This is a genomic window from Luteimonas terrae, from assembly GCF_031457535.1.
GTDB lineage: Bacteria > Pseudomonadota > Gammaproteobacteria > Xanthomonadales > Xanthomonadaceae > Luteimonas > Luteimonas terrae_A.
This window is the reverse complement of record NZ_JAVDWO010000012.1, coordinates 54,768-108,541: the sequence shown is the minus strand read 5'-3', so window position 1 is coordinate 108,541 and position 53,774 is coordinate 54,768. Positions and strand designations below refer to the sequence as shown.

Here is a 53,774-nt window from a genome sequence, read left to right as displayed (position 1 = left end):
CCGACTACGTGTTCGCAAGCACCATGCCCGCCGCCGCACCGGGCAAGTCGGGCTGGCGCGAGCGCCTGGGTGGCAGCACGTTCGCGAAAAGCTTCGGCGGCCTGTTCTCGCGCAATCCCAAGCTCGACGAGGATCTGCTCGACGAGATCGAGACCGCGCTGCTGACGGCCGACGTCGGCGTCGCGGCGAGCACCGAGCTGGTCGAGTCCCTGCGCAAGCGCATGAAGGCGCGCGCGTTCGTCGATGCCAACGATCTCCTCAAGGCGCTGCGTGGCGATCTGATCGCGATGCTCGAGCCGGTGGCCAGGCCGCTGGTCATCGACACGAATGCCAAGCCTTTCGTGATTCTGACTGTCGGCGTCAACGGCGTCGGCAAGACCACGACGATCGGCAAGCTCGCCAAGCGCTACAAGGACGAAGGCCACCAGTTGATGCTGGCCGCGGGCGATACCTTTCGCGCGGCCGCGGTCGCCCAGCTCAAGGCCTGGGGCGAGCGCAACGGCGTGCCCGTCGTCGCCCAGGGCCAGGACGCCGATCCGGCCGCGGTGGCGTTCGATGCGCTGCAGGCGGCCAAGTCACGCGGCACCGGCATCCTGATCGCTGACACCGCCGGCCGCCTGCACACGCAACAGGGCCTGATGGCGGAACTCGGCAAGATCCGCCGTGTGCTCGGCAAAATCGATCCGACCGCGCCGCACGAAGTGCTGATGGTCATCGATGGCACCACCGGCCAGAACGCGCTGTCGCAACTGCGCCAGTTCAACGCCGCGGCGCAGGTCACCGGTCTCGTCGTGACCAAACTCGACGGAACCGCCAAGGGCGGCGTGGTGTTCGCGCTTGCGCGCGAGTTCGGCATTCCGATCCGTTTTGCCGGCATCGGCGAGCGCCCCGAGGACCTGCGAGTGTTCGACGCCGAAGCCTTCGTCGACGCGATGCTGCCGGAGACGCTGGGGGCGTGAGCAACCCCGCTCCGGCGCCGGAGCGATCGGCGACGCGTCGTTTGCGCTGGTTGCGCCTGCTGCTGATCGCGCTCGTGCTGGCGATCGTCGCCGCGCTGCTGGTGCAAGTGCTGTTGCCGCCCGAACGCGCCCTGCGCCTGGTGCTGGCGCGCCTCGAACCGACGCTGGGCCTGCGCATCACATTCGAAGGCGATGTCGAATACCGCCTGCGCGGCACGCCGCAGCTGGTGGTGCGCGAGGTCAGCATCACCGCGCCCGGATCGGACCCGTCCGATGTGCCGATGCTGCAGGCCGAACGCATGTTGCTGTCGCTGCCGTGGAAGACCGTCCGCAGCCGCGGCGCCGATCTGGAAATCACTCGCGTCGAACTCGACGCACCGCGCCTGCACCTGCCGTCGTTGCTGCGCTGGCTCGATGCGCGTCCACCGGGCGACGGCAAGGTGCCGGCGATCACCGACGGTGTGCACATCGTGCGCGGACGCCTCGACGGCGATGGCTGGTATGTCGACGGACTGGCGCTGGAACTCCCCGCCTTGCAGGCCGACCGTGCGATCGACGCGCGCATCGCAGGCACCGCGCATCTCGACGCGCTGCAGGCACCGTTCCGGCTGCAGCTGCATGCGGACCGCGCGGTCGATGCACGCGATCTTCAAGCACGCGGCACGCTCGCGCTGGTACATGCAGCCGGCCGGCTCGACACCACGCTGCAGGCCGACGCCACCCGCATCGACGCGGATATGCCCGGCTTCGCGTTGTCGCCGCTGCGCATCGCAATCGATGCGCGCTGGCAGGGCGCTGACGCGGACGAGCCGCTGCCGTTCGTGCTCGGTCTGTACGGTGCGCTGCATGTCGGCGGTGACGGCAACGCGCTGGGGTTCGCGCCGATGGGTCTCGCGCTTCGCGGCGGAGGCGTGGTGCCGGATCTGATCGCCGGTGGCCGGGTCGCGCTGGGCGAGCGACTTTCGCTCGCACTCGACGGCCGCATCGCGCGTTGGCCCGAGGCATGGCCTGCGCTGCCGGCGCCGCTGTCGGATTCGACCCAGCCGCTGCCGTTCGCACTGCGCTATGACGGCCCTGCGGATGCATCGGCGCCGGTCGGGTTGCGGCTGGAACACGAACACGCAAGCTTCGACGGCGAGGCCCGCATCGCCGCGATGCTCGGCTGGTTCGATGCACTCGCGACCGGTTCGCCGCTGCCGCCATTGCGCGGACAGCTGACGGCCGATCGTCTTGAGGTGCCAAGCGCGGTGCTGCAAGGCGTGGAGATCACATTCGACGACGGCAGCGGGGACACGCCGCCGTGATCGCACGCACCGATTACGCAACGCGCCTGCTGGCGTGGTTCGACGTGCACGGCCGGCACGATCTGCCGTGGCAGCACCCGCGCACGCCGTATCGCGTGTGGCTGTCGGAAATCATGCTGCAGCAGACCCAGGTGCGGGTCGTCATTCCGTACTTCGAGCGCTTCGTCGGCGCGCTGCCCGATGTGCGCGCACTGGCCGATGCGCCGCAGGACACTGTGCTCGCGCTGTGGTCGGGGCTCGGCTACTACGCCCGCGCGCGCAACCTGCACGCGGCCGCGCAGCGCTGCGTCGAACTGCACGACGGCGATCTGCCGCGCGACCTCGACGCCCTGCTCGCCCTGCCCGGCATCGGCCGCAGTACGGCCGGCGCGATCCTGTCGCAGGCCTGGGGCGATCCGTTTCCGATCCTCGACGGGAACGTCAAACGCGTGCTCGCGCGCCGCCACGCGGTCGAAGGCTGGCCTGCGCAACCGAAGATCGAAAAACAGTTGTGGTCGATCGCCGGAATGCTGTTGCCGGACACGCGACTGGCCGACTACACCCAGGCGCAGATGGATTTCGGCGCGACGCTGTGTACGCGCCACAACCCCGCGTGTCTGCTGTGTCCGGTCGGCGAGGACTGCGCCGCGTTCGCGCAGGGGCGCGTCGACGAACTGCCGACACCGCGGCCGACCAAAGCGCTGCCCGAGCGCGAAGCCAGCGTGCTGTTGCTGGAAGACGGCAAAGGCCGTGTGCTGCTCGAAAAGCGCCCGCCGACCGGCATCTGGGCATCGTTGTGGTCGCTGCCGCAGGCCGAAGACGACACGCGCGCAGTCGATTGGCTGCGCACGCACGCATCGGGCCTAGTCGACGCCGTCGATCTCGATACGCCGCAACGCCTGCTGCCGGTGCAGCACGGCTTCACCCATTTCAAGCTGCGGATGCAGCCGCTGCACTGGCACAGCCTCCCTGCCCGTCACCGGGTGGGCGACAATGACCGCCTGCGCTGGGTGGCGCGCGACGAACTCGCGACGCTCGGCATTCCCGCCCCGATCCGCACGCTGCTGCTCGCGCCGCGCATCGCCCTGGAGGATTGAACATGAGCCGACGCGTCTTCTGCGTACACGACCAGACCGAAACCGATGGTCTTGATTTCATTCCCTGGCCCGGCGAACTCGGCAAGCAGGTCTTCGCCGAAATCGGCAAGCCGGCATGGGCGCGCTGGCTGGCGCACCAGACCATGCTGATCAACGAGAACCGGCTCTCGCCGCTCGATCCCAAGCACCGCGCCTTCCTCGAAGGCGAGATGCGCAAGTACCTGTTCGAACGCCAGACCGGCAGCGTCGCCGGTTACGTGCCTGCGTCCGACGCCTGATCCATCGGGGCCTCGCCTTCGGGATTGCGCTTCTCGGCGGCGCGGACCGCCTTGATGTCCAGCGGGCGGATCTGCTGGATGTGGCAGGGGATATTGATCGACGATCGGCTGCGTACCAGCACCTTGTCGAAGCGCGCACTGACGCGGCTCATGTTGCTGGTCAGGCCGATCGCCGGCGTGAATGCCAGATCCTGACAAGGACCCGAGAGATCCAGCAGCCAGGCCTCGCTCGGGCGCGTCCACACTGCAAGTGCCGACTCGCCGAGTGGCGTCCAGCCATTGATCGAACCGAAATAGCGGAAATGGCCGACCGCCTCGCCGGCATGCGCGTCATAGAGCGCGTATTTCTCGGCGTCGATGGTGCGCGGCGATGACGCGCAGGCGGCGAGCGCGAGCGCCGCGAACAATGCGACTCCGGTGCGAAGACAGCGGCGGATGGTCGAGGCCATGACGGACTCCTGCGGATGCGCGGTTGCGGAGATGCCGCCGATGATGCGCCCGGGATGCGTCCTGGACCGCGCGATCCGCCGCCTGCGTTCAGCCGCGGGCCGGCTCGCCCGCGGCGTCGCTGCCGGGTACGCTGTCGCGCCCGCCATACTGGATCCGCCGTGCCGAACGCGACTGTAGTTGCCCGCCATCGCCAGGCCCTGATCTTCGCCGCGGGCCTGGGCGAACGCATGCGGCCGCTGACCGACACCACGCCCAAACCGCTGCTGGCCGCAGGCGGCAAGCCGCTGATCGTCTGGCATCTGGAAAAACTTGCCGCGCTCGGCGTGCGCGATGTCGTCGTCAACGTGTCCTGGCTCGCCGACCGTTTCGAACCGATGCTCGGTGACGGCAGCCGCTGGGGGCTGCATCTGCATTACTCGCACGAAGGCGCGCCCCCGCTGGAGACCGGCGGCGGCATGCTGCATGCGCTGCGCCTGCTCGGCGATGCGCCCTTCATCGCAGTCAATGGCGACGTCTGGAGCGACTACGACTTCGCACATCTGCCTGCCGAGCCTGACGGCGATGCGCATCTGGTGCTCGTCGATAACCCCTCGCACAACCCGGCCGGCGACTTCGCGCTCGATGGCGCGCGGGTACGCAGCGACGGCGACGCGAAGCTGACGTTCGCGGGGATGGGCGTCTACCGTCCAGCCCTGCTGCACAACTGGCGCGACATCATCGGCAGCGCGCCCGGCGTCGAGGCCGAACCGCCGCGGTTCAAGCTCGCGCCACTACTGCGGGCTGCGATGGCCGAGGGCCTTGTGACAGGCGCGCATCATCCGGACCGCTGGACCGATGTCGGCACGCCGGAGCGGCTCGCGCAACTGGATGCGGCGCTGGGCTAGAGATTTTTCGGGAACGCGGCGCGGCGGGCTCCGCATTGCTCTGCCGATGCTGCGAACGGCTTCAGCAAGCTGACGCGCTCAGTCAAGCGCCAGCACCTGTCGCACGAACGGCACGGTCAAGCGTCGCTGTGAGGCCAGCGAAGCATGGTCGAGGCGATCAAGCAGCGCGGTGAGCGCAGGCAGATCGCGGTCGACTCGACGCAGCAGCCAGTCAATCGTCGCGGCATCGACCTGCAGACCGCGGCGCTCTGCGCGCAGGCGTAGCAACTCGTGGCGGCCGGCATCGTCGAGCACCGGCAGCGGCACGCGGATGCACTGGCCGAGCCGTGAGCGCAGATCCGGCAGGCCGAGCGCGAGCGCTTCCGGCGCGGCCGATGCGGTGTAGAACACCGCGCGACCGGCATCGTGCAGGCGGTTGTGCAGATCGAACAGCGCGACCTCGTCGTCGCGATCGCCGGCGATCACGTCGACATCGTCGATCGCGACCAGATCGTGTCCATCGAGCGCCTGCGCGGCGTCACGCAGGCGGCCAGCGATGCCACGCAGCGGCAGATACACCGCGCGGCGGCCCAGCCGGTCGGCTTCCGCGCACAGCGCGATCGCCAGATGAGTCTTGCCGGTACCGGCCGCGCCTTCGACATACAGGCCACGGCGCACGCCGGCCAACGCGAAATCGCGCAGTTGCGGCAGCAGCGCGGTGTCGTCGGCGACGAAGGTTTCGAGCCGCTGGTCCGGCGGATACCGGAGCGCCAGTGGCAACTGGGGCGATGGGCCACTCATGTCCGGCTCAACGCTCGACGTCCGCACCCTCGGCGCCGGTGACGATGATCACCGGGCGCTGTGATGCAGCCGCGCCCGCGATCTCGATCTCTGGCTTGTCGCCTTCATACAGGCGGCTGTGCAGATAGCGCTCGTGTGCGTAGCGCAGCAGCACATTGGCGACCGCAGCAACCGGCAACGCCAGCAGCATGCCGAGGAAGCCGAACAACTGACCACCGGCCAGCACCGCGAAGATCACCGCGACCGGATGCAGACCGATGCGGTCACCGACCAGACGCGGGGTGAGCACGTAGCTCTCGACCAGCTGGCCGACCGTGAACACCACGCCGATCAGGATCAGCAACTGCCAGTCGAAACCCTGCGCCTGCACGATGGCCGCAATCAGCGCGAGCAGGATGCCGACCGTCGCGCCGAGATACGGAATGAAACTGATCAGGCCGGCGATCATGCCGATCAGCAGGCCTAGCCGCAGGCCGACCAGCGACATGCCGACCGCATAGATCGCACCCTGCCCCAGCATCACCAGAAACTGGCCGCGCAGAAAGCCGCCGAGGGACTCGCTGGTTTCACGCGCGAGCCGTGTCGCGGTCACGATGTGGTCGCGCGGAATCAGCGCGGCGACGCGCTCGACCAGCAGGTCCCAGTCGCGCATGAAATAGAACGCCAGGATCGGCACCAGCACCAGATTGATGACCAGCGCAAGGATCGCGAATCCCGAACGCGACACATAGGCCAGCACGGTGGCCGCGACGCCGCCGGCCTGCTGCCAGTGCCCGCGGATCAGCTCGATCATGCGGTCGGTGTCGAGCCACGACACCACCTCATAACCGGTGCGCTGTTCGATCCACGGCAGCGCGGTGCCGAGCAGCCAGTCGCGATATTCCGGCAGGCTGTCGATGAGGGTCACGATCTGCCGTTCGATCATCGGCACCAGGATGATCAGCACCAGCGCCAGCAGCAGCGTCATCAGCAGGAACACGAGCGTGACCGCGACCGCACGCGAACGACCGCGGCGCTCGAGCCGGTCGACAAGGGGATCGCCGAGCCAGCCGAGCAGCAGGGCCAGCACGAACGGCGTGAGAATCGGACCGAGCAGCCAGATCACATAGCCCACGGCGAACGCCACCAGGCCCCATTGCAGGCGCTTGAGAAAACGCGCGATGTCGGCGTTCGGCGGGTCGGTCTGGATCATCGGTGGCGGTCCGTGCGGAACAGCGAAGAAGGGATCAACGCAGATGGAACACGGGCGTGACGCCCTCGATGTTGCCGTCGGCTTCCACGAACACGTTTTCGTCGGCCATGCGGCGGAATCCCGTCATGCCGGTCAGCAGGTCGAGTTCGACCTCCAGCCCCATCGGCGTCGCCCGCACCGGACGGATGCCACGCACCACCGACATGCGCTGCAACTGCGCGGACAACTTGATGTAGTCGGCGCCGCTGTTGATGCCCGAGAACACGATCGCCTGCGTCGACGGCGCGCCAGCCGGGCTGGTGCGCGCATAGCGCTTGGTCAGTGCATCGGCCACGCCGTCGGCGCCGCTGGCGAGCGTGCGCCGGGCATCCGCGCCGGTCTCGCTCCAGCGCGCGAGCACGCGGCCGCTGTCGACGAAGATCCAGTCGGCCTTCCAGCCGGCGCCGTCGCGATAGAGCTTGCCGATCAGTTGCATCGGCGGGTTGTAGCGCGCCGAAATGCGCGCAACCGAAGCCGTGTCGCCGCGCCAGATCGCACCCACTGCGGCCTGTTCGGCGGCGTTGCCGGACGGCAGGCCGAGGCGATAGCCGCGCTCGATCGCGCGCTGCAGCGTCGGACGCGCCACGTTGTTCTGCTGCAGCGCGACCAGACGCGGGCCGGAGCCGTCGTCGATCGCCAGCCACATCACCGGCTTGGGGCGCGGATCCGGCCAGACCGGCAGCCCCAGCGCGCCGGCGACGGCGTCGACATCGGCCTGGCGGAAGCGCACGACCAGCGTAGTGGTGAAGGTCGGCGAGCCGCGCGAGGACACGCCCTCGTCCTGGCGGTAGTCGTAACCCTCGACGTATTGGGCCGCGCGGCGGAGTTCCTGCGACACGCCCGGGCGCTGGGCAGCGTTGCGATCCCCCGACAGCTTGCCGAGCACCTGCGCCAGGGCGCGGGTGAAGCCGGCTTCGCGCTCCGATTCACTCTGGCTGCGCACCGGAATCTCGGCCGCATACAGGCCGACAGCCGCGGCCCGGTCACCTTCCACGCGCTGCGCGGAGGCGGTTCCGGACACGGCGAACGTGCCCAGCAGCGCGGCCAGCAGCCACGTCATCATGTTGAGCGAGCGCTTCTGGCGGTGCATCCGGCAAGTCCTGGATCGGGGCGTCATCGAGGCGCGATGGTGCCATAAACGATGCGGATGGTCCGTGGCGACGCCGATGCACGGAACACGACTGCGGGCCGGCCGGCTGCTAAAATCCGCAGTCTTCCCGCCTTGCGACGGCTGCCGTGACCGCTCCCACTCCCCTGACCTACCGCGATGCAGGCGTCGATATCGACGCGGGCAACGAACTCGTCGAACGCATCAAGCCGCTGGTCAAGCGCAGCTTCCGGCCCGAGGTCATGGGCGGCCTGGGCGGTTTCGGCGCGCTGTTCGACCTGTCGGGCAAGTACCGCGAACCGGTGCTGGTCTCCGGCACCGACGGCGTGGGCACCAAGCTCAAGCTGGCCCAGCAGTTCGGCCGCCACGACACGATCGGCATCGATCTGGTCGCGATGTGCGTCAACGACGTGCTGGTACAGGGCGCCGAGCCGCTGTTCTTCCTCGACTACTTCGCCACCGGCAAGCTCGACATCGACACCACCGCGGCCGTCATCGGCGGCATCGCCCGAGGCTGCGAGCTGTCGGGTTGCGCGCTGATCGGCGGAGAGACCGCCGAGATGCCGGACATGTACGGCATCGGCGAATACGACCTGGCCGGCTTCACCGTCGGCGCAGTCGAGAAATCCGAGCTGCGCGACGGCAGCCAGGTGCAGGCCGGCGACGTGCTGGTCGGCATTGCATCGAGTGGTCCGCACTCCAATGGCTACTCGCTGATCCGCCGCATCTTCGAACGTGCCGGCCGTCCGACCGATCTCGAAGTCGGCGGCGTGAACCTGGTCGACGCGCTGATGGCGCCGACCACGCTGTACGTCAAGCACGTGCTGGAACTGCTGCGTGGCGACCTCGGCCCGCAGCTGCACGCGATGGCCCACGTCACCGGCGGTGGCCTGACCGAGAACATCATCCGCGTGATTCCCGAGGGCTTAGGCCTAACGATCGACGCGAAGTCGTGGCCGCAGCCGCCGGTGTTCGCCTGGCTGCAGCGCGAAGGCGCGGTCGCCGATCACGAGATGTGGCGTACGTTCAACTGCGGCATCGGTTTCGTGCTGGTGGTGCCGGCCGACAGCGTGGCGGCGTTCGGAGCCGCGCTCGACGGCCTCGGCCTCGCCCATTGGACGATCGGCGAAGTGGTCGAAGCCGGCGACGGCGATCGCGTCCGCATCGGCTGATTCCGGCGTCGTGTCGCCCGGTCACGAACCCGCATCGCCGTACGCGCCACCGGCCACCGCGTCGAGGTCGACGCGCATTCCGGTGCCGGCGGAGATGGCGGGCGGGCAGTTGCGTTCGCTCGGCATCCTGCATCTGGTTCTCGGCGGATTGACGCTTGCCGGCGCGGGGGCCTTCGGCATCATCCTGGTATTCGGGATCAGCCAGGAGGCGGCAGAGGGCTTTCGCGATCCCACCGGTCTGGCGACGATCGCGGTGTTTGCCGTGCTGACCGCCGCATCGCTGATCGGTGGCGCGCTATGCATCTGGTCGGGGCTGCACCTGCTGCGACGCACACGTATGCAGCTGTGCATGACCCTCTCGGCGCTGTTGTGCCTGCATGTGCCGCTCGGCACCGCGCTGGCCATCGCGACGCTGCTGAGCCTCCAGCGACCGGAGATACGCGTGCTGTTCGATGTGCCGGGGCCGCGCCCGTGACCCTGCGACTGGCGGTACTGGCTTCGGGCCGCGGCAGCAACCTGCAGGCGATCCTCGATGCGATCGCGGCCGGCACGCTGGATGCCGAGATCACCGGCGCCTGGTCGGACCGCAAGGACGCGCAGGCGCTGGTGCGCGCCCGGGACGCGGGGCTGCCGGCCCACGTCATCCGCCCGCGCGACTTCGCCGACCGCGCCGCGCATGACGCCGCGTTGTTCGGCGCGCTCGATGCCGCTGGACCGGATCTGATCGTCTGCGCCGGCTATATGCGCCTGATCGGCGCCGAGGTCCTGGCCGCACGCGCCGGCAGGCTGATCAATATCCATCCCTCGCTGCTCCCCGATTTCAAGGGCCTCCACACGCACCAGCGCGCGCTCGATGCAGGTGTACCGGAGCACGGCGCCAGCGTGCATTACGTGACTGCTGAGCTGGACGGCGGCCCGGTGGTCGCGCAGGCGCGCGTTCCGGTGCTGCCCTGCGACGATGCCGCGACACTTTCGGCACGGGTGCTTGCCCGAGAACACCCGCTGCTGCTCGAGACCCTGCGCTGGATCGCCGCCGGTCGCGTGCAGCTGTATGAAGACGGCGTTCATGTCGACGGCGAGCGCACACTCACGCCGCTTCAGCTGGCAGCCACCGACCGCTTCGCATGATGCCCGTCCTATGCGCGCCCTCCTCTCCCTGTTCGCGACCGCCCTGCTGATCGTTGCGTGGCCCTCGGTCGCACGCGCCGCCGAGCTCGAGCCGTTCGTCGCGACCTACGATGCCTGGTACCAGGGCAAGCAGGCCGGCACTGCCACGATGCGGCTGCAGCCGCAGGGCAAGCAATGGCAGGTAGACCTGGGCATCCGTGGCAACCGCGGCTTTGCCGGCATCCTCGGCCTGAACCTCGAGCAGGACACGCTGTTTGACGTCGCCGACGGTGGATACCGCCCGCTGCGCCAGAGCACGACGCGCAAGGCCGCGGTGTTCTTCAACCGCAAGGTCGAAGGCATCTACGACTGGACCAACAACGTCGCCCGCTGGACCGGCGATCTGAGCAAGCGCCGCCGTGAGCCGGTGCAACTACAGCCCGGTGACATGAGCGCGCTGCTGATCAATCTGGCAGTGATGCGTGACGCCACGCCGAACGCGGCGCTGCAGTATCGGTTTGTCGATGGTGGCCGGGTGCGCCAGTACGCCTACCAGGCGGCGTCCGAACCGGAGCTCGTACAGGTCGGCGAAATCAGTTACTCGGCATTGCGCGTTTCACGAACCAACGGCGGCAACGACGAGATGATCATCTGGGTCGCGGACGGTGTACCGACGCCGGTCCGGATCCTGCAACGCGAAGATGGCGAGGACGCGGTCGACCTGCGCCTGGTCGAATACCAAGGAGCACCACAATGAAGACACGAGCCCCCATGACCCGACTGCTCACTGCCACCGGCGCTGCACTGTTGGCGTTCGCCGCGTTGCCTGCATTGGCGATCGAGCCGTTCACCGCGACCTACCAGGCCAATTACATGGGTATGCGCGCGCAGGCGAACATGAATCTCGCGCAGGAAGCCGGCAACCGCTGGAAGTACGGTCTGCAGGTTGCGGGCGCGGGTGCGCGTCTGGAGCAGAGCACCACGTTCGAAGCCAACGGCGAGCAGTGGCGTCCAGTGTCGAGCAGCGACGCGCAGCGCGGCGAATCCGGCCTCGCGGCGATGCTGATGAAGAACCGGGAACTCAATACGACCTACGACTGGAACTCGGGCGAAGCCCGTTTTGCAGGCGACGTACGCGACGGCCAGAGCGGACCGGTGAAGCTGCAGGACGGCGACCTCGACGGCATGTTGATGAATCTGGTGCTGGTGCGTGACGTGCAGGCCGGCAAGTCTCCGCTGCGCTATCGCCTGGTGGAGGACGGTCGTGCCAAGCGTCAAGTGTTCGAGCGCCAGGGTACCGAGCAGGTGACGGTCGGCGGTCGTTCGATGCAGGCGACCAAAGTCGTCCGTACAGATGGTCGCCGCGAGATCATCGCGTGGATCGTCGACGACATGCCGGTGCCCGCACGCCTGCTGCAGCGTCGCGACGGCAAGGACCACATCGACATGCGTCTGCAGTCGGTCAACTGATCCGCACGCATCGCACCATGTAAAAGGCCCCGCACTGCGGGGCCTTTTCTTTGCGCGTGCCACAACCCGATCTCTAGGGCGCGGTTTCGGTCCTGCATTCCACCCGGATCGAGTCGGGCGATCCGCGACGACGGTAATCGACGCAGCTGCGGTTGCCTTCCCGGGTCCGCACCGCGGTGACGGTGAAGAACCCCTGCAGCACCTCGCTGCGGGTGAGCGCACCGTCCTCGTTCCAGTCCATGTCCTTGAACGGCATGCCACTGAGCGCCGCCGCATTGGTGTAGCGCATCCAGCCCAGTGCGAGCAGCAGCACCGCCATCGTCGCGAATACTGCGATGCGGCGGTTCGACAACCGGCCCTTGAACGCCATCGCCTACTTCACCCGCCGGATGTGCGCGCCCAGGCCCGAAAGCTTCCGCTCGATGTGCTCATAGCCGCGGTCAAGGTGGTAGATGCGGTCGATCGTCGTGTCGCCATCGGCCACCAGCCCGGCGAGGATCAGCGACGCCGATGCGCGCAGATCGGTCGCCATCACCGGTGCCCCGCTGAGGCGTTCGACGCCGTGCACGCTGGCGCGCGGACCATCGATGTCGATTTCCGCGCCCAGGCGCATCAGCTCGCTGACGTGCATGAAGCGGTTCTCGAAGATCGTCTCGTCGATGGTGCCGGTGCCTTCAGCGACACAGTTCATCGCCATGAACTGCGCCTGCATGTCGGTGGGGAACCCGGGATGCGGCGCGGTCACGATGTCGATCGCGCGCGGACGACGGCCCTGCATGTCGACAGTGATGCGGTCGCCGTCGATCTCGACCGTGGCGCCGGCGTGGCGCAGGCGTTCGATCACCGCGCCCAGCGTGTCCGGACGCGCGCCGACCGCGGTCACGCGACCACCGGTCATCGCCGCAGCGACGAGGAAGGTGCCGGTCTCGATGCGATCGGCGACGACGGCATGCGTGGCGCCATGCAGACGCTCGACGCCTCGCACTTCGATGCGCGAGGTGCCGGCGCCGCCAATGTCGGCGCCCATCGCGATCAGGCATTCGGCGAGATCGACGATCTCCGGCTCGCGCGCGGCGTTGTCGATCAGCGTCGTGCCGTCGGCGAGCGTCGCCGCCATCAGCACGTTCTCGGTCGCGCCCACGCTGATCGTTTCGAACACCACGTGGCCACCGCGCAGACGCTCGGCGTGCGCGCGGATGAAACCGTGTTCAACAGTGATCGTCGCGCCCAGGGCCTCGAGTGCCTTGATATGCAGGTCCACCGGGCGCGCACCGATCGCGCAGCCGCCGGGCAGCGACACTTCCGCCGCACCGTACTTGGCCAGCAGCGGGCCGAGCACGAGGATCGACGCACGCATGGTGCGCACCAGCTCGTAGGGCGCGACGTGGCTGGTGACGCTGCGCGGATCGACGGTCACGCGCCCGTGCTCGACGTCGTGCTCGACGCCGGCGCCGAGACCCGACAGCAGTTTGGTCGTCGTCAGCACATCGTGCAGGTGCGGCACGTTGGTGACTTCGACCGGCGCATCGGCAAGCAGGGTGGCGCACAGGATCGGCAGCACGGCGTTCTTGGCGCCGGAAATGCGCACCTCGCCCTGCAGCGTGGCGCCGCCGGTGACGATGATCTTGTCCATCAGCCCTGCCCTGCGCCGGTGGCGGCCGCGTGCTCGTCAGGCGTCTTCGTGTTGAGGGCCAGCGCGTGGATCTCGCGGCCCATCAGCGCACCGAGCGTCGCGTACACCATGCGGTGACGCGCCAGCGGCAGCTTGCCGGCGAACGCGGGTGAGACGACCAGCGCCTCGAAATGCACGCCGTCGTCGCCCTGCACGTGTACCACGGCGTCGGGCAGACCCTGCTGGATGAGGTCGGTGATGGTCTGGGTATCCAAGAATCGGGTCCTGTGGCCGCGCTGCCGGGCCGTGAACGTCGCTGCGCCCGCTGCGTGAAGCGCGGATGAGCCGTCATCGCCGACGCCGCCTGTCGCGGGGCATTCACGCCGGAAAGCGCATAAAATGAACGGCTTAGCCTAACGGAAAAGCCCTGTGCCGGATATGGTCGACCACCCCCGTGATGTTGCCGCTGTCGACTCCGATTTCGCGGCCAGCGGACGACGCGTCTTCGCGGTCGAGGTCGAAGGTCTGCAGGCGGTCGCCGCTCGGCTCGACGGCGAATTCTCTGCCGCCTGCGCGCGCATCCTCGAATGCCGCGGTCGCGTCGTCTGCATGGGCATGGGCAAGTCCGGCCACGTGGCCCGCAAGATCGCCGCGACACTGGCCTCGACCGGCACCCCTGCGTTCTATGTGCATCCGGGCGAAGCCGGCCACGGCGATCTCGGCATGATCACGGACGCCGATGTGGTGCTGGCGCTATCGTATTCGGGCGAGTCCGACGAGATCCTGATGCTGCTGCCGGTGCTCAAGCGCCAGGGCAATCCGTTGATCGCGGTGACCGGCCGCGCGAACTCGACGATGGCGGCCGCCGCCGACATCCACCTCGACATCAGTGTGCCGGCCGAAGCCTGCCCACTGGCGCTGGCACCCACCACCAGTACGACCGCATCCATGGCGATGGGCGATGCGCTGGCGGTCGCGCTGCTGGAAGCGCGCGGTTTCACCGCCGACGATTTCGCCCGGTCGCACCCGGCCGGCGCCCTCGGCCGGCGCCTGCTGTTGCACATCCGTGATGTCATGCATGGCGGCGGCGAAATTCCCACCGTCACTGCGGATGCTTCACTCGCCGACGCGCTGATGGAGATGAGCCGCAAGCGTCTGGGCATGACCGTGATCGTCGACGAGGCGCAGCGTCTGATCGGCCTGTACACCGATGGCGATCTGCGCCGCACGCTGACCGACCCCGCCATCGATGTCCGCGATGCGCGCATCGCCGACGTGATGACCCGAGACCCCATCGCGATCGCTGCCGACGCCCTTGCGGTTGAGGCGGCACGTTTGATGGAAACCCGCAAAATCACCATGCTGCCGGTCGTCGATGGCGACCGCCGGGTCGTCGGCGCCCTGAACATCCAGGACCTGCTGCGCGCCCGCGTGGTCTGAGCAGGTGCCCATTCACCCGATGCCCGATACTTTCCAGACCATGCCCGCTCCCCCCATCCCCTTCGCCGATGTATCCGACGCGATCCTCGCCCGCGCCGCCCGCGTGCGCCTGGCGTGCTTCGACGTCGATGGCACCCTGACCGACGGCAGCCTGGGCTTCGACAGCGACGGTCGAGAGATCAAGATCTTCCACGTCCACGACGGCCAAGGCCTGGTGTTGCTGCGCAAGGCCGGCATCTCGGTCGCGCTGGTGACCGCGCGCAAGGGCGGTATCGTCGAACGCCGCGCGGCGGACCTCGGCGTGGACGCGCATGTGCACGTCGCCGACAAACGCGAGCGTGTCGAAACGCTGTGCACATCGCTCGGCCTGACGCTGGACGAAGTCGCCTTCATGGGCGACGACCTGGCCGACGTCGGTGCGATGCGCGCAGTTGGCTTCGCCGTGTCGCCTGCCGATGCGCACGCCTGCGCCGGCGACAGCGCCCACTGGCGCACGCGTGCCAACGGTGGTCGCGGCGCCGGGCGTGAACTGTGCGATCTGATCCTGCACGCGCAGGGTCGCCTGGCTGGCATCCATGCCGATGGACGGGTCTCGTGAACTGGCGTCTGATGTTGACCGTCACGCTGCTGCTCGGCGCGCTGATCTCGGGCTGGTCGGCGTGGCGGCAGAAGGACACCATCGTTGCCGAGGATCCGGCCGACGGCCGTACCGACTACCTGCTGCGCGACTTCGACATCGTCGCGCTCGACAACGAAGGCCGCGAGGCATTCTCGCTGCAGGCGCCCGAAATGCAGCAGACGCCCGGCGCACGCACGCTCGAACTGGTTACGCCGCTGTTCCATGTGCCCGAGAAAGAGGGCGACGGCCGCTGGGAAATCCGCTCACAGACCGGCTGGGTGTCCGAGGACAACGAAGAAGTGCGACTGCGCGGCGACGTGACCGCCGACAGCCCGGAGGGCGCCCCGCGCCCCACCCGGATGCACACCGAAGCGATGAACGTCTTTCCCCAGCGCAACCAGGCCACGTCCGACGCGGTGGTCGATGTCGAACAGCCCGGTTCTACAATGCAGGGCACCGGCATGCGTGCCGACCTCGATTCGGGACGGATCGAGCTTCTTTCCAAGGTGAAATTCCGCAATGAACCGACTCCCCGCCGCTAGCCTGCTGCTGATCGCTGCGTTCGCCCTGCCCACCGCCGTGCTGGCGAAGGCGTCGGACCGCAATCAGCCGATCGACGTCGATGCCGGCTCCAGTGACTGCTCGGTCAGCGACGAGCGCCTGCCCTGCCTGCTCACCAGCGGCGTCACGATCACCCAGGGCACGCTCGAGATCCAGGCCACGCGCGCCGATCTGCGCCGTAGCAACGGCGAATTCCAGCGGGTGATCCTCAACGGCGGCCCGGTGAAGCTGAAACAGCAGATGGATGATGGTGGCTGGGTCGATGCGACCGCCGCCCAGGCCGACTACAACATGCCCAGCGACACCGTGGTGCTGACCGGCAATGCCGTGGTCAACCAGCCGGGCCAGGGCAAGATCGAAGGCCAGCGAATCGTCTACAACATGGCAACCGGCCGCGTGCAGGGCGGCGGCGAAGGCCAGGGCCGCGTGCGCATGCAGTTCCAGCCGCGCAACCAGACGCCGGCGCAGCAGCCGGCCCCGGCAGCGCAGGGCGGCCGCTGATGCTCGTCGCCGAAGGTCTGCGCAAAAGCTACAAGCAGCGCGAGATCGTCAAGGACTTCGGGTTGACGCTCGAATCCGGCGAGGTCGTCGGCCTGCTCGGCCCCAATGGCGCCGGCAAGACCACCTGCTTCTACATGATCGTCGGTCTGGTGCCGGCCGATGCGGGTCGCATCGTGCTCGACGGCCACGACATCACCGCCGAACCGATGTACACCCGCGCCAAGCGCGGCGTGGGCTATCTGCCGCAGGAGCCATCGGTGTTCCGCAAGCTCAGCGTGGCCGACAACATCATGCTTGTATTGGAATTGCGCGAGGATCTCGACAAGGCCGGTCGCCGCAAGACGCTCGCCGACCTCATGGACGAGCTGCAGATCACCCACGTCGCCGACCAAGCCGGCGCCAGCCTGTCGGGTGGCGAACGGCGCCGGGTCGAGATCGCCCGCGCATTGGCTGCGAACCCGCGCATGATGCTGCTCGACGAGCCCTTCGCTGGCGTCGACCCGATTTCGGTCGGCGAGATCCAGCGCATCGTCACCCATCTCAAGCAACGCGGGATCGGCGTGTTGATCACCGACCACAATGTCCGCGAGACCTTGGGGATCTGTGACCGGGCGTATATCCTCAGTGACGGCGGCGTGCTCGCGCAGGGAGCTCCGGAAGCACTGCTGGCCAATCCCGACGTGCGTCGTGTCTACCTGGGGGAATCCTTCCGTCTGTAGCCGGCGCACGCATCCGGTCAGGGAGTTCCGGATCCGATGAAGCCACGTCTGCAGACATCGCTGGGGCAACACCTCGTTCTGACGCCGCAGTTGCGTCAGGCGTTGCATCTGCTCCAGTTGTCGTCAGTGGAACTGGAAACCGAGATCACCACCGCGGTCGAGAGCAATCCGCTGCTTGACTGGGAAGAGCCCGACCCGATCTCCGTGCAGCCGCCTTCCGAACGTGGCAGCACGCAGGAGCAGGACAACCGCCAGGACCAGGCCGCCCGCGACAGCGAGATCCAACCGGCCGCCGCCTGGGATGGCGACGATGGCTGGAACGAGCGCAGTGCCGGCAGCGGCCAGGGTCATGCCGACACGGACGGCGACGGCGATGCTGCCGACCGCATGATCCAGTCCGAAAGCCTGCAGGACCATCTGTCCTGGCAGCTGCATTTGAGCACGATGTCGACGCGCGACCGCAACATCGGGGTCGCCCTGATCGATGCGATCGACGATGACGGTTATCTGCGCGAGTCGCTGGACGACATCGTCGCCGCGCTGCTGCCGGAAACGCGCGCCACGACCGCCGAGGTCGCGGCGGTGCTGTGCCGCGTACAGCGCTTCGACCCGGTCGGTGTCGGCGCCCGCGACCTCGGCGAATGCCTGCGCCTGCAGCTCGAGCCCTTGGATGTCGACACGCCCGGTCGCGCGGTGGCATTGCTGGCCGCGCGTGACTATATCGAACGCCTGCCCAAGCTCGGCGCGCCCGGACTTGCGGACGTACTGGGCTGCCCGGCCGACGAAGCCGCGACCGCGCTGCAGCTGCTGCGCAGCCTCGACCCGCGCCCAGGGGCGCAGATCGGCAACGTGCCCCACGACAACTACGTCACCCCCGATTGCGTGATCGCGCGCCAGAACGGCGTCTGGCGGGTCACGCTCGCCGGCTCGCACTTTCCGCGCGTGACCATCCACCGCGGCTACGAACAGATGATCCAGCACGCGGGCGCCTGCGATGCCGGCTATCTCAAGGGGCGCCTGCAGGAAGCGCGCTGGCTGCTCAGGAACATCGAAGCGCGCGGCGAAACCCTGCTCAAAGTCGTGCGCTGCCTGGTCCGCCAGCAGTCGGGGTTTCTCGAATTCGGCAAACGTGCGCTGCGCCCGCTGACCCTGCGCGAGGTCGCCGAGGAGATCGGCATGCACGAGTCCACGGTATCGCGCGCAGTCGCGCGCAAATACGTGCATACACCGCGCGGCACGTTGTCGCTCAAGGATTTCTTCGATTCCGGCGTCGGCACCGAAGGCGGCGGCGAGGCGTCGAGCACCGCGATCCAGCAGATGATCCGCAGCCTGATCGACGCCGAGGACCCGCGCAAACCGCTGTCGGACGCCCGACTGGCGGAACTTCTGAAGGCGTCCGGCGTTCCGGTCGCGCGCCGCACGGTGGCCAAGTACCGCGAGGCGCTGCACATCGTCTCGTCGCACGAGCGCGTTCGCATCGCCTGAACTTCCGGCGCTCTACGGTGGTCGATAGAGACGTGACGGACGGCGCTTGCACCGCGCCCCGGTCGCGCTACTCTGGACCCGATCGCCCGCGTCGATCGCGGACGGGTCCTTCCCGAACCGTTGAAGGAGGTTGCCGATGCATGTCGAGACCCATGGCCACCAGCTCGAGGTGACGCCCGCACTGCGAGACCACGTGGACACCAAGTTCCAGAAGCTGGCCAAGCATTTTGATCAGCCACTGCACGTGCGTGTCCAGCTCAGTGTCGAAAAGCTGCTCCACAAGGCCGAGGCCACCGCCATCATCGCCGGCAAGACCTTGCACGCCGACGCGACGGCGGCTGACATGTACGCTGCGATCGACCAACTCGCCGACAAGGTCGACCGCTTGCTGGTCAAGCACCGTAAGAAGGTCGTCGACCATCATCGCGGCGAGAACCCTGCACGCGACGGGACTTTCGGCTAGGCTGCTGCTCCCACGAATTGCCTTCGGGGCACCGCGCGGCATGTCTTTTTCCGATCTGCTCTCGGCCGACCGCATCGTGATGCTGGTCGCACCCGGTTCGCGCGATGTCGTACTGGACTCCGCCGCGCGGCTGCTCGCCGGCAATTCCCCGACGCTGACCCCGTTGCTCGGCCACGCTCTGCGTGAGCGCGAGCAACTGGGCAGCACCGGCATCGGTCGCGGCGTCGCGATTCCCCACGCGCGCAGCACTGCGTTCCGCGAACCGCGCGCCGCGTTCCTGCGGCTTTCGCATCCGATCGATTTCAATGCTGCCGATGGCCAACCGGTCGATCTGGTCTTTGCGATGTGCGTGCCCGACCACCAGGTCGAACAGCATCTGCAGACCCTGGCCGGCCTGGTCGAACATTTCTCCAGCGCCGACTTCCGCGACGATCTGCGCTCTGCGCGCGATCTCGCCAGGCTCCGCAGTCTGCTGCTCGAGGTTGCCCCGCTCGCCCCGATCGACGCGGCCCGCGCGTGAACGCGAGCATCCAGGCCCAGGAACTGTTCGCACAGCTGCACGAGCGTCTCGGGCTGCGCTGGCTGGCCGGCCAGCATGGCGGCCGCAAGGTGCTTGAATCGGTCGAGACGATCGCGCGTCGTCCGTCGCTCGCGGGCTACCTCAACATCATCTATCCCAACAAGGTGCAGATCCTCGGGACCGAGGAACTGTCGTGGCTGGACGGGCTGGATTCGCGACTGCGCTGGGAAACCATCGAGCGCGTCATGCAGTACCGTCCGCTCGCCCTGGTGATCAGCAAGGACCAGCCCTGCCCCGAGGACCTGCGCGAAGCCGCGGACGAATCGCAGACGCCGTTGTGGACATCGCCCAACCGCGGCCATGAGCTGCTGAATCTGTTCCAGTACCACCTCGCGCGGCAGCTTGCGCCGCGGATCACTCTGCATGGCGTCTTCATGGAGGTGTATTCGATCGGCGTGCTGATCACCGGCGAATCGGGTTCCGGCAAAAGCGAACTGGCGCTGGAGCTGATCACCCGCGGGCATCGCCTTGTTGCCGATGACGCACCCGAGTTCACCCAGATCGCGCCGGACGTGCTCGACGGTACCTGCCCCGAACTGCTGCAGGATCTGCTGGAGCTGCGCGGCCTGGGCGTGTTCAACATCCGCGAGATGTTCGGCGACACCGCGGTGAAGCGGAACAAGTACCTGCGTCTGATCATCCATCTCAGTCGCCCCAACGCCGACACCATGGCCGGCGATGGCGACGGCATGGTGCGCCTGACCGGCGATCTGGGCGTGCGCCGCGTGCTCGATCTCGACGTGCCGCTGATCACGCTGCCGGTGATGCCGGGCCGCAATCTCGCGGTTCTCGCCGAAGCGGCCACGCGCATCCACATCCTGCGCACCAAGGGCCTCGACCCCGCCGCGGCGTTCCTCGCCCGGCATTCGCAGTTCCTCGAGCGAGGCGTCTGATGGCCGACACCGCGCCACCGCTGTTCTATGTCGTCAGCGGCCTGTCGGGCAGCGGCAAGTCGGTCGCGCTGCGCACATTCGAGGATCTCGACTTCTACTGCGTCGACAACCTGCCCGCAGGGATGCTCGCCGATTTCGTCGCCAACCTCACCCGCGCCGACGAACCGCCGCGTCGGCTGGCCGTCGGCATCGACGTGCGCAACCGCCATACCGATCTGTCGAAGGTCCCGGGCTGGCTGTCGGACGTCGGCGCACTGGGCCTGGACCCGCGGCTGGTGTTCTTCGAAACCGGCAACGAGGTGCTGCTGCGCCGCTTCGCCGACACCCGCCGACGCCATCCGCTGAGCCGCGTCGGCCTGTCGCTGGCCGACGCGATCGCGCTGGAACGCAATCTTCTGCGGCCGCTGCGCAGCCTCGCCGGCACCGTCATCGACACCAGTGACCTCAACGTCCACCAGCTGCGCCGGCGCATCGTCACCGAGCTCGACCTCGCCCAGGACCAGTCGGTCTCGCTGCTGTTCGAGTCCTTCGCCTATCGGCGCGGCGTGCCGGCCGACGCCGATTTCGTGTTCGACGCACGCGCCCTGCAAAACCCGCATTGGGATCCGCGCTTGCGCCCGCTGTCGGGCCGCGATGCCGACGTGCGCACCTGGTTCGAAGGCCAGGAGGACATCGGCGAGTTCGTCGCCCAGGTCTCGCAGTTCCTCGGCAACTGGCTGCCGCGGCTACGCAGTGATACGCGCAGCTACGTGACCGTCGCCTTCGGCTGCAGCGGCGGACGCCATCGCTCGGTGTATCTGGCCGAAACGCTGGCACGGCATGCGCGCGAACAGGGCTGGCGCGACGTCGCGACCTATCACCGGGAACTCGACTGACGCCTGCAGCAGCCCGGCTGCGAGAGACGCGGATGCAGCGTCGCGCGCGCGACGCTTCCGGGCGATCCCCCTGCTCTGCTAACGTCCACGGATGGCCGTCGGCGTACTTCTATTGACCCACGAGGGAATCGGTTCCGCGATGCTCGCGGTTGCGACCCGTCTGATGCAGCAGCTTCCGTTGAAGACGGACGTGTTCGAAATGCCGTTCGACGAAGATCCCGATGCGGCACTGCCACGCGCCAGCGCGGCGATGCGGCGCGTCGACGGCGGTGACGGTGTGCTGATCCTGACCGACCTGTACGGCGCCAGCCCGAGCAACGTCGCCGCGCAGCTGGCGCGTCTGGGCACGCCGGCCCGTCGCGTCTCCGGCCTGAGCCTGCCGATGCTGCTGCGGGTCATGAACTATCCTGAGCAGGCGCTCGACGATCTGCCGGCGACGGCCGCGGCGGGCGCCCGCAACGGCGTCCTGCTCGACGACGCCTGAGCCGCACCGCTTTCCCCTCTTTCCCCCGCGCTGTACCAGGATTGCTTCCCGATGATCGAACGCGAACTGCTCGTCGCCAACAAGCTGGGGCTGCACGCCCGTGCGACCGCTAAGCTCGTGCAGGCACTGTCGGGTTTCCGCTGCAATGCCACGCTGGTCGCCAAGGGCCGTGAGGTCAACGCCAAGAGCATCATGGGCGTGATGCTACTGGCCGCCGGCCACGGCACCCAGGTCGTGCTGCGCGTCGACGGCGAGGACGAAGCCGCTGCAATGGAGGCTGCTGCCGCGCTGTTCGAGCGCAGATTCGACGAGGAGGGCTGATGCGGCAGGGGCTCCACGGACAGGGTGCCTCCCGCGGCAGCGCGCTCGGTCGCGCACGCGTGCGCGAGCCGCATGCGCTGGAAGTCGCAGAGGCGCGCATCGCACCCGGTGAAGCCGAAGCGGAACTGGCACGGCTGCATGCCGCCATCGAACAGGTGCGCGGCGAAATCCGCGGGATGCGCGACCAGTTGCACGGCGCGCTCGCCCACGAAGTCGGCGAGTTCCTCGACCTGCACACCCTGCTGCTGGAAGACCCCGAACTGCTGCAGGGCCTCGACGAACTCGTCCGGTCCGGCCTGTACGGCGCGGACTACGCGCTGCGTCTGCAACGCGACCGGCTGGCGGCAGTGTTCGAGGGCATGGACGATGCCTACTTCCGCAGCCGCATCGAAGACATCGACCACGTCATCGGACGGGTGCACGCGGCGCTGCACGACCACGAGGCGGAGCTGCAGGGCGTCGCCGGCGAAATCCTGGTCACGGATGCGATCGCGCCTTCGGAGATCGGCCAACTGCATGCGCAGGGCGTGCTCGGCATCGTGACCTCGGGCGGCAGCATGCTGTCGCATTCGGCGATCCTCGCCCGCAGCCTGCACCTGCCGTTGATCGTCAACGCGCCGCAGGCGCTGGGTGCGGTCAACGACGGCGACGTGCTGGTCATCGACGGTGGCACCGGCGAGATCGTCGTCGAGCCCGGCCCCAGTGATCTGCGTGTCTATCGCGCGCGGCTGCGCGAGGAGAAGCGCGAGCGCAAGCAGTTGCGTCGCCTGCGCCGTGAGCCCAGCAAGACCCTCGACGGCGTCGACATCCGCCTGTACGCGAATGCCGAATCGCGCGAGGACGTGGCCGAGGCACATGCGTTGGGCGCAGCCGGTATCGGCCTGTACCGCACCGAGTTCCTGTTCCTGCAGGGGCGCGAGATTCCCGACGAGAACGCCCAGTTCCGCGCCTATCGTGATCTCGTGCTCGGCATGACCGGCCGCACGGTCACGATCCGCACGCTCGACATCGGCGCCGACAAGGCCGACAACAGCGGCCTCGCCCTGCGCAACGAACCCAACCCAGCGCTCGGCTTGCGCGGCGTGCGCCTGTCGATGGCGCGCACCGGCCTGCTGGAAACCCAGCTGCGCGCGATCGCACGCGCCTCCGGTTATGGCCCGGTGCGGATCCTGGTGCCGATGGTCAGCGGCCGCGAGGAGGTCGTCGCGGTGCGGCAGCTGCTTACGCGCGTGCTGAAGGATCTCGCCCGCGAGGGGCAGGAGACCGCTGCGCAGATCGCACTCGGCGCGATGATCGAGGTGCCGTCGGCAGCGATCGCGCTGCCGACCTTCGCCCGCGATCTCGACTTCATCTCCATCGGCACCAACGATCTCGTGCAGTACCTGCTCGCGGCCGACCGCAACAACGACGCGCTCGGCGATCTGTACTCGCCGCTGCACCCGGCCGTCGTGCGATTGCTGCACAGCGTCGTCCGCGTTGCCCGTGCCCGCGGCATGCCGGCGTCGATCTGCGGCGAGATCGCCGGCGATGCGCGCTTCACGCCACTGCTGCTCGCGCTCGGTATCGAGGAGCTGAGTCTGCATCCATCGCCACTACTCGAAGTCCGACGCGCGATCCGCGCGCTCGATCTCGGCCATCTGCGCGCCCGCACGCCCGCGCTGCTGCGCGCCCGCGACCGTGCCGGCATCGAACGCTGGCTCGATGCGATGCAGCCGGTGTACGCCGCGGACTGACACGTACAGACGCGGGTGGCTGGCGCCGCGGCCGGTGTCTCCTGCTTCACGGACAGGGCGTGTCGCCCGATGAAGCGCGCCTGCGCGTGGACGCCTGGGCAATGGCGGAAGACGTGCGCTTTCCCGGATAATGGCGCGATGCACACCTGACCCCCTGTCGCGCCGAGACTGTCGCGACGCGCAACGGAGCTCTCCATGGCCGAAGCCGTCCGCCCCGACAAGACCGCGCGTCAGCTGCGTCTGTTGTCCGATGCACTCGACAGCGGGCGACTCGGACCGGTGCGCCGGCTGGTCAATACGCTGGCGCCGGCCGAGATCGGCAACCTCCTCGAATCGCTGCCGCACGACAAGCGCATGGTCGTGTGGGGTCTGGTCGATCCCGAGGACGACGGCGAGGTGCTGGTCCACGTCGGCGACGAGGTGCGTGAAAGCCTCATCGCGGACATGGATGCCGACGAGTTGGTCGCCGCGGTCGAGGATCTCGACATCGACGATCTCGCCGATCTCGTCGAGGATCTGCCCGATGCGGTGATCGACGAAGTGCTGCGGGCGATGGACCGCGAGAACCGCGAGCGCCTCGAGCAGGTGCTGTCGTATCCCGAAGACACCGCCGGTCGTCTGATGAATCCCGACGTGGTGACGGTGCGCGCCGATACGACCGTCGACGTGGTGTTGCGCTTCCTGCGCCTGCGCGGCGAACTGCCCGAGCACACCGATCATCTGTATGTCGTCAATCGCCGCCATCAGCTGGCGGGCTGGGTCGCGCTGCAGGACCTGGTGACCCGCGAGCCGGGCACGCCGATCAACAAGCTGATCGACGACGAACTCGATTCGATCCACGTGGCCGAATCGGCGGAAGAGGTCGCGCGCCAGTTCTCCGACAACGACTGGGTCTCGGCGCCGGTCGTCGACGACGGCAACATCCTGCTCGGCCGCATCACGGTCGATGACGTGATCGACATCATCCGCGAGCAGGCCGAACACCAGGCGCTGTCCGCCGCCGGCCTCGATGAAGACGAGGATCTGTTCTCGCCGATCAAGCGCGCAGTGCGTGGCCGCGTGGTGTGGCTGGGCATCAATCTGTGCACCGCGTTCCTGGCCGCGTTCGTGATCGGCCGCTTCGAAGCGACGATCGAGCAGATCGTCGCACTCGCCGTGCTGATGCCGGTCGTTGCCGGCATCGGCGGCAATGCCGCGGTGCAGGTGCTCACCCTGATGGTGCGCGGCATTGCGCTGGGCCAGGTCGGCGCGAGCAACGCGCGCATCCTGCTCTGGAAGGAACTGCGCGTCGCGCTGATCAACGGTCTGCTGATCGGCGGACTGGTCGGCGTGGTCGCCCTGGTCTGGTTCCACGACTGGGTACTGTCGCTGGTGATCTTCGCTGCGCTGGTGATCAACTTCTGTTCGGCCGCGCTGGCAGGCACGCTGTTGCCACTGCTGCTCAAGCGCATGGGTGTCGATCCCGCCGTCGCCGGCACCGTCGTCGTGACGGCGGTGACCGACATCGTGGGCTTCTTCAGCTTCCTTGGCCTCGCCACCGCGATCATGCTGCGCTGAGGCAGCGACCATGCGCGCGCATGCCGGATTCGGTCGGATCGAACGCTGGGACGACGCCCGCGGCTTCGGTTTCATCACCCCCGAAGCGTCCGATGCCGATGGGCCAGATCGCCTGTTCTTCCATGTCCGCGATTTCGATCGCAGCGGCGTACGGCCCGACGTCGGTGCACGCGTGCGCTACACGCCGGAGCGGCAGGCCGACGGGCGCTGGCGCGCGGTGCACGTCGCCGCCATCGGCACGTCACAGACACCACGCGCCGTGCGCGCCGCATCGAAGCGGAGCGATTCGCGTGTACCGGCATCCGCACCCGCCGGCGGTCTGCGCTGGCTATTGCCCGCGATCGCAATCTGGTGCGCGCTGCTCGGATTCGGTCTCGTCTCCGGACGACTTCCACACCTCGCACTCGCTGCGCTGGCCGGCCTCAATGTCCTGACTGCAGCCGCCTACGCGCTCGACAAGCACGCCGCGCAGCGCGGCCGCTGGCGCACACGGGAGTCGCACCTGCATCTGCTCGAACTGCTGGGCGGTTGGCCCGCGGCCGGCCTCGCGCAGCAGGCGCTGCGCCACAAACGTGCCAAGCCCGTCTACCGTAAGGTATTCGCCGCGATGGTCGTCCTGCACCTGCTGGCCCTCGGTCTGTGGACCTTCGCCTGATCCGTTTCGGAGTGATCGCATGTTCAAAACTTCCCATTCGACTGCGCGCCGTCGCCTTCTGCGTGGCCTCGCACTCGCCGGCGGGGCCGCCATGTTGTCGGGCTGCGTGAGCGCCCTGCCCTCGTCCGCGTCTTCACCCGGCAGCTTCGTCCGCCGTGAGCTGACCTCGAACGGCCGCCGCTATGCGTATCAGGTGTTCGTGCCGTCGGCGCAGCTGCCGCGCCCGTTGCCAGTGGTGCTGTTCCTGCACGGCTCGGGAGAGCGCGGGGACGACGGCGAGAAGCAAACGCAGTCCGGTCTGGGACCGTACGTACGCGCACACGCAGCGGAATTCCCGGCATTGGTGGTGTTTCCGCAATCGCCAGAAGGCGAGTCCTGGGAAGGCGATACCGCGACGATGGCACTGGCGACACTCGATGCGGCAACCGACGAGTTCGACGGCGACCGGAGTCGCACTTCGCTGACGGGCATGTCGCGTGGCGGCTATGGCACCTGGTCACTGGCGATGCGCGAGCCGGCACGCTTCGCCGCGCTGGTGCCCGTGTGTGGCGGCATCACCCCGCCCGGCACGCGGCCGGATCTGGACACCTTGTATGTCGAGTCCACGCATACCGCGGCCGATCCGTTTGCCGAGGCCGCGCGCCAACTGCACGCGATTCCGAGCTGGATCTTCCACGGCGCCCTAGACGATCTGGTGCCGCCAGAACAGTCGCGCCGCATGCATGCCGCACTGCGCGATGCCGGCGCCGACGTGCGTTACACCGAATTCCCCGATGCAAACCACAACAGCTGGGATGCGGCCTATCGCACCGAGGCGCTGTGGCCGTGGCTGTTCGCGCAGCGGCGCTGAGCCGTATCAGCCTGCCTGCGGCGCGCGCCGCAGGCGCTGCGCCAGCGCATTGAGTCCGGCGATCGCCAGCGTCAGCGCGGCCATCGAGAGGAACTGCGCGCGTGTATCGGGCGATGCGATCAGCATCGCGAAGATCACCGCGAGCACCGCCAGCGCGGCGAGCGTTGGCACAGGGAACGCACGCATCCGGAACGGCAACGGCGTGTGCGCGCGATCCGCCCGGCGGCGCAGGATGAACTGCGACACCAATGCCAGCGTCCAGACCAGCAGGCAGGTCGCCCCGACGACACTCAGCAGCAGCGGCAGCACCCGCTGCGGAAACGCGAGTTCCAGCGCGGCCGCGGCAAAACCGAAGCTCACGCTGGCGAAGACCGCTGCGATCGGTACATTGCGGCGGTCGCTGCGGCCGAGCATCGCCGGCGCATCGCCGCGGCGACCGAGCGACCAGATCATCCGCGACGCGCCATAGAGATTGGCGTTGAGCGCCGACAGCAGCGCGATCACCGCGACCAACGTGATCGCGGTCGCCGCGCCCGGAATCCGCGCGATCTCCAGCACCGCGGCGAACGGCGAGGCCAGCGCCGGGCTGTTCCACGGCACCACCGCAACGATCACCGCGATCGAGCCGAGATAGAACACGAGAATGCGCCAGGCGACGGTGCGGATCGCACGTGCGAGGCTTTTCGCCGGGTCGCTGGTTTCCGCCGCCGCGATCGCGACGATCTCGGTACCACCGAAGGCGAACACCACCACCAGCAGCGCCGCGCCGATGCCGGCCCAGCCACGTGGCGCAAAGCCGTCGGGGCCCAGCAGGTTCGACAGGCCCGGCGAGGCCACCGCCGGCAGCCAGCCGGCGACCAGCGCCACGCCGATCGCGATGAAGGCCAGGATCGCCAGGACCTTGAGGATTGCGAACCAGAATTCGAACTCACCGAAGTTGCGCACGCCCAGCAGGTTGATCGCCGTGAACAGCACCATGAAACACAAGGCGAGGCCGGGCACCGACAACGATGGCCAGATCGAGGCCAGCAATCCGGCCGCACCGACCGCTTCGGCGGCGATCACGATCACCACCTGCAGCCACCACAACCAACCGACGGTCGCGCCGGCGACCGGGCCCATCGCATCGGCGGCGTAGACCGAGAACGCGCCACTGGCCGGCTTGGCGGCAGCCATCTCGCCGAGCGCGTGCATCACCACGATCACCAGTGCGCCGGCGATCATGTAGGACACCAGGACCGCGGGTCCGGCGGTCTGGATACCGACGCCGGACCCGAGAAACAGGCCGGCGCCGATCGCGCTGCCCAGCCCCATCATCACCAGCTGGCGCGGGGTCAGCGCAAGTGCGGGCGTTGCGGCGGCCTGCGCCGGCAGGGAGGCATCGGGATCGTATGCGGACATCATCTGGGCGCGGCTCGGGGACGCCGCACGATACCGGAATCGCGAAGGTCTGGCCGCTCAGCCGAGCAGCGTCTCCAGCACCGCCATGCGCGCGGCGACGCCATTGGCGACCTGGCGCAGGATCAGCGATTGCGGGCCGTCGGCCACATCGTCATCGATCTCGACCCCACGGTTCATCGGCCCGGGATGCAAGACGACCGCGTCGCGCGCGGCGCGGCGCAAGCGTCGCGCATCGAGGCCGTAGTCGCGGTGGTAGTCCTCGAGCGAATCGACCAGCCCTTCGGCCATGCGCTCGCGCTGCAGGCGCAGCATCATCACCGCGTCGACGCCTTCAAGCGCGGCATCGAAATCGTGCGAGATCGTGCAGCCGGCGAGCATCGCAGCGTCCGGAAGCAACGATGCCGGTCCGCAGACGCGGATCTCGCCGGCGCCGAGCGTGCGCAGTGCATGCAGATCGCTGCGCGCAACGCGCGAGTGGCGGACATCGCCGACGATCACGACCTTGAGCCCGGAAAAGTCGCCGCCTTTCGCCTGGCGCAGGGTCAGCATGTCGAGCAGGCCCTGAGTCGGATGCGCGCTGCGTCCATCGCCGGCGTTGATGAGCGCGGTGTCCGGCGCGGCAGCCGCGGCGAGCGTGGCCACGGCACCGTCATCCGAATGCCGCACGACGAAGCCCCGCACGCCCATCGCCTCGATGTTGCGGAAGGTGTCGAGCGCGGTCTCGCCTTTGGTCGTCGACGAGGTGGAGGCGTCGAAGCCGAGCACGTCGGCGCCGAGACGCTGGGCGGCGCGCTGGAAGCTCAGACGCGTGCGCGTCGAAGGTTCGAAGAACAATGTGCACACCGCGATGCCGGCCAGCCGTGCATTGACCTCCCCGGCATCGACCATCGTCTGCGCCCGGTCGAGCAGGCCTTCGAGCGTCGTACGCGGCAGCCCTTCGAGCGTCAGCAGATGGCGCAGGCGGCCGGTCGCGTCGATCTGGGCATCAGGAGCGGACATCATCGCGGTACACAGGCAGCGGCGGAAGCGACATTGTCCCGCAGCGACGCGGATGCGGCGAGTGCCGTGTGGAGCGGCTGCGGTGCGCGGCCGGAACGAGGCGATTGTCAAACGGCTGGGCAGTACCTGCAGTTCGCGCGCCGAGCCCCGTAGCGCGCACGGATCCGCGGACGACCGCCGCGGGCCGGCCTCAGACCGGTATGCCGTCGCCAGGCGCCGCCAGCCAACGCTCGACGATCACCGCGGCCGCCACCGCGTCGAGCGCCGCCGCATCGCGACGCTTGCGGCGACCTTCCGCGCGATCGAGCGCGAAGCGCTGCGCGGCTTCGATCGAACTGGCGCGCTCGTCCACCAGCACCACGGGCAACCGGTAACGCGCGCGCAGCTCACGCGCGAACGCATGCGCGCGCGCCCGGGCCGGCTGATCGCCGCCTTCGAGCGTCAGCGGATCGCCGACGATCATGCCGTCGGGCCGCCACTCCTTCTGCAGGCGGTCGACCGCCTGCCAGTCGATCTGCTCACCATGCACATCGATCACCGCGAGCGCGCGCGCGCCGTGTCCGAACGCGCTGCCGACCGCCACGCCGATCCGGCGCGACCCGACATCGAAGCCGAGCACCGTGCCATCGCGGCGGATCGCGGGGGGCGCGGGATCGCTCATGCGCGTCCGCTGTGGCTGGCGACATGCATCATGTCGACGCCGATGCGCCCGGCGGCGGCCTGCCAGCGCGCGTCGAGGGGAGTGTCGAAGATCAATTGCGGGTCGGCTGGCACGGTCAGCCAGCTGTGCTCGGTGAGTTCGCGCTCCAGCTGGCCCTTGCCCCAGCCGGCGCAGCCGAGCGCCAGGGTCGCGTGTTCGGGACCTTCGCCGGCCGCCATCGCCTCGAGCACGTCGCGCGATGTGGTGACGTGCAGGCCCTCGCCGATCTCCAGACTCGAATCCCAGCCACCCGGGCCGTCATGCAGCACGAAGCCGCGCTCGGGATGGACGGGGCCGCCTGCCAGGACGCGGTGGTCGCGCAGGCGCTCGTCACGCAGCGTGATGTGCATCTGGTCCAGCAGCTCGCCGAAGGTGTACTCCGACGGACGATTGATCACCACGCCCATCGCACCGTCTTCATCGTGCTGGCAGATGAGCGCGACGGCACGCGCGAAGTGAGCATCCTGCAGCGCAGGCAGCGCGACCAGCATGTGGTTGGCGAAGAACGACATGCGCCCATTCTAGCCAACCGGGTGTACGCAGGCTGCCGAGGTGTGTTCGCGAGCCCGCACCGGGAGTGAATGACGCCAGGAATCGCGTCCGCGCAGCAGGCGCTGCCGGCTAGAGCCCGAACTGAAGCTCGTCAGGTGTCGCGACCCGCACGCCGACGACTTCCACTTCGGCGCGCAGCGTGCGTCCGGCCAGCGGGTTGTTGCCGTCGACGGTGATCTGGCTGTCGTCGAGCGCGGTCACGATCACGTCCAGCGGCCCCTTCTCGGTCTGCGCGCGCAGCTTCTCGCCAACCGCGGGCGTCGCGCTGCCGTTGAACATCGTGCGCGGCAGCGTCTGCACCAGACTGTCGTGGCGCGGACCGAATCCGCGCTCGGGCGGGATGTCCACGCTGAAGTGCTCACCAGCCTTCTTGCCTTCGAGAGCTTCTTCCAGCCCGACGATGATCGAGCCGTTGCCATGCATGTAGACCAGTGGATCGTGACCGCGGGTGGTGGTGATGCGCTGGCCGCTGTCGTCGGACAGGGTGAAGTGCACGGTGGCAACGCGGCGGTGGGCGATTTCCATCGACGGATCCGGCAAGGGCGACGCCGCATGGTGACCCGCGGTGCGTGAAAGCCGCAACCCGGGTCGCACCCGATGGCGGCGCCTGCCCACGCGCCCTATGCTGCGTGGATGAGCGGCTACTGCGACATCGCCCCCGGCCATCCGGTCCACGGCCCCTACCACGACACCGAGTACGGCTTCCCGCAGCGCGAGGAATGCGTGCTGTTCGAACGCCTGCTGCTGGAGATCAACCAGGCCGGCCTGAGCTGGGAAACCATCCTGCGCAAGCGGAGCGGCTTCCGCGCGGCCTACGACGGCTTCGACGTCGACACGGTCGCCGCCTATGGCGAAGCGGATCGCGCGCGCCTGCTCGGCGACGCCTCGATCATCCGCAACCGGCTCAAGGTGGATGCGGCGATCCACAACGCACAAGTGATCCAGGGGCTGCGTGACTCCCATGGCGGCTTCGTCGAATGGCTGGACGCGCACGCGAGCGAGAATGGCGCGCCGCGCGACAAGGTCTCGTGGGTCAAGCTGTTCAAGAATACCTTCCGCTTCACCGGCGGCGAGATCACCGGCGAGTTCCTGATGAGCCTGGGCTACCTGCCCGGTGCGCATCGACCGGATTGCCCGGCGATGCGGGATATCGCGAAGGCGAAGCGCGGATAGCACCGCCTCCTCATGCGCCAAGTGCGCGCTGCGTTCGGCAATTGTGAAGCAGTAAGCACCTCTCCCTTCGGGAGAGGTCGACGCGCACAGCGCGTCGGGTGAGGGTTGGGGCCCCCAGGTAAGTGCCCAAGAACATCCTCATCCGCCCTCCGGGCACCTTCCCCCTCAGAGGGAAGGAAACTGATTCTGGCGAGCATCTTGCGCTCACGCCGGCGGGCAAAAACGGAATCGACAACAACGAGCCCCCGACAGCATTCCGGCCGCTTGCGCGGCCGGAACGGGATTGCATCAACGGGCGAACTCTCAGCCCTTGACCGCTTCCTGATAACGACGCTCGACCTCGTTCCAGTCGACCACGTTATAGAACGCGGCGATGTAGTCGGGACGGCGGTTCTGGTAGTTCAGGTAGTACGCGTGTTCCCAGACGTCGAGGCCGAGGATCGGGGTATTGCCCGAGCCGACGCCCTTCATCAGCGGGTTGTCCTGGTTGGCGCTGCTCTCGACTTTGAGCGTGCCTGCCTTGTCGACCGAGAGCCAGGCCCAGCCACTGCCGAAGCGCGTCAGTGCGGCCTTGGTGAAAGCCTCCTTGAACGCGTCGAAACCGCCGAGGTCGCTGTCGATGTGCTTGGCGACATCGCCGACGGGGTTACCGCCGCCCTTGGGCGACATCACCGTCCAGAACAGCGAGTGATTGGCATGGCCACCGGCGTTGTTGCGCAGCGGGCCGCGCTTGTCTTCCGGCAGCGCATCGAGATCGGCGATCAGCGCTTCTGCCGACGTGTCCGCCCACTGCGTGCCTTCCAGCGCTGCATTGGCGTTGTTGATGTAGGTCTGGTGATGCTTGGTGTGATGGATTTCCATCGTCTTGGCATCGATGTGCGGCTCGAGCGCGTCGTACGCGTAGCCCAGCTCGGGGAGGGTGTAGGCCATCAGCGATCTCCTTCAGGAATGAATGCGTGCCATTGTCTCCCTTACGGGATCAAATTGGCGGCAAGGCAGCGTCACGATACCGCTGCGACGTGACGGTCTTGGGCAACACAGCGTTGCGCTGTGCCCAATCGCGACGCCCGGCGGATGCGGGCGTCGCGCGGAACTCAGCGGAGTTGCGACTGGATGCGGCGCGCGCGGCTGGCGGGATCCGGATGACTGGATAGCATGTCGGCCTTCTGGCCGCCGTCGTCGAGCTTCTGCAACGCAGTCACCGCGGCCTGCGGCTCGAAACCGCCCCGCTGCAACAGTCCCAGACCGTAACCGTCGGATTCCAGTTCGTTGGACTGCGAGTGCTGGGCCTTGACCACCGACTCCACCAGCCCGCCCAGTTCGGACGATGCCAGAGCACCCGCGACGTTGTCGGCACTGGCCACGCCCTTGCGTGCAGCCTGCGCGAGATAGGCGGTGCGGAAACGCGCTTTGCTGTGGCCGTGTTTGACGTGGCCGATCTCGTGGCCGATGACAAAACGCAGTTCGTCATCGTCCAGTGTGTCCATCAGGCCGCTGTAGACCCGAACAGAACCATCGGGCAGAGCGAACGCGTTGATCTCCGGCGTCTTGTAGACCTTGAAATTCAGCGACAGACCCGCGTCGTTTTCCCAGCCCGAGACAAGTCGCGCAAGGCGCTGCGCGTACGGATCGTTCGCTGCGGCAACCGTATTCTCGGCGTCGTAGGCGGCGGCCGCCTCTGCGCCCAGCGCGGCGACCTCGGCATCGGTGAGGCTCAGGCCTTTGATCGCATCGCTGCCGACATCGAGCACCGTCTGGGCCTTGCCCCCACCGAGTCCACGCATGCGCTCGAGCGCACTCTGTGCGTGGGCAGCCGGCAGCACAACCGCAATCAGCGCGGTGGCGAGGAGGCAACGGGTTACTGTCTTCGTCATGGATCTTCCTTTTGATGTGGGTATCGCGTCCGACTCCGCCGCCTGACGGCAGCGGACGTGGAGGATAGCCGTCGAACCGATCCGGTGACGAGCCGTGTGGGGGAAGTCAGCGGACCTCGGCCACCTCGACGCCATCCAGGCCCTGCGACAGCGTGCGCGCATCGCCCCCTTGGGCGAGCTTGATGCGCAGGCGCACTTCGTTCGCGGAGTCGGCGTAACGCAGCGCGTCCTCGTAGGAGATCTCGCCGGCCTGGTAGAGCTCGAACAGCGCCTGGTCGAAGGTCTTCATGCCCAGGTTGGTCGATTCCTTCATGACCTCCTTGAGCTTGTGGATCTCGCCTTCGCGGATGTAGTCCTGCACCAGCGGCGTGCCGAGCATGATCTCCATCGCCACGCGCCGGCTCTTGCCGTCGGGCGTCGGGATCAGCTGCTGCGCGACCACGCCCTTGAGATTCAACGACAGATCCATCAGCAGCTGGTTGCGGCGGTCTTCGGGGAAGAAGTTGATGATGCGGTCCATCGCCTGGTTGGCGTTGTTCGCATGCAGCGTGCACAGCACCAGATGCCCGGTTTCGGCGAACGCGATCGCATGATCCATGCCCTCGCGCGTGCGCACCTCGCCGATCATGATCACGTCCGGCGCCTGGCGCAGCGTGTTCTTCAGCGCGTTCTCCCAGCTATCGGTGTCGATGCCGACCTCGCGCTGGGTGATGATGCAGCCGGCGTGCTTGTGCACGAATTCGATCGGGTCTTCGATCGTGATGATGTGGCCGGTCGAGTTCTGGTTGCGGTAGCCGATCATCGCCGCGAGCGATGTCGATTTACCCGTACCGGTCGCGCCAACGAAGATCACGATGCCGCGCTTGGTCATCGCCAGCGTCTTGATGATCGGCGGCAGGTTGAGTTCTTCCACGCTCGGGATGTGCGTCTCGATCCGGCGCAGCACCATGCCGACCTGGTTACGCTGGTAGAAGCACGAGATGCGGAAGCGGCCGACGCCCGAAACGCCGATCGCGAAGTTGCACTCGTGGGTCTTCTCGAATTCCTCGCGCTGTGGCGGGGTCATCACGTTGAGCACCAGATCGCGCGCCTGCTGCGGCGTCAGCGGGTTCTGGGTGATCGGCGAGATCTTGCCGTGCACCTTGATCGACGGCGGCATGCCGGCGGTGATGAACAGATCCGAGGCCTTCTGATGGGCCATCAGCTTGAGGAACGAGGTGAAGTCGATGCTGCTCATGGGTGGCTCCGTTGGAGCCGGGATTCGGGATTGGGGGTTGGGGATTCGAAAGCGTGAATCCACCCCATCGCGAGCACCGGCGTGTCCTAATCCCTAATCCCTAATCCCTAATCCCTAATCCCTAATTCCCAATCCCGGCGACTTTTCGATCATTCGAAAAGTCGCTTGTCCTTGGCGTATTCCTTCGCGGCCGGGCGCGTGATCAGGCCTCGCTTGACCAGATCCTGCAGGTGCTGGTCGAGCGTCTGCATGCCGTACTGCTGGCCGGTCTGGATGGCCGAGTACATCTGCGCGACCTTGTCCTCTCGGATCAGGTTCCGGATCGCCGGAATGCCGGTCATGATCTCCCAGGCCGCGGTCCGGCCGCCACCCACCTTCTTCAGCAGCGACTGCGAGATCACCGCGCGCAAGCTTTCCGACAGCATCGAGCGCACCATCGGCTTTTCGCCCGACGGGAAGACGTCGATGATGCGGTCGATGGTCTTGGCCGCGCTGGACGTGTGCAGCGTGCCGAACACCAGATGGCCGGTTTCCGCGGCGGTCAGCGCCAGGCGGATGGTTTCCAGATCGCGCAACTCGCCGACCAGGATGTAGTCGGGATCTTCTCGCAGCGCCGAGCGCAGCGCCTCATTGAAGCCGTGCGTGTCGCGGTGCACTTCGCGCTGGTTGATCAGGCACTTCTGCGAGGTGTGCACGAATTCGATCGGATCCTCGACCGAAAGGATGTGCGCGTATTCGTTCTTGTTGATGTGGTCGATCATCGCCGCGAGCGTGGTCGACTTGCCCGAACCCGTCGGGCCGGTCACCAGGATCAGACCCTGCGGCTGGTCGATCAGCTGGCGGAAGATCGGCGGACAGTTCAGGTCCTCGAGGGTCAGCACTTCCGACGGAATCGTACGGAACACCGCGCCGGCGCCGCGGTTCTGGTTGAACGCGTTGACGCGGAAGCGGGCCAGACCCGGAATCTCGAACGAGAAGTCGACCTCGAGGAATTCTTCGAAGTCGCGGCGCTGCTTGTCCGACATGATGTCGTAGATCAGCGCGTGCACCTGCTTGTGCTCGAGCGCGGGAATGTTGATGCGGCGCACGTCGCCGTCGACGCGGATCATCGGCGGCAATCCCGCGGACAGATGCAGGTCCGACGCCTTGTTCTTGACCGAGAACGCCAACAGTTCGGCGATATCCATGCAACACCCCTTGATGATGATCCGCGCAGGGCGCGCAACGAGCCTTCCCGGCTGGCGCCTCCCTGTCCCCGGCGGCAGTATAGACCGGTATTCCCCGCGCAAAACCAGCGCACCCACACTGCCCCGGACGCCCCCGTTGCCCGTGACTTCGACCCCTGCCAGTGCCGCCCTCGACGCCGTGATGTCGCGGATCCACAACGCGGACCGCGCCGCTGCGCGGCCAGTGCAGGCGCGCCTGCTGGCGGTCTCCAAGTTGCATCCGGCCGAGGCCATCGCCGCGCTCACCAACGCCGGCCAGCGCGCGTTCGGCGAGAACTACGTGCAGGAGGCCGCCGGCAAGATCGAAGCCTTGGCCGGTCTGGGCCTGGAGTGGCATCTGATCGGCCATCTGCAGTCGAACAAGGCCAAACAGGCCGCCGAGCTGTTCGACTGGGTGCAGACCGTGGACCGGATGAAACTCGTCGACGCGCTGGCTGCGCACCGCCCGGCTGGGCGCGGCGCGCTGAACGTGCTGGTCCAGGTCAACATCGACGACGAGTCCAGCAAGCACGGGTGCGCGCCGTCCGAGGTGCCCGCACTGGTCGCGGCGATCCGTGCCGCGCCGAGCCTGCGCTTGCGCGGACTGATGGCGATTCCCGCCCCGCATGCCGAGCCCGAACGCCGGCGCGATGCCTTCGCGCGGATGCGTCGGCTGTTCGACACCGTGGCCGGGCAGGACCCAGCCATCGACACGCTGTCGATGGGCATGAGCGACGACCTGGAACTGGCCATCCAGGAAGGCGCGACGATGGTGCGCGTCGGCTCAGCCCTGTTCGGCGCGCGCCCGGCGCGCTGACCGGGACCACGCAGACGGTCGGCTACCATCGACGCGTTCCCGACTGCGAAGCCGCCATGACCGATAGCCACGACACCCCTGCCGCACCCATCGTCTTCATCGGTGGCGGCAACATGGCGCGCAGCCTGATCGGCGGCCTGGTCGCGCGCGGCGGCGACGCCGCATCGGTGCGCGTCGTCGATCCCAACGCCGACAGCCGCGATGCGCTCGCCCGCGACTTCGGCGTGCGCACGTTCGCCGACGCGGCGCAGGCCGTGGACGGCGCTGCGACCTGGGTGCTGGCGACCAAGCCGCAGGTACTGCGCGGGGTCTGTGAATCGCTGGCCGACGTGGCCCAGGCCACGCAGCCGCTGGTGCTGTCGATCGCGGCAGGCATCACCGCGACCCAGCTCGACCGCTGGCTGGGCGGCGGCGTGCCGGTGGTGCGCACGATGCCCAACACGCCTGCCCTGCTCGGCGCCGGCGTGACCGGCCTGTTCGCGAATGCGCGCGTCGACGATGCCGGACGCGCACGCGCGCAGGCGCTCCTGGAGAGCGCGGGCGAGACCGTGTGGATCGATGACGAGGCGCGGATGGACGCGGTGACCGCCGTATCCGGCAGTGGTCCGGCGTATATCTTCCTGCTCGCCGAAGCCATGGAAGACGCTGCGATCGCGCAGGGCCTGCCGGCGAAAGATGCGCGCACGCTGGTGCTGCAGACCGTGCTCGGCGCGGCGCGGATGCTGGTCGAATCCGACGAGGCCCCGGCCGAACTGCGCCGTCGCGTCACCTCGCCGGGTGGCACCACCCAGGCGGCGATCGAGACCTTCGAAGCCGGCGGGCTGCGCGCGCTGGTGGCAGACGCGATCGCCAACGCCGCTCGTCGCGGCGGCGAACTGTCGGCTGCCAATGACTGAGATCGCGCGCGCGGTTTGCCTCGCCGGACTCGCGTTGCTCGCGACCGCCTGCGGACAAGCGCCCTCCAACGAAGCGGACGCACAGACCAGCGCGCAGAACGCGGCGATGCCCGCGCAGACGATGCTCGGCGATGCCGAAGTGATGGCGAGCGTGGTGCCGGCCGCGCACATGGGCGCGGCGGTGGCGCGGCGCTATGCGATCGAGCCCGCGCGCGACCGGGCGTTGGTGCTGGTCAGCGTGCAACGCGGCGACGTGTCGGTGCCGGTGCAGATCACCGGCGATGCGCGCGATCTGCGCGGCGTGCGCCAGACGCTGGCCTTCGATGCCGTCGATCTCGACGGCCTGGTCGAACATGTCGCCGTCGCGCGCGTCAGCGGTCCGGACACGCTGCGTCTCGACCTGCAGATCACCGCCGAAGACGGTGCCCGCACCACGCTGCGCTTCAATCGCGACATCCCGCGCTGACGACGCGGGCTCAGCCGATCAGCTTGAGCCCGACCACCGCGGCGAGCACCAGGGCGACGAAGAACAGCCGCAGCGGCCGCGCCGATTCGCCGTAGCGCAGGATGCCTACGACCACCGCGCCGACCGTGCCGATGCCGACCCACACCGCGTAGGCGATCGCGATCGACATGCCGCTCTTGAGACCCAGCGACAGCAGGCCGAAGCTCACGCCGAAGCATGCGATCAGCCGCGCATAGGCCAACGCACTCGGCCGTTGCTTGATCGCGTTCATCGCGATCACGCCGGCCACTTCCGCCAGGCCGGCCGCGAACACGAACAGCCAGCCGGTCATGGGGACTTCTCCACGTCGGGCGCCGGCGCCAGTGGTGTCACCAGCTTCAGCCCGGCGACGCCGACGATCAGCAATGCGATCAACGCGATCTTCGCCGGCTGCACCGGCTCACCAAACCACACGGTCTCGGCGACCACCGACGCCGCCGCGCCCAGGCCGCAGAACACGGCATAGACCGAACCGACCGGCAGGAAGCGGATCGCGCGCATCAGCAGCGCAAAATTCACCGCGATCGCGCCGATCGTCACTGCCCAGCCCAGCGGCGTGGTCGCGGCCTTGAGTCCGACCACCCAGACTGTCTCGATCAGGCCCCCGGCGAACACCAGCGCCCAGTAGCGGCCGGTGCCGCGTCCCGCCGCCGCCATCAGTAGGCCACGCTGAACCGCGCGCGCACGTGGGCGGGATGTTCGATCTCGTCGGCGAATGCGATCGCGTAATCCTCCATCGAGATTGCGCTGTTGCCGTCCGCGTCGACCAGCAGGGCATCGCCACCGGTACGGAACGCGCCGGTGCGGGTGCCGGGTTCGAACACCGCGCCGGGCGAAACGAAAGTCCAGTCGACGTCGTCGGCGCCGCGGAGGGTGTCGAGAAAGCGGCGGCCAGCGCCGGCTTCGGCCTTGTAGCGTTCCGGAAATTCAGGCGTGTCGATCAACGCCACGCCCGGCGCGACCTCCAGACTGCCGGCACCGCCGACGACCAGCAGGCGACGAACCGCAGCCTGACGCACGGCATCGAGCAGCACGTCGGCGGTCGGTCCGCCGTCGAAGCGCGTCGCGCTGACCACGACATCGTGGCCCTGCAGCAGCGGCGCGATCGCGTCCGCGCGCGAAGCGTCGGCGGACTGCAGGGTCAGCCCGGCCTGGGCCGGGGTGTCGGCGGTGTTGCGGGCGATGCCGGTGACGCGATGGCCGCGTGCCAGCAGTTCGCTGGCGATACGCGAGCCTGCGCGTCCGGTGATGCCGATCAGTGCGATGCGCTGCATGGGGGACTGCACCTGCGGTGTGGGGAGGCGCCATGCTAGGCGCCTGCCGGCGCAGGCGGGGTCACGGCATCGCAACCCACTGTTCCGGGGTCCCGCCGCGCGTGGGGCACAGGGCCCTGCGCGCCACGCGACCGCGCCGCGTCAGCCCTGCCGCTGTGCCCAGGCCTGCACGATCCTCGCCATCGCGGTCACCCCGTCGGTCAGGGCCGCGGGACCCGGCTGCAGGATCAGCGGCGACTTGATCTCGTGCAGCTCGCCGTCGCGCACCGCCGGAATCGCGTGCCAGCCCGGCCGCGCGGCGACGCGCTCGGGGCGGAATTTCTTGCCGCACCAGGAGCCGAGAATGATGTCTGGCGCGCGCGCGATCACCGGATCGCCATTGGCCAGGATGCGCGCCTTGGCCAGCGGCTCGATCGACAGTTCCGGGAACACGTCGTCGCCACCGGCAATGCGCACCAGTTCCGCGACCCAGCGGATACCGGTGATGATCGGTTCGTCCCATTCCTCGAAGTACACGCGCGGGCGCTGCGGCAGGCGCGCGCTCTGCGCCTCGATCGCATCCAGTCCGCGGCGCAGTTCGTCGGCATAGGCATCGGCGCGCGCCGCGCAGCCGACCAGCGCGCCCAAGCGGCGCACGTAGTCGACGATGCCGTCGACGCTGCGGTGATTGCTGATCCACACCTCCACGCCGCGGCGCACCAGCTCGGCGGCGATGTCGGCCTGGATGTCGGAGAAGCCGACGACGAAATCCGGTTCGAGCTTGAGGATCTCGTCGATCTTCGCGCTGGTGAACGCACTGACCTTGGGCTTCTCCTTGCGCGCCTGCGGCGGACGCACGGTGAAGCCGCTGATCCCGACGATGCGGTCCTGCTCGCCGAGCGCGTACAGCACTTCGGTCGGTTCTTCGGTCAGGCAGACGATGCGTTGCGGACCCATGCGGCGACTCGATCGGAAGCTGCAGGCATTGTCGCGCATGTGCGGATGGCGCCCGTGACCGCGCGCGTGTTCAGCCGGTCTCGAACCGGTGCCGACCGGCGCGCTTGGCCGCGTAACAGGCCGCGTCGGCGCGGATCAGCGCCTGATCCACGCTCCCGGCGCCGTCCAGCCGTGCCATGCCGATGCTGATGCCCAGGCCTTCGAAGCGCGTGTCCGTGGCGGCGACGGCGGCGACCTCGTCCAGCACCCGGGTGGCGACCAGTTCGGCCGCCTTGTGCTTGTCGTTGAGCAGCAGGATCGCGAACTCGTCCCCACCCAGACGGGCCACCACATCGGTGTCGCGGGCGCAGCGCAGCAGCGCCTGCGCGACGTCGCGAAGCGCGGCATCGCCGGCATCGTGGCCGTGGGCATCGTTGATCGCCTTGAACCCGTCCAGATCCATGAACAGCAGCCAGCCCCGGCCACCCAGTGCGGACTCGATGCTCCGGGACACGGAGCGGCGGTTGGCCAGTCCTGTCAGCGAGTCGGTCTCGGCCATGTACCGCAATTCCTCGTTGAGGCCCTGCAGTGCGGTGACATCCACCGCGGCGCCTCGGTACCCGAGGAATTCACCCTCGCGCGACCACAGCGCGCGGCCGCTGTTGCTGAGGACGCGGTGCTCGCCGTCGGCGCTCGACGCGCGCAGGAGCTGACCGGTGAAGTCGGATCGCGCGGCGAGCAGATCGGCCACCGCGGCGGCCCGGTCCGGCGGCAGCAGGCGCGAGGCGACCTGCGTCGGCGTGCAGCCGATCACCTCCTCGTTGCTCAGGCCCAGCGCGTCGCCGAAGCCGGCCGAGACATGGACCAGCCGGTCTTCGGCGTCGGTTTCCCAGAACCAGTCCGCCGCCACCAGGGCGAAATCGACGAAGCGTTCCTTCTGCAGGGTGGCGATCCGCAGCAGCTCGGTTTCGCTGCGACGCGACGCCTCCAGACCTGCGAGCAGTTCGCGGTAGCTGCGCATGAAATACAGCCCGAACATCGCGCCCAGCACGCACAGCGCGATCGGCACCCGATACCCGGCGCTGGCCGCCCACTGCGGGTGCGGGCGCAGCCAGGCGGGCGCGCCCGCGCTTGCAAGCGCATACGACAGGCCGATCGCCGCCACCGCCACCGTGGCCCACAGCAGGCCTTGCCAGCGCGGCAGCACCAGCATCGCCAACAGCACGAACAGCGGCAGCATCATCGCGCCGCCCACGGCACGACCACCGGTCATCGCCATCAACACCGCGATGCCCAGGATCACCACGCCGACCGTGAGGTGACCGAAGCGGGTCACGCCGCCGTAGTGGCGAAACCCGGCCAGGGTGAGCAGCAGCAGGAGCACGATGACCATCAAGTAGCGGCCGAACGTGCCGCCCAGCACGAGTTCCATCGCGCCCATCGCGCCGATCAGTGCGATCGCGGCCAGGGCGATCAGCACGACGCCGACCGCGCGCATATAGGCTTCCGTGGCTTCCAGCGGGAATCGCTCGGGCGGCAACAACCAGTGCCACAACCACGTCTTGTCCATCGGATCCTGCTGTGATCGGGCGCAGAGACTGTTGTCAGCCGTCCGAGCGCCGGGCGTGTGAAGACCCTTTTACAGTGATGCGGATGGACATGCGAGGAACACTGCGACAGAGACCACAGTCGAAGTCACCCGGTGATCACGGATACAGCATCCGCTTGCGGCAGTCGCCGGCGCAGTCGCACTCGTAGAGCCAGCGCTCGTGCAGGCGGTACTCGGCGCCGTACCAGAACTCGACGCGATCGGGCCGCACGCGCAGACCCGACCAGCGCGGCGGACGCGGCACGTCGCGGCCTTCGAATTCGCGTTCGAGATCGGCCAGCCGCTGCTCGAAGGTCTCGCGCGTGTCGAGCACTTCGGACTGCTTCGACGCCCACGCGCCGAGCTGGCTGCCCCGCGGCCGCGAGGCGAAATACGTATCCGCTTCGTCGTCGCCAACGATCACCACCGGCCCTTCGATCCGTACCTGCACGCCCTTGCGCACACGCGGCCAGTGGAACAGCAGCGCGGCGTGCGGGTTCTCCTGCAACTCGCGGCCCTTGCGGCCATCGAGATGCGTGTAGAACACGAAGCCGCCTTCGTCCCAGGCCTTCAGCAGGACGGTGCGCGCCGACGGCCGGCCATCGAGCGCGGCGGTGGCGACGGTCATCGCGGTGCGATCGGGTTCGCCCGCGGCCTGCGCCTCGTCGAACAGCGTGGCGAAGGTGTCGAGGGCTTCGGACAGCAGGGTGGGGGCTGCAATGGTCATGCGTCGATGATCGCTGCAGCCCGCCGCGATGTCGATTCGCGGCGCAGCACGCATCGGCCGCGCTATCGTGTTCCCGATGAACGTCGCACCACCTTCGCCCTGGCCCGACACGCTCGTCGACACCCTGCTCGCCGACCTTTCGGCCTGCGGCGCGCCGCAGGTGCTTGGCATCAGCGGGCTGCAGGGCACCGGCAAATCCACGCTCGCCGCGCAGGTCGTCCGCGCCGCCAACGCACGCGGCCTGCGTGCCGCCGTGTTGTCGCTCGATGATCTCTACCTGGACCGCGGCGAACGCCAGGCGCTTGCCCGCGACGTGCATCCACTGCTCGCCACCCGTGGCCCACCCGGCACCCACGAAGTCGCGCTGGGCCTCGCCGCATTCGCCGCCGTGCGCGCCGGCACACCGATCCGCCTGCCGCGCTTCGACAAACTCGGCGACCGCCGCGTGCCGGAAACCGACTGGCCGACGGTCCACGGCCTCGACCTGCTGTTGTTCGAAGGCTGGTGCGTCGGCACCCCGCCCGAGCCCGCGACCGCGCTCGTTGAGCCGGTCAACGCACTCGAACGCGACGAAGACCCCGCCGGCACCTGGCGCCGCTGGTGCAACACCGCCCTCGCCCGCGACTACCCGGCCCTGTGGGCCGGCCTCGACCGGCTGCTGTTCCTGCAGCCGCCGGGTTTCGACGTGGTGTTCGACTGGCGCCTGCAGCAGGAACAGGCGTTGCAGGCTGCCCAGCCCGGTCGCGGCGGCATGGATGCGAGCGCCGTCGCACGGTTCGTGCAGCACTACGAGCGGGTGAGCCGGCAGGCGTTGCGGTCCTTGCCGACGCTGGCGGACACGGTGGTTACCTTGGATGCCAGGCGGCGGATCGTGACTGCGCACTGAGGCGACCGGGGCGGTGCGCGCGCTCGGACCGCGGCGATGATCGGCCACGACGGCCGTTTCAGCCCGTGCAAGCAAGCCCATTGATCGCGATGCCAGAACGCGGCGACGGGCGCCCGTCGCGCGGACCCGATGGCGACGCGGCCTCAGGCGGGGTCGGCCTCCGGGATCATCCCGATCGCCACATCGATCCGCGCGAGCGCTGCCTCGCGCCCCGCCAGATACACGGTATGCCCAATGTCGGGGCTGACCTGTGTCCCGGTGATGGCCACGCGCAGCGGCTGCGCGACCTTGCCCATGCCCAGACCGAGTGTCTCGACGGTCTCGCGGAACGCAGCATCGATCGCCTCGACGTTCCAGTCCGACAACGCGGCGAAGCGCGCGCGGACATCGGTCAGCGGTGCGCGGGCTTCGGCCTTCAGGTGTTTGGCAACGGCCTTGTCGTCGTAGGCGGCAATCGGGCGATACCAGACCGCCGCGCGCTCGGACATTTCCTTGAGCGTCTGCACGCGATCGCGCAGCGCGATCACGACATCGGCCGGCGCCGGGCCCGCCGACAGGTCGTACCCGTCATTGCGCAGATGCCATTCCAGATGCGCGGCGACCGCAGCCGGATCATCGGACTTCAGATACTGCTGGTTGAGCCAGCCGAGCTTGGCCATGTCCAGACGCGCGGCCTTGGCGTTGACGTCCTTGAGGTCGAACAGCTGCTGCATCTCGGGGATCGAGAAGATCTCCTGGTCGCCATGCGACCAGCCCAGGCGCACCAGGTAATTCAGCAGCGCGTGCGGCAGGTAGCCGGCGTCTCGGTATTGCATGACGTCCGCCGCGCCGGTGCGCTTGGAGAGCTTGGCGCCCTGCTCGTCGAGGATCATCGGCAGATGCGAGAACGCCGGCACGTCGGCGCCGAGCGCGCGGTAGATGTTGATCTGCCGCGGGGTGTTGTTGACGTGGTCGTCCCCGCGCACAACATCGGTAATGCCCATGTCCAGATCGTCGACGACGACCGCGAAGTTGTAAGTCGCGTAGCCGTCCGGGCGGAAGATCACCAGGTCGTCGAGTTCGCTGTTGGCGATCTCGATGCGACCCTTGACCTTGTCCTCCCAGACCACGGTGCCGTCCTGCGGATTCTTCAGGCGGATCACGCGATTGGGATCATCGCGCTTGGGCGCGTTGCGCTCGCGATACGCGCCGTTGTAGCGCGGCTTGTCGCCCGCGGCCATCGCGGCCTCGCGCATCGCGTCGAGTTCGGCCTTCGACTCGTAGGCGTAATACGCCTTGCCGGCCGCGACCAGCTGCTCGGCGACTTCGGCGTAGCGGTCCAGCCGGTGGGTCTGGTAAATCGGGCCCTCGTCGTAGTCCAGGCCCAGCCAGTCCATCGCCTGGAGGATCGCGTCGATCGCGGCCTGGGTGCTGCGCTCGCGGTCGGTGTCCTCGATGCGCAGCACGAATTCGCCGCCGCGACGCCGCGCCTCCAGCCAGCAGTACAGCGCGGTGCGCGCGCCGCCGATGTGTAAGTAGCCGGTGGGACTGGGGGCGAAACGGGTGCGGCAGGACATGCGCGGAACTCGGCGTGGGAACAGGGCGCATTCTAACCGCCGCGTCCGGCCGGCCCCGGCGGCCGGATTACAATGGCGCCATGACGACGCTTTTCATCTCCGACCTGCATCTGGACCCGGCGCGTCCGGAGATCACCGCGCTGTTCCTCGCATTCCTCGACGGCGAAGCCCGCTGCGCGGATGCGCTCTACGTGCTCGGCGATCTGTTCGAGTCGTGGGTCGGCGACGACGATCCATCCGAAGCCGGTGCCCAGGTCGCCGAACGTCTGGCCGCGCTGTCGACCGCCGGCGTGCCGGTCGCCTTCATGCACGGCAATCGCGATTTCCTCGTCGGTCACGACTACGCGCGTCGCGCCGGCATGTCACTTCTGCCCGATCCCGCGGTGATCACGCTCTACGGCCGCCCCGTGCTGCTGACCCACGGCGATCTGCTGTGCACCGGCGATGTCCAGTACCAGGCGGTACGCGCGCAGGTACGCAATCCGGCGTGGCAGGCGCAGATGCTGGCGCAGCCCTTGGCCGCGCGACTCGCGTTCGCCCAGCAGGCGCGCGACGCCAGCCAGGCGCGTGCCGCCACGCTGCGCGGCGACGGCACGATGGAAACCGTCACCGACGTAGCGCCGGCCACGGTCGAGGACTGGTTCGGCCGCTACGGCGTCGACACGATGATCCACGGCCATACGCATCGCCCGGCGATCCACGAGCTGCAGGCTGGCGGCCGGGACTGCCGACGTATCGTGCTGGGCGACTGGTTCGAGCAGGGCTCGGTGTTGCGTGCGTATGCCGACGGGCGGCTGGAGCTTTCAGCGCTGGCTTGCGAGTCGTAATCGCAACAGCACGGCTGTAGGAGCGCGCTTGCGCGCGATCGGCATTGCCGGACAGCGTCATCGCGCGCGAGCGCGCTCCTACACGAAGCGCTAGCGCTCTGCGATCGCCTGCAAAGCCACCAGTTTTCTTCGCTGGATCCCGCAGCGGCGCTGCGAGCCGTAATCGGAACAGCACCGCCGTAGGAGCGCGCTTGCGCGCGATCGGGTGCACCGGGAAAAGCCTTCGCGCGCGAGCGCGCTCCTACAGGGGAAGCGTCGCGGTCAGCGTTCGGCGATGGCGTGCAAAGCCGCGAGCTCTTCTGCGCTGAAGCCAGCCGCCGCGCGAGCGTCGATATTGAACGGGCCGTGCAGGACGGCGCGCGCGTACTCGGACAGCAGATCGCGGAACGTCGATTCCGGTTGCACGCCGCGGCGTTCGCAGAACCAGCGGAACCAGCGGCTGCCGGCGGCGACGTGCGTGACTTCTTCGCGCAGGATCACTTCGAGTACGCCGACGGTCTCGTGATCGCCGAGCGAGCGCAGCTTGACGATCATCCCGGGCGTCACGTCCAAGCCGCGCGCTTCGAGCACGCGCGGCACCAGCGCCATGCGCGCCATGCCGTCGTGCGCGGTCTTCTCGCACATTTCCCACAGGCCGTTGTGCGCGTCGAAATCACCGTAGTCGAAACCGAGATCGCGCAGACGATCGCGCAGCAGCACGAAATGCCGCGCTTCGTCGGCGGCCACCGACACCCAGTCGGCGTAGTAATCGGCGGGCAGATCGCGGAAGCGGTAGACCGCGTCCCAGCCGAGATCGATCGCGTTGAGTTCAATATGGGCGATCGCGTGGATGAAGGCCGCACGGCCTTCTTCGCTGCCGAAACCACGTCGCGGCAGCTCGCGCGGATGCACGAGCTTCGGGCGCTCGGGGCGCCCCGGCATGCCGATCGGTTCCGGCGCAGGCGCGCTCGCGTCCAGCGGCAGCGCGCCGTCCTTAAACCGGCGCGCATAGGCGCCGGTCAGCGCGATCTTGTCATCGGGATCGCGCGCATCCAGGCAGTGGCGCGCTGCCGCGAACAGATCCGCGGCGTCCGCGACCACCGCCTTATTCACGCGCGGCGCTTCTTCTTCGCGTCGTCGCTGCGCAGCTGCTGCAGGCGCTCGAAATAACCGGCCTCGATGCCGGTGACGTATTCGCCGCTGAAGCAGGAACTATCGAAGCGGCGGTCCGGGAACTTCGGGCCGGCGACGGCGGTTTCGAGATCGGCCAGATCCTGATAGATCAGCCAGTCGCAGCCGAGGAATTCCTCGATCTCTTTTTCCGTGCGGTTGTGCGCAACCAGCTCGTCGACCGACGGCATGTCGATGCCGTAGATGTTCGGGTGCCGCACCGGCGGCGCGGCCGATGCGAGATACACTTTCTTGGCACCGGCGTCGCGCGCCATCTGCACGATCTGCTTGGACGTGGTGCCGCGCACGATCGAATCGTCGACCAGCAGCACCACGCGGTTGCGGAATTCCAGCGGGATCGGATTGAGCTTGCGTTTGACCGACTTCGCGCGTTCGCCCTGCCCCGGCATGATGAAGGTGCGGCCGACGTAGCGGTTCTTGATGAAGCCCTCGCGGTACTTCACGCCGAGGGTGTTGGAGATCTCCAGCGCCGCGTCGCGCGAGGTGTCCGGAATCGGGATCACCGTGTCGATGTCGTGATCGGGGCGCAGGCGCAGAATCTTCTCGCCCAGCGTCACGCCCATGCGCATGCGCGCCTTGTGCACCGAGATGTTCTCGATCATCGAGTCCGGGCGCGCGAAGTACACGTATTCGAAGATGCACGGTGCATGCGGCTGCTGCGGCGCGCACTGGCGATGGTGGAGTTCGCCGCGCGGTGTGATCACGATGCCCTCGCCCGGCTCGACGTCACGCAGGTGCTCGAAGCCGAGGATGTCGAGCGCGACCGATTCCGATGCCACCGCGTATTCGGTGCCTTCGGCGGTCTCGCGCTTGCCCAGCACCAGCGGCCGGATGCCGTGCGGATCGCGGAACGCGATCAGACCCAGGCCCAGCACCGTCGCCACCACGGCATACCCGCCCTTGGCGCGGCGATTGACGCCTTCGACGGCGCGGAACGCGGCCTCGGGGGTCAGCGCCTTTTCACGGTCGAGCTCGTGCGCGAACACGTTGAGCAGGACTTCGGAATCCGAATCGGTGTTGACGTTGCGGCGGTCGGTCTCGAACACCTGCTGGCGCAGCTGGTCGGTGTTGACCAGGTTGCCGTTGTGCGCGAGCGCGATGCCGTAGGGCGAGTTGACGTAGAACGGCTGCGCCTCGTCGTGGCCTTCGCTGCCGGCGGTGGGATAACGGCAGTGCGCGATGCCCACGCGACCCTGCAGCAGGTCCATCGCCTTGATGTCGAACACGTCGCGCACCAGGCCGTTGCCCTTGTGCACGCGCATCACCGTGCCGCTGGCCACGGCGATGCCGGCCGCGTCCTGGCCACGGTGCTGCAGCACCGTCAGGCCGTCGTACAACGCGGCTGCGACTTCAGAGGTTCCGACAATCCCGACGATCCCGCACATGTTCGATTTCCAGTTCTGCTTGAGGCGCGCGGACGCGCCGGTATGAAGTGTGGGACGACGTATTCGCGCGCCGGTCAGGGGTGCGAGCGGACCAGACCGTCGACGCCCACTGCGCTGCGGACGCGCGTCTTGAGCTGGTCGGCTTCGCCGCGCGTCGCGACCGGGCCGGCCTTGACCCGGGTCAGGCGGCCCTTGTCGGTATCGACCGAATCGGTAAACGCGGTGATGCCGGCACCGCGCAGACGATCGCGCAGGCGGTCGGCTTCGGCCGCGTTGCTAAAGGCGCCCAACTGCACGATGAAACCGGTGCCAGACGTCGGTGCCGCCGCTGCGGGCGTGGCCGGCGGCGGCGCAGGCGTGGCGGCAGGCGGTGTCTGCGCCGGCGGCGTGCGCGCAGGCGGCGCTTCTTCGGGCAATTGCTCGGTGGTTGGCGTCGCAGGCGTCTGCGCAGGCACCGGGCGCGACGCTGCCGGGGCAGCTGGTGCCGGCGTTTCGGGGCGTGCCACGTCGGGACGGGCGCCTGCATCGAGCGTGACCACACGCGGCGTCACGTCGTCACGGACCTGCGCCGCGCGCACGCGGACGATCTCGGCATCGGCGCGGTTGGCATAGGGCCCCAGCCGCACGCGCTGCGCCGGCTTGTCGTTGAGCGTAAACGCTTCACGGTAGCCGCGCAGGCCGGAGGCGCCGAGCTGACGCAGGATCGCCTCGGCATCCGCCTCGCTGGCGAACGCAGCGTAATGCACGGCATAACCGCCACCGGCGACGGTCACGGGCAGCGGATTCTCCTGCTGCGCGGTGTCGACGGTCGGCAAGGCACCGCCATCGGGACGGGTCGCTGCCGGCGCGGCAGACGCCGATTCCGACAACGGCGCACCCGCCAGCGCGCCGCCTGCGCGCGCCGGTGGCGGCGCGATCAGCGGCAGATCGACGGTCTTGTAGTCCCCCGCAGGCGCGTCAGGCACGTCGAGCGACATGTTCGGCAGGCCGCTCGCGGGCGCGGGGCCCTTGATCAGCATCGGCAGGAAAATAACCGCGAGCGCAATCAGCACGGCGGCGCCGATCAGGCGTTGTTTCAATGCAGGCGACATGCGGGATCCGGACACGGGTGCCGCGCGAATTATACGCGCCGTACCGCCCTGCTTCTTAACGCCTGCCCTGCAACACCCGCAGCGCCGCTGCGGCGGCGTGGAACGTGCCGAACACCAGGACGCGGTCGCCGGCGGCGGCCCGGTTGAGCGCTTCGGCGAGCGCAGCTTCGACATCGACGTGCTCGCTGGCGTCGCCCGACAGTGCGTCGGACACCCGAGCACGCAGCGCCGCAGCATCCTGGCCACGCGCGCCGGCCGCGGTCGAACCCGCCAGGTGCCAGTGGGTGATCGACGCCCCCAGCGCCGTGACCACGCCCGCCGCGTCCTTGTCCGCGAGCGCGGCATACACCGCGACCGTGTGCCCGGCCGCCGGGGCGGCGACCAGCCAGTCGGCCAGCGCCTGCGCCGCCTGCGGGTTATGCGCGACGTCCACGACGATCTCGACGCCCTGGCGCTCGAAACGCTGCAGACGGCCAGCGACCGTCGCGCTTGCGATTCCGGCCGCGAGCGCGGCATCGTCGACATCGCGGTCCAGCGCGCGGATCGCGGCGATCGCGACCGCCGCATTGCGCAGCTGCACAGGCGCAGCCAACGCCGGCATCGGCAGCTCGACTTCGAAGCCGACTTCGCGCCAGGTCCACGTGCCCGCATCCGTCGGCGCATACAGGAAATCGCTGCCGCCGCGGATCGCGACCGCGCCGATGCGATAGGCGTGCTGCAGCACGCTTGCCGGCGGATCGGTCTCGCCGACGATGAGCGGCTTCCATGCGCGCGCGATGCCGACCTTCTCGCGCCCGATCGCTTCGATGTCGTCGCCCAGCCAGTCCTGGTGATCGAGCCCGACGGTGGTGATCACCGCGACATCGGGTTCGACGATATTGACTGCATCGAGCCGGCCGCCGAGGCCGACTTCGAGCACGGCCAGATCCAACCCGGCACGCGCGAACAGCCACAGGGCGGCCAGCGTGCCGGTTTCGAAATAGGTCAGCGGCGTGTCACCGCGCGCGCCCTCGACCGCCTCGAATGCCTCGACCAGCGCAGCGTCCTCAACGTCACGCCCGTCGATGCGCACGCGTTCGTTGTAGGCCAGCAGATGCGGCGAGGTATACGCGCCGACGCGCCAGCCCGCCGCGCGCGCGATCGACTCGACGAAGGCGACCGTCGATCCCTTGCCATTGGTACCGGCGATCGTGATCACCTGCGCAGCCGGGCGTCCGCAGTCCATGCGCGCGTAGACCGCGCCGACGCGGTCGAGGCCCATCTCGATTTCAGTCGGGTGGCGCGCTTCGATGCGCGCGAGCCATGTGGAGAGATCAGTCGGCATGGAGATGTTCGGCGCTGGAGACGTGGTGGACGGAGATCACGGCGAAACCCAGAACCGTGGATCTCCCCACAAGTCTGACCCGCACCGTCCGGTCTGGATACCGGTGGTAGTACCGGCTGCTGATGCAGATGAACGACGGCATCGTCCCGGCGAGCGGGCCGCCCTTCAACCGGTAGTCGCATGAACGTCGCGAGGCGCGATGAGAGGTCTGCATGACCGCCTGCATCTCGTGCTCGCTTCCGAATGGGCGCGTGATCGCCCATGGCACCGCCTTGGCGAGAACGAGCCAGACGATCCATCCCAGAAACACCGGCATGGCGGGCGCCAACAGCCAGAGTTTCCAGTCCGACGGCCAGACGCCCGTGCGGATGCCTGTGCGGATCAGCGCGCCATAGAACAGTCCGGTCAGAGCCAGACCGATGACGCCGAACAGGATCACGGCCTGCCGACCACGAAAGACCGCGGGCGGAATGAAGTCGATGAACAGTCCAAGCAGCAGCAGGCCACACACTGTGAGCACGGCGACCAGCGCACCGACATGTCTCGGTGTCGGCGCCTCGGTGCCGAACCACAGACTTCGCCAGGTGGACACGGTGGCTGTCGTATCTGTTCCGTCTACAGCGCCCGATGCACCGCCTCACCGAAGAACGCAGTGTGATGCGCGCAATCGTTGAGGCGCACGACATCAAGGTGATCGACGTCCGGCCCTTCGAGCAGGTTCAACGTGGTCGGGGCCTGGCGAAACGTCCACAGCTTCGAGAACGGAATGCCGAGCACGCGGCACAGGATCACGCGGTTGACGGCGTCGTGGGCGACGATCAGCGCGGTGTCATCCGGGCCGAGGCCGTCGACAGCACGCGCGAACGCCGGCCAGGCGCGGTCGAACACCTGCTGCAGCGATTCGCCACCGGGCATCTGCACGGTATCGGGCGCATCGCGCCACGCGGCCAAGCGCTCGGGATCACGTTCGCGGATCTCGCTGGCCAGCAGACCTTCCCAGGTGCCGTGGGCGATTTCGGCCAGGCCGGCGTCGGTCCGCAGCATCGATTCGCGCGTCGCGCCAAGCGCGAGACGCGCGGTGCGATCCGCGCGCGACAGCGGCGAGGCGACGGCGCGATCGATGCGAACATCGGCCAGGCGCTGGCCGAGCAACGCCGCTTGGCGCTCGCCGACCTCCGACAACGCGATGTCCTCCTGCCCCTGATACCGGCCTTCGGCGTTCCACGGCGTTTCGCCGTGTCGGGCAAGCAGGATTCTCATCGTGCGGGTTCCTTGCGAAGGGCTCGACAGTCTAAAGGAACCCCTTTGTAGGAGCGCGCTTGCGCGCGAAGGGCATCCCAGTAAAGCCCCATCGCGCGCGAACGCGCTCCTACAGGGCCTAGCGCGGTGCGGCGCCCATTTCCTGCAGCAGACGCGGCGCGGGATCGACTTCCTGCATCACCCAGCGGATGTAGCGCTGGTCGACCGAGATCGTCCGCGTCATCGCCGGGTCGAACACCCAGTTCGAGACCACCGCTTCCCAGGTCATGTCGAACAACAGACCGGTCAGGCGACCGTCGGCATCGAGCACCGGCGAGCCGGAATTGCCGCCAGTGACGTCGAGATCGGACAGGAAGTTGACCGGCACACTCCGCAGGCGACGATCGGCCAGGCCGCCATCGCGACGCGCGGCGATCGCATCGAGCTGCGCCTTGGGCGCATCGAACGGCTCGGCGCCTGTTGCCTTGGGCGGAATCTCTTCCAGACGTGTGAATGGCGTCTGCTGCGCGCCGGCGAGATTGGTGTAGCCCATGACGTTGCCGAAGGTGATGCGCAGCGACGAGTTGGCATCGGGGTACACGGCCTCCTTGCGGCCGCCGCGATAATCGGCGACAGCCTGCAGGTAGGTCGGGCGCAGCTGCAGCAGATCGCCGGCACGCGCCTTGGACGCAAGTTCGATCTGCAGCAGTTCCGGCGTCACCGCTGCGGCATACATCAGGGCGGGATCGCGACTGCGCAGGAATTCGTGACGATCGGCAGCGAACCACTTCAGGCGTTCGTCACTGTTGCCCAGCGTGCTGCGCTGCAGACGATCCAACGCCCGATCAATCGCGGCCGCGTCGTTGCCACCCAGCCAGGTGTCGATCGCTTTGATGCGCTGTTCGGGCGGTAGCTGGATGTACTGCAGTAGCGCATAGCGCGTGAGTTCGCGATCCATCGCCGGCACGAAGCGGCGGTCCATCTGTTTCAGGCTGCCTTCGATCGCCGGCAGATCGCGCGCCTGGAAGCCCTGCTCGCGCATCGCGTCGGGCTTTTCCTTCTCCATCGACAGCCTGTACAGACGGTTGGCCGTCGACAGCAGGCCGCTGTTGTCCAGCAGCGACAGCACCAGATCGCGCTCGCGCGTGGCCTTGGATTGCGCTTCCAGCGCGACGATCTTCGCGTGCGCATCGAGCGCAGCCGCGCCGTCATCGCCACGACTGCGCAGCCACTCGAGCACCGCGGCTTCCTCGGACTGCTTGTGCG

62 protein-coding genes (2 of these 62 cut by a window edge) are annotated in these 53,774 nt (G+C 68.2%); 32 read left to right on the top strand and 30 right to left on the bottom strand.

What is annotated here, in order from left to right; all coding sequences use genetic code 11:
- The 4 genes in view from ftsY to J2W68_RS14180 are tightly spaced (at most 2 nt apart) and all read left to right on the top strand, a layout consistent with a single transcriptional unit that may run on beyond the window.
- On the top strand, positions 1-959 hold the 3' portion of the coding sequence (ftsY, locus tag J2W68_RS14195; protein ID WP_310236990.1) for a signal recognition particle-docking protein FtsY. 370 nt of this gene lie to the left of the window's left edge; the window shows 959 of its 1,329 coding nt (coding positions 371-1,329); the start codon falls outside the window, past its left edge; the stop codon is at positions 957-959.
- Positions 956-2,263 carry an AsmA family protein gene (locus J2W68_RS14190; protein ID WP_310236913.1) on the top strand — a complete coding sequence of 436 codons (1,308 nt, stop codon included), beginning with the start codon at positions 956-958 and terminating at the stop codon, positions 2,261-2,263. The genes ftsY and J2W68_RS14190 overlap by 4 nt, the downstream gene beginning before the upstream one ends.
- Entirely contained in the window at positions 2,260-3,339 is a 1,080-nt protein-coding gene (gene mutY / locus J2W68_RS14185) for an A/G-specific adenine glycosylase (RefSeq protein ID WP_310236909.1), read from the top strand. The genes J2W68_RS14190 and mutY overlap by 4 nt, the downstream gene beginning before the upstream one ends.
- 2 nt (positions 3,340-3,341) lie before the next feature.
- Entirely contained in the window at positions 3,342-3,617 is a 276-nt protein-coding gene (locus J2W68_RS14180; protein WP_310236905.1) for an oxidative damage protection protein, read from the top strand.
- Here the strand turns inward: J2W68_RS14180 and J2W68_RS14175 are convergent.
- A complete protein-coding gene (locus J2W68_RS14175) occupies positions 3,593-4,066 on the bottom strand; it encodes a DUF6491 family protein (protein WP_310236902.1) in 474 nt (157 codons plus the stop codon). The genes J2W68_RS14180 and J2W68_RS14175 overlap by 25 nt on opposite strands.
- A gap of 159 nt (positions 4,067-4,225) precedes the next feature.
- Here J2W68_RS14175 and murU point away from each other — a divergent pair, with 159 nt between their 5' ends.
- Complete coding sequence (murU, locus tag J2W68_RS14170; RefSeq protein ID WP_310236899.1) at positions 4,226-4,951, top strand: N-acetylmuramate alpha-1-phosphate uridylyltransferase MurU; 726 nt, start codon at positions 4,226-4,228, stop codon at positions 4,949-4,951.
- A gap of 78 nt (positions 4,952-5,029) precedes the next feature.
- Here the strand turns inward: murU and hda are convergent, their stop codons facing one another.
- Genes hda through J2W68_RS14155 form a run of 3 tightly spaced genes read right to left on the bottom strand, consistent with a single transcriptional unit; the run spans position 5,030 to position 8,052 of the window.
- Positions 5,030-5,731 carry a DnaA regulatory inactivator Hda gene (hda, locus tag J2W68_RS14165; protein ID WP_310236896.1) on the bottom strand — a complete coding sequence of 234 codons (702 nt, stop codon included), beginning with the start codon at positions 5,729-5,731 and terminating at the stop codon, positions 5,030-5,032.
- Between the two features lie 7 nt (positions 5,732-5,738).
- Positions 5,739-6,923 carry an AI-2E family transporter gene (locus J2W68_RS14160; RefSeq protein ID WP_430539741.1) on the bottom strand — a complete coding sequence of 395 codons (1,185 nt, stop codon included), beginning with the start codon at positions 6,921-6,923 and terminating at the stop codon, positions 5,739-5,741.
- Positions 6,924-6,957: 34 nt separating this feature from the next.
- A complete protein-coding gene (locus J2W68_RS14155) occupies positions 6,958-8,052 on the bottom strand; it encodes a DUF2066 domain-containing protein (RefSeq protein WP_310236895.1) in 1,095 nt (364 codons plus the stop codon).
- Between the two features lie 146 nt (positions 8,053-8,198).
- On the opposite strand from J2W68_RS14155, the gene purM reads away from it, so the two are divergent.
- From purM to J2W68_RS14130, 5 genes are all read left to right on the top strand, one after another.
- Entirely contained in the window at positions 8,199-9,242 is a 1,044-nt protein-coding gene (gene purM / locus J2W68_RS14150; RefSeq protein WP_310236891.1) for a phosphoribosylformylglycinamidine cyclo-ligase, read from the top strand.
- Between the two features lie 94 nt (positions 9,243-9,336).
- Entirely contained in the window at positions 9,337-9,717 is a 381-nt protein-coding gene (locus J2W68_RS14145) for a hypothetical protein (protein WP_310236889.1), read from the top strand.
- On the top strand, positions 9,714-10,370 hold the full coding sequence (gene purN, locus J2W68_RS14140) for a phosphoribosylglycinamide formyltransferase (protein WP_310236888.1): 657 nt from the start codon (positions 9,714-9,716) through the stop codon (positions 10,368-10,370). Before J2W68_RS14145 ends, purN begins: the two co-directional genes overlap by 4 nt.
- On the top strand, positions 10,294-11,106 hold the full coding sequence (locus tag J2W68_RS14135; RefSeq protein ID WP_310236886.1) for a DUF3108 domain-containing protein: 813 nt from the start codon (positions 10,294-10,296) through the stop codon (positions 11,104-11,106). The genes purN and J2W68_RS14135 overlap by 77 nt, the downstream gene beginning before the upstream one ends.
- Before the next feature lie 14 nt (positions 11,107-11,120).
- A complete protein-coding gene (locus J2W68_RS14130; protein WP_310236884.1) occupies positions 11,121-11,819 on the top strand; it encodes a DUF3108 domain-containing protein in 699 nt (232 codons plus the stop codon).
- A 73-nt stretch (positions 11,820-11,892) separates the two neighbouring features.
- Here J2W68_RS14130 and J2W68_RS14125 read toward each other — a convergent pair whose 3' ends face one another.
- Genes J2W68_RS14125 through J2W68_RS14115 form a run of 3 tightly spaced genes read right to left on the bottom strand, consistent with a single transcriptional unit; the run spans position 11,893 to position 13,706 of the window.
- Positions 11,893-12,189, bottom strand: coding sequence for an EF-hand domain-containing protein (locus J2W68_RS14125; protein ID WP_310236882.1), 297 nt, complete (start codon positions 12,187-12,189; stop codon positions 11,893-11,895).
- A gap of 3 nt (positions 12,190-12,192) precedes the next feature.
- Positions 12,193-13,452 carry a UDP-N-acetylglucosamine 1-carboxyvinyltransferase gene (murA, locus tag J2W68_RS14120; protein WP_310236880.1) on the bottom strand — a complete coding sequence of 420 codons (1,260 nt, stop codon included), beginning with the start codon at positions 13,450-13,452 and terminating at the stop codon, positions 12,193-12,195.
- Positions 13,452-13,706, bottom strand: a complete 255-nt coding sequence (locus J2W68_RS14115) for a BolA family protein (RefSeq protein ID WP_310151052.1) — start codon at positions 13,704-13,706, stop codon at positions 13,452-13,454. The genes murA and J2W68_RS14115 overlap by 1 nt, the downstream gene beginning before the upstream one ends.
- 163 nt (positions 13,707-13,869) lie before the next feature.
- On the opposite strand from J2W68_RS14115, the gene J2W68_RS14110 reads away from it, so the two are divergent.
- The 16 genes from J2W68_RS14110 to J2W68_RS14035 all read left to right on the top strand — a co-directional run bounded on the left by J2W68_RS14110 (position 13,870) and on the right by J2W68_RS14035 (position 27,167).
- Entirely contained in the window at positions 13,870-14,871 is a 1,002-nt protein-coding gene (locus J2W68_RS14110) for a KpsF/GutQ family sugar-phosphate isomerase (RefSeq protein WP_310236878.1), read from the top strand.
- A 40-nt stretch (positions 14,872-14,911) separates the two neighbouring features.
- Complete coding sequence (locus J2W68_RS14105; protein WP_310236876.1) at positions 14,912-15,469, top strand: KdsC family phosphatase; 558 nt, start codon at positions 14,912-14,914, stop codon at positions 15,467-15,469.
- Positions 15,466-16,032: an LPS export ABC transporter periplasmic protein LptC gene (gene lptC, locus J2W68_RS14100; RefSeq protein ID WP_310236874.1), complete on the top strand. Its 567-nt coding sequence runs from the start codon at positions 15,466-15,468 to the stop codon at positions 16,030-16,032. Before J2W68_RS14105 ends, lptC begins: the two co-directional genes overlap by 4 nt.
- Complete coding sequence (gene lptA, locus J2W68_RS14095; RefSeq protein ID WP_310236872.1) at positions 16,010-16,552, top strand: lipopolysaccharide transport periplasmic protein LptA; 543 nt, start codon at positions 16,010-16,012, stop codon at positions 16,550-16,552. Before lptC ends, lptA begins: the two co-directional genes overlap by 23 nt.
- Positions 16,552-17,271, top strand: a complete 720-nt coding sequence (lptB, locus tag J2W68_RS14090) for an LPS export ABC transporter ATP-binding protein (protein WP_310236870.1) — start codon at positions 16,552-16,554, stop codon at positions 17,269-17,271. Before lptA ends, lptB begins: the two co-directional genes overlap by 1 nt.
- A 36-nt stretch (positions 17,272-17,307) precedes the next feature.
- Positions 17,308-18,756 carry an RNA polymerase factor sigma-54 gene (locus tag J2W68_RS14085; protein ID WP_310236868.1) on the top strand — a complete coding sequence of 483 codons (1,449 nt, stop codon included), beginning with the start codon at positions 17,308-17,310 and terminating at the stop codon, positions 18,754-18,756.
- A 136-nt stretch (positions 18,757-18,892) separates the two neighbouring features.
- Complete coding sequence (gene hpf / locus J2W68_RS14080; RefSeq protein WP_310236866.1) at positions 18,893-19,219, top strand: ribosome hibernation-promoting factor, HPF/YfiA family; 327 nt, start codon at positions 18,893-18,895, stop codon at positions 19,217-19,219.
- Positions 19,220-19,259: 40 nt separating this feature from the next.
- The gene (locus tag J2W68_RS14075) at positions 19,260-19,739 is read left to right on the top strand and encodes a PTS sugar transporter subunit IIA (RefSeq protein ID WP_310236864.1); all 480 of its coding nucleotides are present in this window, start codon (positions 19,260-19,262) and stop codon (positions 19,737-19,739) included.
- On the top strand, positions 19,736-20,692 hold the full coding sequence (hprK, locus tag J2W68_RS14070; protein WP_310236862.1) for an HPr(Ser) kinase/phosphatase: 957 nt from the start codon (positions 19,736-19,738) through the stop codon (positions 20,690-20,692). Before J2W68_RS14075 ends, hprK begins: the two co-directional genes overlap by 4 nt.
- Complete coding sequence (rapZ, locus tag J2W68_RS14065; RefSeq protein WP_310236860.1) at positions 20,692-21,567, top strand: RNase adapter RapZ; 876 nt, start codon at positions 20,692-20,694, stop codon at positions 21,565-21,567. The genes hprK and rapZ overlap by 1 nt, the downstream gene beginning before the upstream one ends.
- A gap of 91 nt (positions 21,568-21,658) precedes the next feature.
- The gene (locus J2W68_RS14060; protein ID WP_310236858.1) at positions 21,659-22,051 is read left to right on the top strand and encodes a PTS sugar transporter subunit IIA; all 393 of its coding nucleotides are present in this window, start codon (positions 21,659-21,661) and stop codon (positions 22,049-22,051) included.
- A 51-nt stretch (positions 22,052-22,102) separates the two neighbouring features.
- On the top strand, positions 22,103-22,372 hold the full coding sequence (locus J2W68_RS14055; protein ID WP_310236856.1) for an HPr family phosphocarrier protein: 270 nt from the start codon (positions 22,103-22,105) through the stop codon (positions 22,370-22,372).
- Positions 22,372-24,105 (top strand): phosphoenolpyruvate--protein phosphotransferase, encoded by a 1,734-nt coding sequence (ptsP, locus tag J2W68_RS14050; RefSeq protein ID WP_310236854.1) that lies wholly within the window; start codon positions 22,372-22,374, stop codon positions 24,103-24,105. The genes J2W68_RS14055 and ptsP overlap by 1 nt, the downstream gene beginning before the upstream one ends.
- Positions 24,106-24,300: 195 nt before the next feature.
- On the top strand, positions 24,301-25,662 hold the full coding sequence (mgtE, locus tag J2W68_RS14045; RefSeq protein WP_310236852.1) for a magnesium transporter: 1,362 nt from the start codon (positions 24,301-24,303) through the stop codon (positions 25,660-25,662).
- Between the two features lie 10 nt (positions 25,663-25,672).
- Positions 25,673-26,317, top strand: a complete 645-nt coding sequence (locus J2W68_RS14040; protein ID WP_310236850.1) for a DUF1294 domain-containing protein — start codon at positions 25,673-25,675, stop codon at positions 26,315-26,317.
- 19 nt (positions 26,318-26,336) lie between these two features.
- Positions 26,337-27,167, top strand: a complete 831-nt coding sequence (locus J2W68_RS14035) for a prolyl oligopeptidase family serine peptidase (RefSeq protein WP_310236848.1) — start codon at positions 26,337-26,339, stop codon at positions 27,165-27,167.
- 6 nt (positions 27,168-27,173) lie between these two features.
- On the opposite strand, the gene J2W68_RS14030 is transcribed toward J2W68_RS14035, so the two are convergent.
- From J2W68_RS14030 to J2W68_RS14010, 5 genes are all read right to left on the bottom strand, one after another.
- Entirely contained in the window at positions 27,174-28,568 is a 1,395-nt protein-coding gene (locus J2W68_RS14030; protein ID WP_310236987.1) for an amino acid permease, read from the bottom strand.
- A 57-nt stretch (positions 28,569-28,625) separates the two neighbouring features.
- The gene (locus J2W68_RS14025) at positions 28,626-29,567 is read right to left on the bottom strand and encodes an aspartate carbamoyltransferase catalytic subunit (RefSeq protein WP_310236846.1); all 942 of its coding nucleotides are present in this window, start codon (positions 29,565-29,567) and stop codon (positions 28,626-28,628) included.
- A 190-nt stretch (positions 29,568-29,757) separates the two neighbouring features.
- A complete protein-coding gene (ruvX, locus tag J2W68_RS14020) occupies positions 29,758-30,228 on the bottom strand; it encodes a Holliday junction resolvase RuvX (protein ID WP_310236844.1) in 471 nt (156 codons plus the stop codon).
- Positions 30,225-30,779 (bottom strand): YqgE/AlgH family protein, encoded by a 555-nt coding sequence (locus J2W68_RS14015; protein WP_310236842.1) that lies wholly within the window; start codon positions 30,777-30,779, stop codon positions 30,225-30,227. Before J2W68_RS14015 ends, ruvX begins: the two co-directional genes overlap by 4 nt.
- Positions 30,780-30,888: 109 nt before the next feature.
- Complete coding sequence (locus J2W68_RS14010; protein WP_310236840.1) at positions 30,889-31,344, bottom strand: FKBP-type peptidyl-prolyl cis-trans isomerase; 456 nt, start codon at positions 31,342-31,344, stop codon at positions 30,889-30,891.
- 108 nt (positions 31,345-31,452) lie between these two features.
- On the opposite strand from J2W68_RS14010, the gene J2W68_RS14005 reads away from it, so the two are divergent.
- Positions 31,453-31,992, top strand: coding sequence for a DNA-3-methyladenine glycosylase I (locus J2W68_RS14005; RefSeq protein ID WP_310236984.1), 540 nt, complete (start codon positions 31,453-31,455; stop codon positions 31,990-31,992).
- 303 nt (positions 31,993-32,295) lie between these two features.
- On the opposite strand, the gene J2W68_RS14000 is transcribed toward J2W68_RS14005, so the two are convergent.
- From J2W68_RS14000 to J2W68_RS13985, 4 genes are all read right to left on the bottom strand, one after another.
- The gene (locus J2W68_RS14000) at positions 32,296-32,922 is read right to left on the bottom strand and encodes a superoxide dismutase (RefSeq protein ID WP_310236838.1); all 627 of its coding nucleotides are present in this window, start codon (positions 32,920-32,922) and stop codon (positions 32,296-32,298) included.
- A gap of 164 nt (positions 32,923-33,086) precedes the next feature.
- Complete coding sequence (locus tag J2W68_RS13995; RefSeq protein WP_310236836.1) at positions 33,087-33,866, bottom strand: M48 family metallopeptidase; 780 nt, start codon at positions 33,864-33,866, stop codon at positions 33,087-33,089.
- 106 nt (positions 33,867-33,972) lie between these two features.
- Entirely contained in the window at positions 33,973-35,103 is a 1,131-nt protein-coding gene (locus J2W68_RS13990; RefSeq protein ID WP_310236834.1) for a PilT/PilU family type 4a pilus ATPase, read from the bottom strand.
- A 149-nt stretch (positions 35,104-35,252) separates the two neighbouring features.
- Positions 35,253-36,290: a type IV pilus twitching motility protein PilT gene (locus J2W68_RS13985; RefSeq protein ID WP_232137070.1), complete on the bottom strand. Its 1,038-nt coding sequence runs from the start codon at positions 36,288-36,290 to the stop codon at positions 35,253-35,255.
- 181 nt (positions 36,291-36,471) lie between these two features.
- Between J2W68_RS13985 and J2W68_RS13980 the strand changes: the two genes are divergently transcribed.
- From J2W68_RS13980 to J2W68_RS13970, 3 genes are read left to right on the top strand one after another with little or no spacing between them, the layout of a single operon-like run.
- Positions 36,472-37,125, top strand: coding sequence for a YggS family pyridoxal phosphate-dependent enzyme (locus J2W68_RS13980; RefSeq protein WP_310236981.1), 654 nt, complete (start codon positions 36,472-36,474; stop codon positions 37,123-37,125).
- A 56-nt stretch (positions 37,126-37,181) separates the two neighbouring features.
- Positions 37,182-38,021 carry a pyrroline-5-carboxylate reductase gene (proC, locus tag J2W68_RS13975; protein ID WP_310236832.1) on the top strand — a complete coding sequence of 280 codons (840 nt, stop codon included), beginning with the start codon at positions 37,182-37,184 and terminating at the stop codon, positions 38,019-38,021.
- 34 nt (positions 38,022-38,055) lie between these two features.
- Positions 38,056-38,487 (top strand): DUF4426 domain-containing protein, encoded by a 432-nt coding sequence (locus J2W68_RS13970; protein ID WP_310236830.1) that lies wholly within the window; start codon positions 38,056-38,058, stop codon positions 38,485-38,487.
- Between the two features lie 10 nt (positions 38,488-38,497).
- On the opposite strand, the gene J2W68_RS13965 is transcribed toward J2W68_RS13970, so the two are convergent.
- From J2W68_RS13965 to pdxH, 6 genes are all read right to left on the bottom strand, one after another.
- Positions 38,498-38,818, bottom strand: a complete 321-nt coding sequence (locus tag J2W68_RS13965; protein WP_310236828.1) for a DMT family transporter — start codon at positions 38,816-38,818, stop codon at positions 38,498-38,500.
- A complete protein-coding gene (locus J2W68_RS13960; protein WP_310236826.1) occupies positions 38,815-39,183 on the bottom strand; it encodes a DMT family transporter in 369 nt (122 codons plus the stop codon). Before J2W68_RS13960 ends, J2W68_RS13965 begins: the two co-directional genes overlap by 4 nt.
- The gene (locus tag J2W68_RS13955) at positions 39,183-39,800 is read right to left on the bottom strand and encodes an NAD(P)-dependent oxidoreductase (RefSeq protein ID WP_310236824.1); all 618 of its coding nucleotides are present in this window, start codon (positions 39,798-39,800) and stop codon (positions 39,183-39,185) included. The genes J2W68_RS13960 and J2W68_RS13955 overlap by 1 nt, the downstream gene beginning before the upstream one ends.
- A gap of 141 nt (positions 39,801-39,941) precedes the next feature.
- A complete protein-coding gene (locus J2W68_RS13950) occupies positions 39,942-40,736 on the bottom strand; it encodes a cobalamin-binding protein (protein ID WP_310236822.1) in 795 nt (264 codons plus the stop codon).
- Between the two features lie 70 nt (positions 40,737-40,806).
- On the bottom strand, positions 40,807-42,285 hold the full coding sequence (locus tag J2W68_RS13945; protein WP_310236821.1) for a sensor domain-containing diguanylate cyclase: 1,479 nt from the start codon (positions 42,283-42,285) through the stop codon (positions 40,807-40,809).
- Between the two features lie 136 nt (positions 42,286-42,421).
- Entirely contained in the window at positions 42,422-43,030 is a 609-nt protein-coding gene (pdxH, locus tag J2W68_RS13940; RefSeq protein ID WP_310236819.1) for a pyridoxamine 5'-phosphate oxidase, read from the bottom strand.
- A 76-nt stretch (positions 43,031-43,106) separates the two neighbouring features.
- On the opposite strand from pdxH, the gene J2W68_RS13935 reads away from it, so the two are divergent.
- Positions 43,107-43,916, top strand: a complete 810-nt coding sequence (locus J2W68_RS13935) for a kinase (protein ID WP_310236978.1) — start codon at positions 43,107-43,109, stop codon at positions 43,914-43,916.
- A gap of 143 nt (positions 43,917-44,059) precedes the next feature.
- Here J2W68_RS13935 and gltX read toward each other — a convergent pair whose 3' ends face one another.
- Positions 44,060-45,472 carry a glutamate--tRNA ligase gene (gene gltX, locus J2W68_RS13930; RefSeq protein ID WP_310236818.1) on the bottom strand — a complete coding sequence of 471 codons (1,413 nt, stop codon included), beginning with the start codon at positions 45,470-45,472 and terminating at the stop codon, positions 44,060-44,062.
- 80 nt (positions 45,473-45,552) lie between these two features.
- On the opposite strand from gltX, the gene lpxH reads away from it, so the two are divergent.
- Positions 45,553-46,299 (top strand): UDP-2,3-diacylglucosamine diphosphatase, encoded by a 747-nt coding sequence (gene lpxH, locus J2W68_RS13925; protein WP_310236817.1) that lies wholly within the window; start codon positions 45,553-45,555, stop codon positions 46,297-46,299.
- A gap of 261 nt (positions 46,300-46,560) precedes the next feature.
- Here lpxH and J2W68_RS13920 read toward each other — a convergent pair whose 3' ends face one another.
- From J2W68_RS13920 to J2W68_RS13890, 7 genes are all read right to left on the bottom strand, one after another.
- The gene (locus tag J2W68_RS13920) at positions 46,561-47,391 is read right to left on the bottom strand and encodes a ferritin-like domain-containing protein (RefSeq protein ID WP_310236816.1); all 831 of its coding nucleotides are present in this window, start codon (positions 47,389-47,391) and stop codon (positions 46,561-46,563) included.
- The gene (gene purF, locus J2W68_RS13915; RefSeq protein WP_310236815.1) at positions 47,388-48,854 is read right to left on the bottom strand and encodes an amidophosphoribosyltransferase; all 1,467 of its coding nucleotides are present in this window, start codon (positions 48,852-48,854) and stop codon (positions 47,388-47,390) included. Before purF ends, J2W68_RS13920 begins: the two co-directional genes overlap by 4 nt.
- A gap of 74 nt (positions 48,855-48,928) precedes the next feature.
- Positions 48,929-49,945 carry an SPOR domain-containing protein gene (locus tag J2W68_RS13910; RefSeq protein ID WP_310150942.1) on the bottom strand — a complete coding sequence of 339 codons (1,017 nt, stop codon included), beginning with the start codon at positions 49,943-49,945 and terminating at the stop codon, positions 48,929-48,931.
- 55 nt (positions 49,946-50,000) lie between these two features.
- Positions 50,001-51,269, bottom strand: a complete 1,269-nt coding sequence (folC, locus tag J2W68_RS13905; RefSeq protein WP_310236814.1) for a bifunctional tetrahydrofolate synthase/dihydrofolate synthase — start codon at positions 51,267-51,269, stop codon at positions 50,001-50,003.
- On the bottom strand, positions 51,259-51,861 hold the full coding sequence (locus J2W68_RS13900) for a hypothetical protein (protein WP_310236813.1): 603 nt from the start codon (positions 51,859-51,861) through the stop codon (positions 51,259-51,261). Before J2W68_RS13900 ends, folC begins: the two co-directional genes overlap by 11 nt.
- A gap of 23 nt (positions 51,862-51,884) precedes the next feature.
- Positions 51,885-52,529 carry a histidine phosphatase family protein gene (locus J2W68_RS13895; RefSeq protein WP_310236812.1) on the bottom strand — a complete coding sequence of 215 codons (645 nt, stop codon included), beginning with the start codon at positions 52,527-52,529 and terminating at the stop codon, positions 51,885-51,887.
- Between the two features lie 118 nt (positions 52,530-52,647).
- Positions 52,648-53,774, bottom strand: the 3' portion of a protein-coding gene (locus tag J2W68_RS13890; protein ID WP_310236975.1) for a S46 family peptidase. The gene runs 961 nt beyond the window's last position; only the last 1,127 of its 2,088 coding nucleotides appear in the window; the start codon falls outside the window, past its right edge; its stop codon occupies positions 52,648-52,650.

Excerpts from the sequence above, each read along its gene's own strand:
- J2W68_RS14180 (WP_310236905.1), top strand. The coding sequence starts at position 3,342 with ATGAGCCGACGCGTCTTCTGCGTACACGACCAGACCGAAACCGATGGT.
- J2W68_RS14175 (WP_310236902.1), bottom strand. The coding sequence starts at position 4,066 with ATGGCCTCGACCATCCGCCGCTGTCTTCGCACCGGAGTCGCATTGTTC.
- hda (WP_310236896.1), bottom strand. The coding sequence starts at position 5,731 with ATGAGTGGCCCATCGCCCCAGTTGCCACTGGCGCTCCGGTATCCGCCG.
- J2W68_RS14160 (WP_430539741.1), bottom strand. The coding sequence starts at position 6,923 with ATGATCCAGACCGACCCGCCGAACGCCGACATCGCGCGTTTTCTCAAG.
- J2W68_RS14155 (WP_310236895.1), bottom strand. The coding sequence starts at position 8,052 with ATGCACCGCCAGAAGCGCTCGCTCAACATGATGACGTGGCTGCTGGCC.
- J2W68_RS14145 (WP_310236889.1), top strand. The coding sequence starts at position 9,337 with ATGGCGGGCGGGCAGTTGCGTTCGCTCGGCATCCTGCATCTGGTTCTC.
- J2W68_RS14135 (WP_310236886.1), top strand. The coding sequence starts at position 10,294 with ATGAAGACGGCGTTCATGTCGACGGCGAGCGCACACTCACGCCGCTTC.
- J2W68_RS14130 (WP_310236884.1), top strand. The coding sequence starts at position 11,121 with ATGACCCGACTGCTCACTGCCACCGGCGCTGCACTGTTGGCGTTCGCC.
- J2W68_RS14125 (WP_310236882.1), bottom strand. The coding sequence starts at position 12,189 with ATGGCGTTCAAGGGCCGGTTGTCGAACCGCCGCATCGCAGTATTCGCG.
- murA (WP_310236880.1), bottom strand. The coding sequence starts at position 13,452 with ATGGACAAGATCATCGTCACCGGCGGCGCCACGCTGCAGGGCGAGGTG.
- J2W68_RS14110 (WP_310236878.1), top strand. The coding sequence starts at position 13,870 with ATGGTCGACCACCCCCGTGATGTTGCCGCTGTCGACTCCGATTTCGCG.
- J2W68_RS14105 (WP_310236876.1), top strand. The coding sequence starts at position 14,912 with ATGCCCGCTCCCCCCATCCCCTTCGCCGATGTATCCGACGCGATCCTC.
- lptA (WP_310236872.1), top strand. The coding sequence starts at position 16,010 with ATGAACCGACTCCCCGCCGCTAGCCTGCTGCTGATCGCTGCGTTCGCC.
- lptB (WP_310236870.1), top strand. The coding sequence starts at position 16,552 with ATGCTCGTCGCCGAAGGTCTGCGCAAAAGCTACAAGCAGCGCGAGATC.
- J2W68_RS14085 (WP_310236868.1), top strand. The coding sequence starts at position 17,308 with ATGAAGCCACGTCTGCAGACATCGCTGGGGCAACACCTCGTTCTGACG.
- hpf (WP_310236866.1), top strand. The coding sequence starts at position 18,893 with ATGCATGTCGAGACCCATGGCCACCAGCTCGAGGTGACGCCCGCACTG.
- J2W68_RS14075 (WP_310236864.1), top strand. The coding sequence starts at position 19,260 with ATGTCTTTTTCCGATCTGCTCTCGGCCGACCGCATCGTGATGCTGGTC.
- rapZ (WP_310236860.1), top strand. The coding sequence starts at position 20,692 with ATGGCCGACACCGCGCCACCGCTGTTCTATGTCGTCAGCGGCCTGTCG.
- J2W68_RS14060 (WP_310236858.1), top strand. The coding sequence starts at position 21,659 with ATGGCCGTCGGCGTACTTCTATTGACCCACGAGGGAATCGGTTCCGCG.
- J2W68_RS14055 (WP_310236856.1), top strand. The coding sequence starts at position 22,103 with ATGATCGAACGCGAACTGCTCGTCGCCAACAAGCTGGGGCTGCACGCC.
- ptsP (WP_310236854.1), top strand. The coding sequence starts at position 22,372 with ATGCGGCAGGGGCTCCACGGACAGGGTGCCTCCCGCGGCAGCGCGCTC.
- mgtE (WP_310236852.1), top strand. The coding sequence starts at position 24,301 with ATGGCCGAAGCCGTCCGCCCCGACAAGACCGCGCGTCAGCTGCGTCTG.
- J2W68_RS14040 (WP_310236850.1), top strand. The coding sequence starts at position 25,673 with ATGCGCGCGCATGCCGGATTCGGTCGGATCGAACGCTGGGACGACGCC.
- J2W68_RS14035 (WP_310236848.1), top strand. The coding sequence starts at position 26,337 with ATGTTCAAAACTTCCCATTCGACTGCGCGCCGTCGCCTTCTGCGTGGC.
- J2W68_RS14030 (WP_310236987.1), bottom strand. The coding sequence starts at position 28,568 with ATGTCCGCATACGATCCCGATGCCTCCCTGCCGGCGCAGGCCGCCGCA.
- J2W68_RS14025 (WP_310236846.1), bottom strand. The coding sequence starts at position 29,567 with ATGTCCGCTCCTGATGCCCAGATCGACGCGACCGGCCGCCTGCGCCAT.
- ruvX (WP_310236844.1), bottom strand. The coding sequence starts at position 30,228 with ATGAGCGATCCCGCGCCCCCCGCGATCCGCCGCGATGGCACGGTGCTC.
- J2W68_RS14015 (WP_310236842.1), bottom strand. The coding sequence starts at position 30,779 with ATGTCGTTCTTCGCCAACCACATGCTGGTCGCGCTGCCTGCGCTGCAG.
- J2W68_RS14010 (WP_310236840.1), bottom strand. The coding sequence starts at position 31,344 with ATGGAAATCGCCCACCGCCGCGTTGCCACCGTGCACTTCACCCTGTCC.
- J2W68_RS14005 (WP_310236984.1), top strand. The coding sequence starts at position 31,453 with ATGAGCGGCTACTGCGACATCGCCCCCGGCCATCCGGTCCACGGCCCC.
- J2W68_RS14000 (WP_310236838.1), bottom strand. The coding sequence starts at position 32,922 with ATGGCCTACACCCTCCCCGAGCTGGGCTACGCGTACGACGCGCTCGAG.
- J2W68_RS13995 (WP_310236836.1), bottom strand. The coding sequence starts at position 33,866 with ATGACGAAGACAGTAACCCGTTGCCTCCTCGCCACCGCGCTGATTGCG.
- J2W68_RS13990 (WP_310236834.1), bottom strand. The coding sequence starts at position 35,103 with ATGAGCAGCATCGACTTCACCTCGTTCCTCAAGCTGATGGCCCATCAG.
- J2W68_RS13985 (WP_232137070.1), bottom strand. The coding sequence starts at position 36,290 with ATGGATATCGCCGAACTGTTGGCGTTCTCGGTCAAGAACAAGGCGTCG.
- J2W68_RS13980 (WP_310236981.1), top strand. The coding sequence starts at position 36,472 with ATGTCGCGGATCCACAACGCGGACCGCGCCGCTGCGCGGCCAGTGCAG.
- proC (WP_310236832.1), top strand. The coding sequence starts at position 37,182 with ATGACCGATAGCCACGACACCCCTGCCGCACCCATCGTCTTCATCGGT.
- J2W68_RS13965 (WP_310236828.1), bottom strand. The coding sequence starts at position 38,818 with ATGACCGGCTGGCTGTTCGTGTTCGCGGCCGGCCTGGCGGAAGTGGCC.
- J2W68_RS13960 (WP_310236826.1), bottom strand. The coding sequence starts at position 39,183 with ATGGCGGCGGCGGGACGCGGCACCGGCCGCTACTGGGCGCTGGTGTTC.
- J2W68_RS13955 (WP_310236824.1), bottom strand. The coding sequence starts at position 39,800 with ATGCAGCGCATCGCACTGATCGGCATCACCGGACGCGCAGGCTCGCGT.
- J2W68_RS13950 (WP_310236822.1), bottom strand. The coding sequence starts at position 40,736 with ATGGGTCCGCAACGCATCGTCTGCCTGACCGAAGAACCGACCGAAGTG.
- J2W68_RS13945 (WP_310236821.1), bottom strand. The coding sequence starts at position 42,285 with ATGGACAAGACGTGGTTGTGGCACTGGTTGTTGCCGCCCGAGCGATTC.
- pdxH (WP_310236819.1), bottom strand. The coding sequence starts at position 43,030 with ATGACCATTGCAGCCCCCACCCTGCTGTCCGAAGCCCTCGACACCTTC.
- J2W68_RS13935 (WP_310236978.1), top strand. The coding sequence starts at position 43,107 with ATGAACGTCGCACCACCTTCGCCCTGGCCCGACACGCTCGTCGACACC.
- gltX (WP_310236818.1), bottom strand. The coding sequence starts at position 45,472 with ATGTCCTGCCGCACCCGTTTCGCCCCCAGTCCCACCGGCTACTTACAC.
- lpxH (WP_310236817.1), top strand. The coding sequence starts at position 45,553 with ATGACGACGCTTTTCATCTCCGACCTGCATCTGGACCCGGCGCGTCCG.
- purF (WP_310236815.1), bottom strand. The coding sequence starts at position 48,854 with ATGTGCGGGATCGTCGGGATTGTCGGAACCTCTGAAGTCGCAGCCGCG.
- J2W68_RS13910 (WP_310150942.1), bottom strand. The coding sequence starts at position 49,945 with ATGTCGCCTGCATTGAAACAACGCCTGATCGGCGCCGCCGTGCTGATT.
- folC (WP_310236814.1), bottom strand. The coding sequence starts at position 51,269 with ATGCCGACTGATCTCTCCACATGGCTCGCGCGCATCGAAGCGCGCCAC.
- J2W68_RS13895 (WP_310236812.1), bottom strand. The coding sequence starts at position 52,529 with ATGAGAATCCTGCTTGCCCGACACGGCGAAACGCCGTGGAACGCCGAA.